This window comes from Qipengyuania sp. ABI-127-1 (assembly GCA_022953095.1).
Lineage (GTDB): Bacteria > Pseudomonadota > Alphaproteobacteria > Sphingomonadales > Sphingomonadaceae > Qipengyuania.
Window position 1 is genome coordinate 793,333 of sequence record JALJCR010000001.1, and the last position, 55,697, is coordinate 849,029.

The 55,697-nt window shown below is 60.3% G+C and carries 56 protein-coding genes, 3 tRNA genes and 1 pseudogene (1 of these 60 running past the window's edge); 24 read left to right on the plus strand and 36 right to left on the minus strand.

The features are described from left to right. Positions 1–2: 2 nt before the first annotated feature. Positions 3–491: a DUF2155 domain-containing protein gene (locus MUY37_RS03815; protein ID WP_499194078.1), complete on the plus strand. Its 489-nt coding sequence runs from the start codon at positions 3–5 to the stop codon at positions 489–491. Here the strand turns inward: MUY37_RS03815 and aat are convergent. Further along, the gene (gene aat / locus MUY37_RS03820) at positions 440–1,123 is read right to left on the minus strand and encodes a leucyl/phenylalanyl-tRNA--protein transferase (RefSeq protein ID WP_499194079.1); all 684 of its coding nucleotides are present in this window, start codon (positions 1,121–1,123) and stop codon (positions 440–442) included. The two genes, MUY37_RS03815 and aat, sit on opposite strands and share 52 nt — an antisense overlap. 85 nt (positions 1,124–1,208) lie before the next feature. Here aat and MUY37_RS03825 point away from each other — a divergent pair. Beyond that, positions 1,209–1,284: transfer RNA gene (locus MUY37_RS03825), tRNA-Trp, on the plus strand. A gap of 49 nt (positions 1,285–1,333) precedes the next feature. Beyond that, on the plus strand, positions 1,334–2,224 hold the full coding sequence (locus MUY37_RS03830) for an LOG family protein (protein WP_499194080.1): 891 nt from the start codon (positions 1,334–1,336) through the stop codon (positions 2,222–2,224). Positions 2,225–2,228: 4 nt separating this feature from the next. On the opposite strand, the gene thiD is transcribed toward MUY37_RS03830, so the two are convergent. Genes thiD through glmM form a run of 3 tightly spaced genes read right to left on the minus strand, consistent with a single transcriptional unit; the run spans position 2,229 to position 4,593 of the window. Further along, entirely contained in the window at positions 2,229–3,035 is an 807-nt protein-coding gene (thiD, locus tag MUY37_RS03835; RefSeq protein WP_499194081.1) for a bifunctional hydroxymethylpyrimidine kinase/phosphomethylpyrimidine kinase, read from the minus strand. Next, entirely contained in the window at positions 3,032–3,256 is a 225-nt protein-coding gene (locus MUY37_RS03840) for a DUF1272 domain-containing protein (protein ID WP_499194082.1), read from the minus strand. Before MUY37_RS03840 ends, thiD begins: the two co-directional genes overlap by 4 nt. Continuing rightward, the gene (glmM, locus tag MUY37_RS03845; RefSeq protein ID WP_499194083.1) at positions 3,256–4,593 is read right to left on the minus strand and encodes a phosphoglucosamine mutase; all 1,338 of its coding nucleotides are present in this window, start codon (positions 4,591–4,593) and stop codon (positions 3,256–3,258) included. Before glmM ends, MUY37_RS03840 begins: the two co-directional genes overlap by 1 nt. Before the next feature lie 174 nt (positions 4,594–4,767). On the opposite strand from glmM, the gene MUY37_RS03850 reads away from it, so the two are divergent. After that, a complete protein-coding gene (locus MUY37_RS03850; protein WP_499194084.1) occupies positions 4,768–5,379 on the plus strand; it encodes a superoxide dismutase in 612 nt (203 codons plus the stop codon). Between the two features lie 54 nt (positions 5,380–5,433). On the opposite strand, the gene MUY37_RS03855 is transcribed toward MUY37_RS03850, so the two are convergent. Genes MUY37_RS03855 through MUY37_RS03865 form a run of 3 tightly spaced genes read right to left on the minus strand, consistent with a single transcriptional unit; the run spans position 5,434 to position 7,467 of the window. After that, positions 5,434–6,612, minus strand: a complete 1,179-nt coding sequence (locus MUY37_RS03855) for an AI-2E family transporter (RefSeq protein WP_499194085.1) — start codon at positions 6,610–6,612, stop codon at positions 5,434–5,436. 58 nt (positions 6,613–6,670) lie between these two features. Further along, positions 6,671–7,276, minus strand: a complete 606-nt coding sequence (locus tag MUY37_RS03860) for a sigma-70 family RNA polymerase sigma factor (protein ID WP_499194086.1) — start codon at positions 7,274–7,276, stop codon at positions 6,671–6,673. Further along, positions 7,276–7,467: a NepR family anti-sigma factor gene (locus MUY37_RS03865; RefSeq protein ID WP_115417643.1), complete on the minus strand. Its 192-nt coding sequence runs from the start codon at positions 7,465–7,467 to the stop codon at positions 7,276–7,278. The genes MUY37_RS03860 and MUY37_RS03865 overlap by 1 nt, the downstream gene beginning before the upstream one ends. 242 nt (positions 7,468–7,709) lie before the next feature. Between MUY37_RS03865 and MUY37_RS03870 the strand changes: the two genes are divergently transcribed. Further along, positions 7,710–9,368 carry a CHASE domain-containing protein gene (locus MUY37_RS03870; protein WP_499194087.1) on the plus strand — a complete coding sequence of 553 codons (1,659 nt, stop codon included), beginning with the start codon at positions 7,710–7,712 and terminating at the stop codon, positions 9,366–9,368. Positions 9,369–9,410: 42 nt separating this feature from the next. Here MUY37_RS03870 and MUY37_RS03875 read toward each other — a convergent pair whose 3' ends face one another. Beyond that, positions 9,411–10,202 carry a response regulator gene (locus MUY37_RS03875; protein ID WP_499194088.1) on the minus strand — a complete coding sequence of 264 codons (792 nt, stop codon included), beginning with the start codon at positions 10,200–10,202 and terminating at the stop codon, positions 9,411–9,413. A gap of 73 nt (positions 10,203–10,275) precedes the next feature. On the opposite strand from MUY37_RS03875, the gene MUY37_RS03880 reads away from it, so the two are divergent. After that, on the plus strand, positions 10,276–11,094 hold the full coding sequence (locus MUY37_RS03880; RefSeq protein ID WP_499194089.1) for a Crp/Fnr family transcriptional regulator: 819 nt from the start codon (positions 10,276–10,278) through the stop codon (positions 11,092–11,094). A gap of 263 nt (positions 11,095–11,357) precedes the next feature. Here MUY37_RS03880 and MUY37_RS03885 read toward each other — a convergent pair whose 3' ends face one another. After that, positions 11,358–11,789: a response regulator gene (locus MUY37_RS03885; RefSeq protein WP_499194090.1), complete on the minus strand. Its 432-nt coding sequence runs from the start codon at positions 11,787–11,789 to the stop codon at positions 11,358–11,360. 126 nt (positions 11,790–11,915) lie between these two features. Beyond that, the gene (locus MUY37_RS03890; protein WP_499194091.1) at positions 11,916–13,079 is read right to left on the minus strand and encodes an N-acetyltransferase; all 1,164 of its coding nucleotides are present in this window, start codon (positions 13,077–13,079) and stop codon (positions 11,916–11,918) included. Positions 13,080–13,228: 149 nt separating this feature from the next. Here MUY37_RS03890 and MUY37_RS03895 point away from each other — a divergent pair, with 149 nt between their 5' ends. Further along, positions 13,229–14,317 (plus strand): fatty acid desaturase family protein, encoded by a 1,089-nt coding sequence (locus tag MUY37_RS03895; RefSeq protein ID WP_499194092.1) that lies wholly within the window; start codon positions 13,229–13,231, stop codon positions 14,315–14,317. Positions 14,318–14,603: 286 nt separating this feature from the next. Here MUY37_RS03895 and MUY37_RS03900 read toward each other — a convergent pair whose 3' ends face one another. From MUY37_RS03900 to MUY37_RS03930, 7 genes are all read right to left on the minus strand, one after another. After that, positions 14,604–14,858, minus strand: coding sequence for a hypothetical protein (locus tag MUY37_RS03900; protein ID WP_499194093.1), 255 nt, complete (start codon positions 14,856–14,858; stop codon positions 14,604–14,606). 60 nt (positions 14,859–14,918) lie between these two features. Continuing rightward, complete coding sequence (locus MUY37_RS03905) at positions 14,919–15,437, minus strand: GNAT family N-acetyltransferase (RefSeq protein ID WP_499194094.1); 519 nt, start codon at positions 15,435–15,437, stop codon at positions 14,919–14,921. Then, positions 15,434–16,531, minus strand: a complete 1,098-nt coding sequence (gene lptG, locus MUY37_RS03910) for an LPS export ABC transporter permease LptG (protein WP_499194095.1) — start codon at positions 16,529–16,531, stop codon at positions 15,434–15,436. Before lptG ends, MUY37_RS03905 begins: the two co-directional genes overlap by 4 nt. An 8-nt stretch (positions 16,532–16,539) precedes the next feature. Continuing rightward, positions 16,540–17,763, minus strand: a complete 1,224-nt coding sequence (locus MUY37_RS03915; RefSeq protein WP_499195110.1) for an LptF/LptG family permease — start codon at positions 17,761–17,763, stop codon at positions 16,540–16,542. Positions 17,764–17,880: 117 nt separating this feature from the next. Further along, positions 17,881–18,243, minus strand: coding sequence for an ATP-dependent Clp protease adapter ClpS (gene clpS, locus MUY37_RS03920; RefSeq protein WP_174223761.1), 363 nt, complete (start codon positions 18,241–18,243; stop codon positions 17,881–17,883). A 208-nt stretch (positions 18,244–18,451) separates the two neighbouring features. Then, a complete protein-coding gene (locus MUY37_RS03925) occupies positions 18,452–19,249 on the minus strand; it encodes a phasin family protein (protein ID WP_499194096.1) in 798 nt (265 codons plus the stop codon). A 107-nt stretch (positions 19,250–19,356) separates the two neighbouring features. Further along, a complete protein-coding gene (locus tag MUY37_RS03930; RefSeq protein WP_499194097.1) occupies positions 19,357–21,222 on the minus strand; it encodes a PHA/PHB synthase family protein in 1,866 nt (621 codons plus the stop codon). A gap of 135 nt (positions 21,223–21,357) precedes the next feature. On the opposite strand from MUY37_RS03930, the gene MUY37_RS03935 reads away from it, so the two are divergent. The 3 genes from MUY37_RS03935 to MUY37_RS03945 all read left to right on the plus strand — a co-directional run bounded on the left by MUY37_RS03935 (position 21,358) and on the right by MUY37_RS03945 (position 24,202). Further along, the gene (locus MUY37_RS03935) at positions 21,358–22,545 is read left to right on the plus strand and encodes an LL-diaminopimelate aminotransferase (RefSeq protein WP_499194098.1); all 1,188 of its coding nucleotides are present in this window, start codon (positions 21,358–21,360) and stop codon (positions 22,543–22,545) included. Positions 22,546–22,647: 102 nt separating this feature from the next. Then, a complete protein-coding gene (locus MUY37_RS03940) occupies positions 22,648–23,328 on the plus strand; it encodes a winged helix-turn-helix domain-containing protein (protein ID WP_499194099.1) in 681 nt (226 codons plus the stop codon). Positions 23,329–23,407: 79 nt separating this feature from the next. Further along, positions 23,408–24,202: a crotonase/enoyl-CoA hydratase family protein gene (locus MUY37_RS03945; RefSeq protein ID WP_499194100.1), complete on the plus strand. Its 795-nt coding sequence runs from the start codon at positions 23,408–23,410 to the stop codon at positions 24,200–24,202. 61 nt (positions 24,203–24,263) lie between these two features. Here the strand turns inward: MUY37_RS03945 and MUY37_RS03950 are convergent, their stop codons facing one another. Next, positions 24,264–25,019, minus strand: coding sequence for a VOC family protein (locus MUY37_RS03950; protein WP_499194101.1), 756 nt, complete (start codon positions 25,017–25,019; stop codon positions 24,264–24,266). Beyond that, positions 25,016–26,107, minus strand: coding sequence for a ribosome small subunit-dependent GTPase A (gene rsgA, locus MUY37_RS03955; protein ID WP_499194102.1), 1,092 nt, complete (start codon positions 26,105–26,107; stop codon positions 25,016–25,018). Before rsgA ends, MUY37_RS03950 begins: the two co-directional genes overlap by 4 nt. 403 nt (positions 26,108–26,510) lie before the next feature. On the opposite strand from rsgA, the gene MUY37_RS03960 reads away from it, so the two are divergent. From MUY37_RS03960 to MUY37_RS03975, 4 genes are all read left to right on the plus strand, one after another. Continuing rightward, the gene (locus MUY37_RS03960; RefSeq protein ID WP_499194103.1) at positions 26,511–27,071 is read left to right on the plus strand and encodes a hypothetical protein; all 561 of its coding nucleotides are present in this window, start codon (positions 26,511–26,513) and stop codon (positions 27,069–27,071) included. 339 nt (positions 27,072–27,410) lie between these two features. Continuing rightward, the gene (locus MUY37_RS03965; protein WP_499194104.1) at positions 27,411–27,635 is read left to right on the plus strand and encodes a hypothetical protein; all 225 of its coding nucleotides are present in this window, start codon (positions 27,411–27,413) and stop codon (positions 27,633–27,635) included. Between the two features lie 403 nt (positions 27,636–28,038). Then, entirely contained in the window at positions 28,039–28,518 is a 480-nt protein-coding gene (locus MUY37_RS03970) for a MarR family winged helix-turn-helix transcriptional regulator (protein ID WP_499194105.1), read from the plus strand. 22 nt (positions 28,519–28,540) lie between these two features. Then, on the plus strand, positions 28,541–30,604 hold the full coding sequence (locus MUY37_RS03975; RefSeq protein ID WP_499194106.1) for a S9 family peptidase: 2,064 nt from the start codon (positions 28,541–28,543) through the stop codon (positions 30,602–30,604). A gap of 171 nt (positions 30,605–30,775) precedes the next feature. Here the strand turns inward: MUY37_RS03975 and MUY37_RS03980 are convergent, their stop codons facing one another. Then, complete coding sequence (locus MUY37_RS03980) at positions 30,776–31,555, minus strand: acyl-CoA thioesterase (RefSeq protein ID WP_499194107.1); 780 nt, start codon at positions 31,553–31,555, stop codon at positions 30,776–30,778. Between the two features lie 125 nt (positions 31,556–31,680). Here MUY37_RS03980 and MUY37_RS03985 point away from each other — a divergent pair. The 3 genes from MUY37_RS03985 to MUY37_RS03995 all read left to right on the plus strand — a co-directional run bounded on the left by MUY37_RS03985 (position 31,681) and on the right by MUY37_RS03995 (position 32,722). Continuing rightward, positions 31,681–31,754, plus strand: a tRNA-Cys gene (locus MUY37_RS03985). Between the two features lie 34 nt (positions 31,755–31,788). Next, positions 31,789–31,864: transfer RNA gene (locus MUY37_RS03990), tRNA-Thr, on the plus strand. A 612-nt stretch (positions 31,865–32,476) separates the two neighbouring features. After that, positions 32,477–32,722, plus strand: coding sequence for an ArdC-like ssDNA-binding domain-containing protein (locus MUY37_RS03995; protein WP_499194108.1), 246 nt, complete (start codon positions 32,477–32,479; stop codon positions 32,720–32,722). 47 nt (positions 32,723–32,769) lie between these two features. On the opposite strand, the gene MUY37_RS04000 is transcribed toward MUY37_RS03995, so the two are convergent. Both MUY37_RS04000 and phhA read right to left on the minus strand, forming a co-directional pair. Next, positions 32,770–33,369 carry a malonic semialdehyde reductase gene (locus tag MUY37_RS04000; protein WP_499194109.1) on the minus strand — a complete coding sequence of 200 codons (600 nt, stop codon included), beginning with the start codon at positions 33,367–33,369 and terminating at the stop codon, positions 32,770–32,772. Next, a complete protein-coding gene (phhA, locus tag MUY37_RS04005; protein ID WP_499194110.1) occupies positions 33,366–34,250 on the minus strand; it encodes a phenylalanine 4-monooxygenase in 885 nt (294 codons plus the stop codon). The genes MUY37_RS04000 and phhA overlap by 4 nt, the downstream gene beginning before the upstream one ends. A gap of 119 nt (positions 34,251–34,369) precedes the next feature. Here phhA and MUY37_RS04010 point away from each other — a divergent pair, with 119 nt between their 5' ends. Then, positions 34,370–34,846 carry an Lrp/AsnC family transcriptional regulator gene (locus MUY37_RS04010; protein WP_499194111.1) on the plus strand — a complete coding sequence of 159 codons (477 nt, stop codon included), beginning with the start codon at positions 34,370–34,372 and terminating at the stop codon, positions 34,844–34,846. Here the strand turns inward: MUY37_RS04010 and MUY37_RS04015 are convergent. The 8 genes from MUY37_RS04015 to MUY37_RS04050 form a co-directional block, all read right to left on the minus strand. Then, positions 34,843–35,169 (minus strand): 4a-hydroxytetrahydrobiopterin dehydratase, encoded by a 327-nt coding sequence (locus tag MUY37_RS04015; protein ID WP_499194112.1) that lies wholly within the window; start codon positions 35,167–35,169, stop codon positions 34,843–34,845. The two genes, MUY37_RS04010 and MUY37_RS04015, sit on opposite strands and share 4 nt — an antisense overlap. Before the next feature lie 5 nt (positions 35,170–35,174). Further along, a complete protein-coding gene (locus MUY37_RS04020) occupies positions 35,175–36,098 on the minus strand; it encodes a proline dehydrogenase family protein (protein ID WP_499194113.1) in 924 nt (307 codons plus the stop codon). Between the two features lie 107 nt (positions 36,099–36,205). Then, positions 36,206–38,521 carry a TonB-dependent receptor gene (locus tag MUY37_RS04025; RefSeq protein ID WP_499194114.1) on the minus strand — a complete coding sequence of 772 codons (2,316 nt, stop codon included), beginning with the start codon at positions 38,519–38,521 and terminating at the stop codon, positions 36,206–36,208. 136 nt (positions 38,522–38,657) lie between these two features. Then, the gene (locus MUY37_RS04030) at positions 38,658–40,091 is read right to left on the minus strand and encodes an amidase family protein (protein ID WP_499194115.1); all 1,434 of its coding nucleotides are present in this window, start codon (positions 40,089–40,091) and stop codon (positions 38,658–38,660) included. Continuing rightward, on the minus strand, positions 40,081–40,509 hold the full coding sequence (locus MUY37_RS04035) for a DUF2000 domain-containing protein (protein ID WP_499194116.1): 429 nt from the start codon (positions 40,507–40,509) through the stop codon (positions 40,081–40,083). The genes MUY37_RS04030 and MUY37_RS04035 overlap by 11 nt, the downstream gene beginning before the upstream one ends. A 77-nt stretch (positions 40,510–40,586) precedes the next feature. Next, positions 40,587–41,384, minus strand: coding sequence for a helix-turn-helix transcriptional regulator (locus tag MUY37_RS04040; protein WP_499194117.1), 798 nt, complete (start codon positions 41,382–41,384; stop codon positions 40,587–40,589). Further along, the gene (locus MUY37_RS04045; protein WP_499194118.1) at positions 41,381–41,734 is read right to left on the minus strand and encodes a hypothetical protein; all 354 of its coding nucleotides are present in this window, start codon (positions 41,732–41,734) and stop codon (positions 41,381–41,383) included. The genes MUY37_RS04040 and MUY37_RS04045 overlap by 4 nt, the downstream gene beginning before the upstream one ends. A 95-nt stretch (positions 41,735–41,829) precedes the next feature. Then, positions 41,830–42,438 (minus strand): aminotransferase class I/II-fold pyridoxal phosphate-dependent enzyme, encoded by a 609-nt coding sequence (locus MUY37_RS04050; RefSeq protein WP_499194119.1) that lies wholly within the window; start codon positions 42,436–42,438, stop codon positions 41,830–41,832. Between the two features lie 179 nt (positions 42,439–42,617). Between MUY37_RS04050 and MUY37_RS04055 the strand changes: the two are divergent. Then, positions 42,618–43,525: pseudogene (locus MUY37_RS04055) on the plus strand (IS1595 family transposase). Positions 43,526–43,569: 44 nt separating this feature from the next. Beyond that, complete coding sequence (locus tag MUY37_RS04060) at positions 43,570–43,722, plus strand: hypothetical protein (protein ID WP_499194120.1); 153 nt, start codon at positions 43,570–43,572, stop codon at positions 43,720–43,722. Positions 43,723–45,341: 1,619 nt separating this feature from the next. Here the strand turns inward: MUY37_RS04060 and MUY37_RS04065 are convergent. From MUY37_RS04065 to MUY37_RS04075, 3 genes are read right to left on the minus strand one after another with little or no spacing between them, the layout of a single operon-like run. Further along, positions 45,342–45,830: a cupin domain-containing protein gene (locus tag MUY37_RS04065; RefSeq protein WP_499194121.1), complete on the minus strand. Its 489-nt coding sequence runs from the start codon at positions 45,828–45,830 to the stop codon at positions 45,342–45,344. Positions 45,831–45,871: 41 nt separating this feature from the next. Next, entirely contained in the window at positions 45,872–46,507 is a 636-nt protein-coding gene (locus MUY37_RS04070) for a c-type cytochrome (RefSeq protein WP_499194122.1), read from the minus strand. After that, a complete protein-coding gene (locus tag MUY37_RS04075; RefSeq protein ID WP_499194123.1) occupies positions 46,504–47,964 on the minus strand; it encodes a flavin monoamine oxidase family protein in 1,461 nt (486 codons plus the stop codon). The genes MUY37_RS04070 and MUY37_RS04075 overlap by 4 nt, the downstream gene beginning before the upstream one ends. A 195-nt stretch (positions 47,965–48,159) precedes the next feature. Between MUY37_RS04075 and MUY37_RS04080 the strand changes: the two genes are divergently transcribed. Next, positions 48,160–48,843, plus strand: coding sequence for a hypothetical protein (locus tag MUY37_RS04080; RefSeq protein ID WP_499194124.1), 684 nt, complete (start codon positions 48,160–48,162; stop codon positions 48,841–48,843). A gap of 67 nt (positions 48,844–48,910) precedes the next feature. On the opposite strand, the gene MUY37_RS04085 is transcribed toward MUY37_RS04080, so the two are convergent. After that, entirely contained in the window at positions 48,911–49,759 is an 849-nt protein-coding gene (locus tag MUY37_RS04085) for a DUF6544 family protein (protein ID WP_499194125.1), read from the minus strand. A 242-nt stretch (positions 49,760–50,001) separates the two neighbouring features. Between MUY37_RS04085 and MUY37_RS04090 the strand changes: the two genes are divergently transcribed. Next, the gene (locus MUY37_RS04090; RefSeq protein ID WP_499194126.1) at positions 50,002–50,973 is read left to right on the plus strand and encodes an alpha/beta hydrolase; all 972 of its coding nucleotides are present in this window, start codon (positions 50,002–50,004) and stop codon (positions 50,971–50,973) included. A gap of 22 nt (positions 50,974–50,995) precedes the next feature. Then, positions 50,996–52,399: an alpha/beta hydrolase family protein gene (locus MUY37_RS04095; RefSeq protein WP_499194127.1), complete on the plus strand. Its 1,404-nt coding sequence runs from the start codon at positions 50,996–50,998 to the stop codon at positions 52,397–52,399. A gap of 7 nt (positions 52,400–52,406) precedes the next feature. On the opposite strand, the gene MUY37_RS04100 is transcribed toward MUY37_RS04095, so the two are convergent. Next, the gene (locus MUY37_RS04100; protein ID WP_499194128.1) at positions 52,407–53,135 is read right to left on the minus strand and encodes a TetR family transcriptional regulator; all 729 of its coding nucleotides are present in this window, start codon (positions 53,133–53,135) and stop codon (positions 52,407–52,409) included. A 116-nt stretch (positions 53,136–53,251) separates the two neighbouring features. On the opposite strand from MUY37_RS04100, the gene MUY37_RS04105 reads away from it, so the two are divergent. Next, positions 53,252–55,549, plus strand: a complete 2,298-nt coding sequence (locus MUY37_RS04105) for a TonB-dependent receptor (RefSeq protein WP_499194129.1) — start codon at positions 53,252–53,254, stop codon at positions 55,547–55,549. 75 nt (positions 55,550–55,624) lie between these two features. On the opposite strand, the gene MUY37_RS04110 is transcribed toward MUY37_RS04105, so the two are convergent. Then, positions 55,625–55,697: the final stretch of an NAD(P)/FAD-dependent oxidoreductase gene (locus tag MUY37_RS04110; protein ID WP_499194130.1), read on the minus strand. 1,253 nt of this gene lie beyond the right edge of the window; the window shows 73 of its 1,326 coding nt (coding positions 1,254–1,326); the start codon falls outside the window, past its right edge; it ends in the stop codon at positions 55,625–55,627.

A 55,697-nucleotide genomic window follows, 5' to 3' on the forward strand; every position in this document is an offset into this window, starting at 1 on the left:
CGATGCGCGGGGCGCTCGCCCTTTTCCTCCCGGCGGCGCTGCTCGCGTCTTGCGGGCAGGAGGCGGACGAACCTGCGGGCGCGCCGGCCACGGCCATTCCCGAAAACCTGCAACAGGGCGAATTGCCCGCGCAGCCCGCCGCCGAAGCGGGGATCGGCACACCGATGGAGGAACGTGTCGCCACGCTCGGCCTGCTCAACAAGCGCAATAATGTCAGCCGCGATCTCGAAATGCGGCCCGGCGAACAGCAGCGTATCGGCGATGTCATCGTTCGCTTGCAGGCATGCGAACGAACCGCGCCATGGGAAATGCCCAGGGAAACGGGGGCCTTTGTCCAGCTTCTGGTCAGGCAGCGCGGGACCGAGGACGAGTTCCGCAAGGTCTTTTCCGGCTGGTTGTTCGCGAATTCGCCCAGCCTGAACGTGGTCGAGCATCCGATCTACGATGTCTGGGTCAAGGATTGCGCGATGGCCTTTCCGGGCGAGGAATAGGCGCCGAACCACTCTATCGCATCGGGCAGCCTCACTTCGGGAAACCCGCCCGCACCCGCCAGCAGAGCCATGTAACGCGACTGCGGGATAGCCTGTGCGCCCAGCCGCGCCAGATGATCGGTCATGAACTGGCAGTCGAGCAGGGCGTAGCCCGCCGTCCGCATGGCGGCGACCAGCCAGGCGAGCGCCACCTTGCTTGCATCGCTTTCCCGGCTGAACATGCTCTCGCCGCAAAAAACACGGTCGAAGGCCACGCCGTACAGCCCGCCGACCAGTTCGCGCCCCCGCCAGCATTCGATCGAATGGGCGTGCCCCGCAATATGCAGAGCATTGTAGCTGGATTCGATTCGATGGCTTATCCAGCTTTCGGCATGTTCCTCGCGCGGGGCGGCACAGGCCGCGATGACCCCTGGGAAATCGGTATTGCAAGTCACGCGAAACCGGTTCTGCCGCAATGTCTTCTTCAAGCTTTTCGACAGGCGGAAGCCATCGAGCGGGAGTATCGCCCGCTCGCGCGGTTCGACCCAATAAACCTCGGTATCCCTGCGGTGGTCGGCCATGGGGAACACACCGCCGCGATAGGCGCGCAACAGGAGATCGACGGGAATTCGAGAAGTCTTCGGGGCATGCATCGCGCGATCCCATAACACTTCGGCAGGTTGCGCGATATCCGCCTTGCCAAGTGCGAGCGGCCATACTAATGCGCGCCCTTCCTGCAGGGGTGTAGCTCAGCTGGTAGAGCATCGGTCTCCAAAACCGAGGGCCACGGGTTCGAATCCTGTCACCCCTGCCATTTTCTCTTCGACTTGTATGGCCCCGCCCGGCGCACTATCGCGCGGGTCATGACAGAAGAAGAAAAACGCGAACACTGTATCGCCGAGCGCAAGTTCTACGCTGCCGAACAGGAGGCCAAGTTCGAGCAGAAGGGTCTCGAGGTCGAGACACCGCAGACCGAGCATCCAAGCTACAAGCTGGCTTTCCAGGATACCGACTTCCTCCTGCGCGAGGAATTGCGGCCGGTCCGTTTCCAGCTCGAACTGCTCAAGCCCGAAATGGTTCTGGACGAGGCCGGTGTCGGTTCGACGCTGGTGATGTATGGCAGCGCACGCATTCCCCCGCCCGAAGCGGCTGAAACCGCGCTGGAAGGGGCCAAGGACCTGCGCGACGAAGAGCGCCAGGTCGTCGAGCGCCTCGTGGCCAAGTCGAAATATTATGACGAAGCGCGCAAGCTCGCCACGCTGGCTACGGAAAAGTCGATCATCGAGAACGGCAAACGCCAGTTCGTCGTCTGCTCGGGCGGCGGTCCGTCGATCATGGAAGCGGCCAATCGCGGCGCGAGCGAGGCTGGCGGGGAATCCATCGGGCTCAACATCATCCTGCCGCATGAGCAGGCGCCCAATCAGTATGTGACGCCCTATCTTTCGCTGAACTTCCACTATTTCGCTCTGCGCAAAATGCACTTTTTGCTGCGCGCACGGGCGGTGGCTGTGTTCCCGGGCGGCTTCGGTACATTCGACGAGCTGTTCGAACTGCTGACCCTGGTTCAGACCGGCAAAATGAAGCCGATCCCCATCCTGCTGTTCGGCAAGGAATTCTGGACGCGTGTGGTCAATTTCGAGGCCATCGCCGAGGAAGGCACGATCTCGAAGAAGGATCTCGACCTGTTCCGCTGGTGCGAGACTGCGGAAGAAGCCTGGGCCTATCTGTGCGAATTCTACGAGCTGAGCTGCTGACCATTCAGTCCCGCTTGCGTACCGCCTGGTGCCCGAGCGGGCCGCTGCCTTCGCCGAAGCCGGGGGCATTCTCGATCGCCGAATAGGTAAAGGCGCGGGCGATGCGGATCGCATTGGTCAGCGGTTGCCGATAGCCAAGCAGCGTCGCCAGCGCGGCCGAAAGTGTGCACCCCGTACCGTGCGTATGGCGCGTGTCGATCCGTGCATGGGCAAAGCTCGCCAGCTTGCCTGTGGGCGAAACGATCCGATCGACCACCTGCGACGTGTCCCCCGCATGGCCGCCCTTGGCCAGAACCTGCACGCCGTGGCGGTCGGCCAGCGTCTTGGCTGCATCGAACACATCCTCGTCGGCGATGGTCTCGCGCCCGGTCAGAATTTCAAGTTCGGGCAGGTTGGGTGTGACGATGGTGGCGATTTCCATAAGTGCGGTGAAACCGGCGATCGTATCCTCGTCCGCGAGCACGGACCCGCTGGTTGCGACCATGACCGGATCGAACACGATCGGCCCGGCGAAACTGTCCAGCCTATCGGCGAGCAGCCGCGCGGTTTCCGGCGAACCGAGCATGCCGATCTTGATCGCATCGGCCCCGATATCGGACAGGCAGCTTTCCACCTGTTCCAGCACGAAGCGCGGCGGCAGAGTTTCCACGCCGCGAACTCCGCGCGTGTTCTGCGCCGTGACTGCCGTGATCGCGGTCATCGCGTAACCGCCCAGCATGGTGATCGTCTTGATATCGGCCTGGATACCCGCGCCGCCGGAACTGTCGGACCCGGCGATGGACAGGATACGGGGCGGGCCGGGTTGGCTCATCCCTGATATTTCCGCTCGGTGCTTGGCGGGAATTTCTCGTGCAGCTTCTTAGCCCGCGTGGGCCGGTCCATCAGTTCTCCCCCGCAATTGGGGCAGACGTCATCGAGATCGTCGGCGCATTCGGTGCAGAAGGTGCACTCGAAACTGCAGATGAAGGCGCCGGAATTCTGTGCCGGAAGATCGGTTCCGCAGCGTTCGCAATCGGGACGCATTTCGAGCATCAGGCTGCGCTCTCGACGGCGGCGCAAATCCGGTCGACGACCGTCTCGACCTGCGTGGCATCGTCGCCTTCGGCCATCACCCGGATGACGGGTTCGGTGCCGGACGGGCGGATCACCAGGCGGCCTTTGCCCGCCAGTTCCTGTTCCGCCTCGGCAATCACCTGCCGAACAGTTGTGTTTTCCAGCGGCTTGCCGCCCGAATAGCGTACATTCTTGAGCAGTTGCGGAACCGGGTCGAAGACGTGCAACAATTCGCTGGCCGGCTTGCCCGAACGCACCAGGCTGGCAAGGATGCGAAGCGCTGCGATAGTGCCATCACCCGTGGTGCCGTGATCGAGCAGGATCATATGCCCCGATTGCTCGCCCCCGACATTGAAGCCCCCTTCCTTCATCCGTTCCAGCACGTAGCGATCGCCGACCTTCGTGCGTTCGAGACCGAGGCCGATCCCCTCCAGATAGCGTTCGAGCCCCAGGTTGGACATCACGGTGGCCACCACGCCATCGCCCTTCAGGTCGCCCAGCGCCTTCAACCGGCTGGCGATCAGCGCCATGATCTGGTCGCCGTCGACCGTCTTGCCCTTCTCGTCGATGACGATCAGCCGGTCGGCATCGCCATCCAGGGCAATGCCGATGTCGGCGCCTTCGTCGAGCACGCGGGCCTTGATGGCATCGAGCGCGGTGGAGCCGACGCCGTCATTGATGTTGGTTCCGTTGGGGGCGACACCCATCGGGATGATATCCGCGCCCAGTTCCCAGATCGCGCTGGGAGCGACCTGGTAGGCGGCGCCGTTGGCACAGTCGACCACGACTTTAAGCCCGTCGAAGCGGACATCGGAGGCCACCGATTGCTTGACCGCGTGGATGTAGCGCCCGCGCGCATCCTCGATCCGGCGAGCGCGGCCGATGCGGTCCGGCTCGACCAGCAAGGGATCCTGTTCGAGCAACCGCTCTATCGCCGCTTCGGCCTTGTCCGACAGCTTGTAGCCATCGGGGCCGAACAGCTTGATGCCATTATCTTCGAAAGGATTGTGACTGGCGGAAATCATCACACCCAGATCGGCGCGCATTTCGCGCGTGAGCAGGGCGATGGCGGGCGTCGGCAGCGGCCCGGTCATGATCACATCCATCCCGACCGAGGTGAAACCCGCAACCAGCGCGCTTTCCATCATATAGCCCGACAGGCGTGTATCCTTGCCGATCACCACGCGGTGTCGGTGGTCGCCGCGCAGGAAATGCGTGCCTGCCGCCTGGCCTACCCGCATCGCGGTGGCGGCGGTCATCACGCCCTCGTTCGTGCGTCCACGAATTCCGTCAGTGCCGAAGAAATTGCGAGCCATCTGTCGGGCGCCTCCTTTTGCTAGGCCCCCCATGGCGCGGTTGGGCTGCGAATAAAAGACCGTCTGCCCCCCTTTTCGCGCACAATATCGCCGCTATGTGCAACCACGCGCGCATAGACGCGTTAGGAACGCGAACACGAATTTCTTTCACTCCAACCCAAGAGGGGACATTTCATGGCTTTTGCGCTGATCGACCTGCCTTACGACGACACTGCGCTGGAACCGGCCGTGTCGGCAAAGACGCTGTCGTTTCACCACGGCAAGCACCACAAGGCTTATATCGACAAAACCAATGCCGCGATCGAGGGCGGCGAGTTGGCCGACAAGAGCCTGGAAGAGGTCATTGCGGCGGCTCGTGGCAGCAATGCGGGACTGTTCAACAATTCGGCCCAGAGCTGGAACCACGGCTTCTACTGGCACTCGATGGCGGCCGAGGAAACCAACGCTTCGGGCGAACTGAAAAGCATGATCGACGAGGCTTTCGGTTCGATCGACGGGCTCAAGGAAAAGCTGGCAGAACGCGGTGCGGGGCATTTCGCCAGCGGCTGGGTCTGGCTGGCGGTCAAGGATGGCACGCTGACCATCGAGGAAACCCATGACGGCGATACGCTGGCCGATCAGGCCGACGTCAACCCGCTGCTCGTGATCGATCTCTGGGAACACGCCTATTATCTCGACCACCAGAATGCGCGCCCCGCCTATCTCGAAGCGGTGAACGGCAAGCTGAACTGGAGCTTTGCGAGCGAGAACCTCGCCCGCGGAACGACGTGGCAGTATCCGAACTAAGGAGCTGTCTAAGCATTTGGGGAGAGCCCGTCGCCAGTGATGGCGGCGGGCTTTCTATTTCGGCGGTGCTTCGCTCGCGGCGGGCTCGTCGAACAGGCTGGTGGCGAAGAGCGGTTCGCCGAAAATGAACCCGACCAGGTTCGGTCTGCCGATATGGTCGAACAATGCGGTCAGCATCAGCAGGATCGGCACCGACAGAAGCGCGCCGAAAAAGCCCCATATCCAGGTGAAATAGGACAGGGCGATCAGGATCAGGACGGGATTCATGGTAAAGCGAGCGCCAAGAATGGACGGGGTGACCACGTTGGCCTCCACCGTGTGCAGCGCGAGATAGGCCGCCGCCGGTATCAGGCCGAGCACGATCGTGTCGGCGGTTCCGATCCCGAACAGGCCGAGCAGGGCAATCATCACGATCGGCCCGACATAGGGCAGGAAATTGAGCAGAGCCGCCAGCCCGCCCCACATGATCGGCGCATCCACACCCAGCGCCCAGGCGCCCAGTGCCACCACCACGCCGACCAGCGCATTGATCCACCCGACGGTCAGAATATAGGCGGCGACCCGGTCCTGCACCTCGCGCAGGACGCGCGCGGCCTTGATACTGGTGCCGAAACTCGCGCGGCCGAACAGCAGGCGCTGGCGCAGGCGCACACGCGCTTCGATCATGAAATAGGCCATCAGCAGCGTCAGGATCGTCTCGATGATCAGGCTGGGCGTGGCGAAGGCGACCTGTTCGAGCAGGCTGGGGGCGGCCAGCACCACTTCGCGCGTCCCTTCATCGTTCATCAGCGCCGCTAGCTGGGCATTGATCGTGGCAATCCAGGCAAACCGTTCGCGCAGCTCGCTGAAACGCGACATTACGCGCCTGACCATGTCGGGAACATCGTCGAACAGGGCGATGGCGGGCTGCAGGATCAGGGCGAGGGCCAGCAGCAGGATGGTAAAGAAAATCAGGAGCGCGGTGATCGACGCCAGCGCATTGGGCAGGCCCCAGCCATTGAGCTTATCGGCCAGCGGCGAGAGGATCACGGTCAGCACCAGGGCCGTAACGACAGGCAGGAACACCACCGAACCGATCGACAGGACGAAGGGCAGGGCGAAGAAGAGACCCAGCCCGATCAGCAGAACGAGCGAGGAAATCAGCCGCAATTCCTGTTCCGCGAATGCCAGCCGACGCGAACGGCGCGCGTCCACTCGCGGTGCGGTCGGCTCGGGAGGCTGGGTCTCGCTCATCAGCCTCTATCTGCCCTTCACGGCGAATCGTGACAAGCGCCGCACGAACAAAGATTTTCTAGCTGCGGCTGGCGCCCTGGCCCGCGGCGACATCGTCGAGTTCCTCGAGAATGGCACGGTGCGCGGCATTGTCATCGATCGAGCGTTTGGGAATGTTGCCATCGGCCAGCATTGCGTTGAGCGCGGCGCGGGCACGCCCGACCCTGCTTTTGATCGTGCCTACGGCGCATCCGCATATGGTCGCGGCTTCCTCGTAGGAGAAGCCGCCCGCGCCCACCAGCAGCAGTGCCTCGCGCCGTTCGGGCGGCAATGTCAGCAAGGCGCGGTGCATATCGGACAGGTGAATCGGTTCCTCCTGACCGGCGGGTGCGGTCAATACGCGTTCGGCCACCGTCTCGTCATATTCGCCGCGAAAGCGATTGCGACGCATGTCGGTCAGATAGGCGTTGCGCAGGATCACGAAGGTCCAGGCGCGCATGCTCGTGCCGGGTTGGAAGCGCTCTTGCGCGGCCCAGGCCTTGAGCAGCGTTTCCTGCACGAGATCGTCGGCCATGTCGGCTCTGCCGCACAGCCCCCGCGCAAAGGCGCGCAAATGAGGCACGACCTCGGTGAGCTCGCGTTTGAAATCAGCCTTTTCGGAGGCCGTCCGTTCCTCCTTCGCCATCAGTCTTTCGCATCCAGCTTGTCGAGAAGATCCTGGAACGTGTCGGGCAGTGGTTCCTCCACGACCGAATCGTAAAGCTTCCTCAGGCCGGTCGCCCAGTCCGGGTGCGTGTCTTTGCCGCTTTTGGCGGGAGTGGGAAGCGGTCCGCCAGCGGGGACTCGCTGCGGTGTCTTGGGCGTCTTGGAACTCATGGCGCGAAAGGTACTACCTTATTAGATTTCTCGCCCGGGCAGCGTGCACGGGCGGAATTGTCGATCCCGGATGTGCTTCGCACAACGTATGGACAACACACAGGTTCCCGCCAACCCCATCTTGGAACTAAACGCGCTTCCCGGCATAGTGAGTTGCAATATACGACAACACCCGATGAATTGTCAGGGGCAGAACGCTGGTCACCGAGAAACTCCAACGCAAAGGACGCCGGAGGCGTTGGTTGATCGATTATCCCCGCGGAATCCCGGTGCTGATTTTCGTTCTGGTCACCGGTATCACCGTGCTCAGCGTCTTTGCGATCGAGCGGGGCGAGCAGGAGCGCGATGCCGCCGATGTCGCGCGCAAGGCGCAGGCGATGACTTCGGCCATCGAACGGCGGGCCTATACCAGCTCGGCCTATCTGCGTGCGGGTGCCGCATTGCTGTCGACGCAGGATGAAGTCACGCCTGAACTGTTCAGGCGGTTTGTTTCCGAACTGCGCCTGGATGCCAATTATCGGGGCGCGGAAGGGATTGGCTGGGCGCCCGTCATCGAGGCGGCGGAACTTGCCGCGTTCGAAGCCCGGCTCGGCATGAGCCGGAGGGACGAACAGCATGTCACTCCCACGATCGAGGAACAGCCGCGCGACCTGCTGACGCCGATCCTGTTCCTGCAGCCCGACACCGTGCGCAACCGCCGCGCGCTGGGCTACGACATGTATTCCGAACCGACGCGTCGTGCGGCGATGGATTTGGCCGCGGCCAATGATCGCCCTACCGCCAGCGGGCCGGTCGTGCTGGTGCAGGAAGGCGGCGGGGATGCTGCCGGCTTCCTCATTATGATGCCGGTCTTCGAGGGGCTGAGCAGCTCGCGCGAGCTCAAGGGCTTTATTTACAGCCCGTTCAATGCCTCGCAGTTTCTCGCCTCCGCGTCCGATCTGGTCAGCTATGACGACATCGGCGCCCGGCTGCTCGACGGCGAGACCGTCGACCCGGTGCCGATGGCGCGGAGCGATGCCTGGCTCGATGGCCGGTCGGCCGTGGTCAGGGAAGTCAACCTCGCCAATCGCACAATGATGCTCGAAGTGCAGTCCACGCGTGAAGAGGGACTGTCCTCTATGTCGATGATCACGCTGCTGTTCGGCCTTGCCGTCGCCAGTCTGTTGATGCTGGTGGCGCGTTTGCTGACCCAGCAGACGCTGGAGGATCGCCGCGCGATAAGCTGGTTCGAGGAACAGAACTCGATCCGCAATTCGCTAACGCGTGAGCTCAATCACCGGGTCAAGAACACGCTTGCCAATGTGCTGTCGATCGTGTCGCTGACCCGCCGCAGGGCGATGGATCTCGACGAATTCGCCGAGGGGCTCGACGGGCGTATTCGCGCGCTGTCGGCCACCCACGATCTGCTGACCCAGTCGGACTGGGGGACCACGCCGATCCGTGCGGTGGTAGAGGTCGAGCTGGCGCCGTATGCGCGCGACGAGGACCACCAGCTCGATCTGGTCGGTCCGCATACCGAACTTGCACCGAACGATGCCTTGTCGCTGGGCCTCGCGGTTCACGAGCTGGCCACCAATGCGGCGAAATACGGATCGCTCAGCGTTCCGGGCGGCAAGGTGACCGTGCGGTGGAGCCAGGTCAACGACACGCTGGCGAAAATTGAATGGATCGAGAACGACGGGCCACCCGTATCGCAGCCGGAGCGTCGCGGGTTCGGCACCGATCTGATCGAGAAGATCGTAGCGCATGAGCTGCGCCATCCGGTCGAACTCGATTTCCGGCCGGAGGGAGTTCGCTGCAGCCTGCTCGTGCCGATACGCGAACCGAGCGAATTCGAATTGCGAAGCAAGGGGCCGGGCGCGCGCGAACTGGATGCAGACGAAGAAAAACCCGGACCGTAAAGCGGCCCGGGTTTCCCGTTATATGGTTGAATGCGGTGGCGGTTAGCCCAGCGGGCGGCTCGACCCGAAAAACAGCGCCTGGCTGATCGCCGCGCGGACAGTCTGTTCCTGAAACGGCTTGGTGACCAGATAGGTCGGTTCGGGCCTGTCACCGGTCAGCAGGCGTTCGGGATAGGCGGTGATGAAGATCACCGGGACGCTGCTGATCGCGAGAATATCGTCCACGGCATCGAGGCCCGAGGACCCATCGGCGAGCTGGATATCGGCAAGCACGAGGCCCGGTGTCTTTTCGGCGACGACTTCCTGCGCCTGCGTCCGCGTGGCGGCAGTGCCGCAAACATCGTGGCCGAGCGAGGTCACGAGATCTTCGAGCTGCATAGAAATCAGCGGCTCGTCCTCGATGATAAGAACGCTGGTGGCCGATTCGCGATCGATCTCGGAAACCGCTTCCTGGGCCAGCCGTTCGATATCCTCGGCCGAAATGTCCATGATCTCGGCGGCTTGCTCGGGCGAAAAATCCTCCAGCGTCGTCAGCAGCAAGGCCTGGCGGTTCAGCGGAGTCACGGATTTGAGGCGATCCTGCGCGGCGCCTTCGTGTTCATCGCTGGCAGCGGGTTGGGGAGCCTCCATATAGGCGCTCGACCAGACCTTGTTGAACGCGCGATAGAGCGGAACGCGGCCACCCTCGAGCGATTGTTTGAGTTCGCTGTCGGCCAGGGCGGCCTCCAGCGTAGCGCGTACGAATGCGTCTCCGGTAGCCTGCGAACCGGTCAGCGCGCGTGCATAGCGGCGCAGGTATGGCAGGTTACGAGCAATCTGATCACCAAGCGACATTTAGACCCCTTCCTTAAGGTGCGCGCTTCTAACGTGTTGGGCCGAGTTAGGTTCCTGCGCCTGCAGCCGCAAGGTGCCGTTTGACAAATACGGCGGTTCGGGCGAATCCATCCAGGCGACATTACCTCGCCGGGAGCCCAGAGCGTTGCACGAGATTGCCGATCCCATTGCCTGTCCGCAGTGTCCGCTTCAGGCCTGTCCCGGCCTGCGAGAGCTCGGTGAGCAACAGCTCGTCTATATGGACGAATTCAAGGATGGCGAAGTCGCGCTGGACCGGGGCGATGTGCTGATCGAGGAGGGGGAGTGCCACGAACGCCTTTATACCGTTCTCGACGGCGTTCTGATTCGCTCGCGATCGCTCGACGATGGTCGGCGGCAGATCGTCAACTTCATGTTTCCCGGCGATCTCATCGGTCTGCAGGGGGCGTTCGACGAACCGTCGAGCCATACGATCGAAGCTCTGGTCGAGGCCCGCCTGTGCCGCTTCAGGAAAGACGCTTTCTTCGAACTGGTGGCGAAGCATCCGACCCTCGGTTACGATATCACCTGGCTCGCCGCCAAGGAAGAAACGGCGCTCGAAGGGCACATTGTGTCGCTTGGGCAGCGCAATGCCCGCGAACGGGTAACCTATCTGGCGGTGTGGTTGCTCGACCGGGCGCAATCGACCTGCCTTGCCGACGAACAGAACATTGTTTCTCTGCCGATCACCCAGGCGCAAATCGCCGATATGCTGGGCCTGTCGCTGGTCCACACCAACCGAACCTTGCGCCAACTCCAGCGCGAAGGCCTGGTGGAATGGAAATCGCGCGAAATCCACGTACCCGACCTCGCCAAAGCGGCCGAATTCGCCCAGTTCGATCGCAGCAAGGACAATTGTCGGCCCTTTATCTGACCGGATTATCTGACCGGAATTTCGCGCAATTCAAAAAAAATGATGATAGGCGGGAACCCAGTTTTGGGCGGCGCGTATCCTTTATGTCACCGCCGAGACCCCCCCCTCCCGTCCAAGCGGCTGGTGATACGATCCCGAAAGGCCTCCGTTGCATGAGCAACGGAGGCCTTTTTTCCGTGCATCTTCCCGATCAGCAAATTTTGCCATGCATGGGCTACGATGGCGGTGATGGCGATGAAGGGTGGGGGCAGGCCCCGCGCGCGTCAGCGCAGGGCGCCGCGCAGGCGCGAGATGATGCCCTGTCGTCGGGGCTGGCGCAGCAGATCCACCAGGATATCCGCGTCATAGGGTTTTTCGAGGATGCAGCCGAGCGCGGCAATGTCCTCTGGAATGTCCTGCGGTGCACCGGTCGAAAAAATGATGCGCGGGCTGTCCGGGCCAAGTGTGCGGACCAGTTCGGCAATGGCCCAGCCATCGTCGCGGTCGGCAAGGTGCACGTCCAGCACGATTGCCTGGGGCTGATCGTCACGCAAATGGCGCAGCGCGTCCTCTGTGGACGCCGACAGCGCCACCCTGGCTACTCCGGCATCGAGCAGCGCCTGTTCGATCGTCAGGCCGAGTACCGCATCATCTTCCACCACGAGCACATGGGCCGGTAGCTTCTCATGAGCGCGGGTCTTGGTGTGCTGCGTCATCGGTTCTCGCAAGGGGTGGCGATATCGGTATCGCGCGTGTTTCGCCAACGGGGTGTGGGCCGGTCCAGTTCCCGCCGCTTGTCGGTTGATTGCGGACCGTGGCCAAATTGCGACAGCCAGCGCGGTTCAATCGGCAATCGGCCTTTCATAAATCGCATATTCGCGATTGACGCTGCTTTCGATGGCATCGGCAATTGCCATCATCCCCTTATTGTCGTCGAGGATCCAGCCGATCTCGGCACGCTGTGTGCCATAGAGCCGGGTGGCGGTGTCGCGGATCTGGCTGATCATCATGAAGGCAAGCTGGCTGGCAAGACGCGAATTATGCAGTTCCTTCAGTACACCCATCAGGGGCACGCGCATATCGGCGCCGATGGGTTTGCGCATCCAGCGCAGCAGGTGGAACCACCCGAAGGGAAACAGCTTGCCATTCACCTTGCGCAGCACGCGGTTGACGTCGGGGAAAGTCAGCATGAAGGCAACCGGTCGCCCGTCCAGTTCCGCCACCAGATTGATCTCTTCGTGAATGATCGGCTTCAGTTTCTTGCCGGCATAGGCGATTTCTTCACTGGTGAACGGAACGAACCCCCAATTGTTCGACCAGGCATCGTTGAGGATCGAAAGGATTACCTCGACTTCCTCGTCCCAGCGTTTTGTGTCGACCGGGCGGACGGTGATGCGTTTATTGCGCTGGCCCGATTGCACGATGCGGCGCACCAGCGGGGGGAAATCCCCCGATACGTCCAGATCGTAAGTCAGCAATGTCTTGGCGCGCGCATAGCCCGCGCTCTCGATCCATCGCTGGTATATGGCCGGGTGGTGGCCCATCATGATCAGCGGCGCGTGATCCTGGCCCCTTACGAGCAGGCCGGGCTCTTCCCAGATCGACATCGAAATAGGGCCGATCGCGCGGGTCATGCCCTGGGCGCCCAGCCAGCGCTCGGCCGCCGCGAGAAGCGCATGCGCCGCGCCTTCATCCTCGGCATCGAAATAGCCGAACATGCCCGCGCCGGGACCGAAGCCCTGTTCGCGCGGCAATTCGAGGGCAAGATGATCGATATGGGCGGAAATGCGGCCCACCGGCCTGCCATTCCGGCGGGCGATGAAGAACTGGTGTGAAGCATGGCCGAAAAAGGGGTTCTTGCCCGGATCGACCAATTCCAACTGTTCGGAACGCAGTTGCGGCACGGAATGCGGTTCGCGTGCGGCCAGCGCCCGACCGATATCGACAAACTCGGCGCGGCCCTTCTTGCCTTTCACCGCCTCTATCACCACATTCGCATCCGACATTCGCGCGTTACCTTCGTTCAGCCTGGATTAGCCCTGTGTGCGCTAGCTGATCTTTGTCAAGGACACGCGCCGCCACGATTACTATGATCGACACCGTGCGCTGTATCGCGTGCGTGTTTTCGGATAGAGACGCCCCGGGAATTTCGACCATGAATGTGCAACAGACACGGATTTCGGCTGCCGATATCACCTCGCGACGCGACGCGGGATCGGGCTGGCATGCCCAGATACCCGACGACAAGGCGATGCTGCGCGCGGCGCGCGATCTGACCAAGGACATCGCCGCACACCGCGCGGCAATATACTGGCCGGACATGATCGGTTCGGCTTTGGTCGGCTACGCGTCACTGGCAGGCGCAATCCTTGTTGACAGCGTACCGGTGGCGCTCGTGCTCGGCGTTCTATCGGTCCTCGCGCTCTACCGCGCGCTGCTGTTCATCCACGAAATCTCGCATTTCCGGAATGGCGCGCTGCCTGGCTTCAGCGCGGCGTGGAACCTGCTGGTCGGCATTCCCATGCTGACCCCGTCCTTCATGTACGAACAGGTGCACACACTGCATCACAAGCGCACGCAATACGGCACGATCGAGGATCCCGAATACCTGCCCCTCGCGCTGATGAAGCCGTGGAGTCTGCCCGCCTTCGTGCTGATCGCTCTGCTGGCTCCGGCTGCCCTGCTGTTCCGCTTTGCGGTGCTGGTGCCGCTGGGGGCGATTATCCCGCCGATCCGTCGGCTCACCTGGCAACGCCTCAGCGCGCTGGCGATCAATCCCGATTTCCGGCGCCGCCCGCCCGAAGGCGATCTGCGCCCGCGCGTGGTATTTCAGGAAGTCGGCGGCATGCTGTGGAGCTGGGCGCTGATCGGCAGCGTGTTCGCCTTTGGCTGGAAACCGCTGCTGGTGGCCTTCGCCGTGGCTTCGGTGGTCGCGCTGCTCAACCAGCTACGCACGCTGGTCGCTCACCTGTGGGAGAACGAGGGCGAGGCGATGACCGTTACCGCGCAGTTCCTCGATAGCGTCAATGTGCCGCCGCCCGGCATGATCGCCGAGCTGTGGGCGCCGGTGGGCCTGCGCTATCACGCGCTGCACCACCTGATGCCTTCCATGCCCTATCACTCGTTGCCCGAAGCGCACCGGCGGCTGGTGGCCGAGCTCGAAGAGGATTCGAGCTATCACGGCGCCAACCATGCCGGGATGGGTGTGCTGGTCGCGCGCATCGCTCGCAACACCATGCGGTAGTTCGTTGCGTGCGGTCGGGACATCCGTCCCGACCTTGCGGCGGCACCAGCCCACTCCCCCACCCGGCCACCCACGGCACGGTATTTTATGGGTGGCCGGGTGGGGGAGTGGGCTGGTGCCGCAAGCCTTCGACGGAGGTCGAAGGCGCACTCCGCAAAGACACGGGCTGGAACAGCAAGCCTTCGATTGATGTCGATAACGCACCCAACGAAAAGGCCGCTCCCCTCGGTGGGTGGGAGCGGCCTTCGCATTTCACCCGGCAATGGGCCGGGTAAACTTGGTCGCGTCAGTCGATCTTGATTTTCGCCTCGACGCCGTCTTCGTTCACGGTGGCATCGACATCGCCGCCATCGATGGTCAGGCTCGAGCCTTCTTCACCCTCTACGGGTTCGGCGACGACGGTTTCGGTCGCAACCGGCTCGACCACGGTGGTTTCGGTGATCTCGGTGGTCGCGGTTTCGTCGGTCGCAGGGGCATCGGCATCGCCGCAAGCGGCAAGCGCGAAAGCGGCGGCGAGCGCGGGAACTGCAAACTTATTCATGCCAAATCTCCTTTGTGGCAACATTGTGGCATCAATGCGCCGGAATTGAGGCGGTTCCCGTCAGCCCAAGAATTTTATCATCGCGATGCGGCGGTCCCCCGGCAGACCATGCTCCACTTCCCGCTCGATGTCCGCCGCGAGCCGGGGGTGCGCGGCGAGGTCCGAAATCGTCTCGAAACCATGCCGGGCGTAAAACGGCCCGTTCCAGGGCACATCGCCGAATGTCGTCAGCGTGATGGCGCGGAACCCGCTATTGTGGGCATCGATCGCCACGGCGCGCAGCAACACGCTTCCTATACCCCGGCCCTGGTGATCCGGATGGACCGAAAATTCGCGAATATGCAGTTCGCGCTCGAAGGGTTCGGTGGACAGAAAGCCGACGATCCCGCCTTCGCTCTCTGCAATCAGCGAATGGCCCTTGCGGATCATCCGTCGCTGCTCCTCGGCCGGAATGGCGTGCATCCCCGCCACGCCTGCCAGCCCTTCGACGGTTCGGAACAGCTCGCCTGCCGCGCGTTCGATCGCGGGCAGGGCCTCTGCGTCCGCCAGCCGCGCCAGCCGAATGGAGAAATCGCTCACTCCTCGGTCCGCACGAGGACCGTCTCACCGATCAGCAGGAAGAGCAGGAACGGCGCCCAGGCAGCGAGAAAAGGCGGATAACCGCCGAAACTGCCCATGGCGAGAGCGGCATTGTCGACCACGAAATAGGCAAAGCCCAGCGCCATGCCGATGATCGCGCGCACGAAAAGCTGCCCTGAACGCGCCAGGCCGAAAGCCGCGACCGCGCCGAGCAGGGGCATCAGGAAAGCGGATAGCGGCCCGGAAATCTTGTGCCACCATTTCGCACGCAATTCGTCGGTCCGCCGACCCGCGCTTTCGAATTCGGCAATCGACCCGGTCAGCTTCCAGAAGGGTTCGGCATCGGGATCGATCTTGGCGAGGTCGATCTGGTCGGGAGTGAGCCCTTCGCCCACCACCATCGCTTGCGGCGTGTCGGTAAGCGCGCTTTGTACACGGAACCGGGTGACGCCCTCGAGCCGCCAGCCGGGATTGGCATAAACCGCACGATCGGCGTCGATCTGCTCGACGATCATCCCTTCGGCATTGCGTTCGTACCAGGTCACCTTGCGCATGGCGATCGCCTCGCCCGCCCCGGCGAGATAGGCGGCCGTCAGGATATTGCCGTTATCGCTGAGATAGACATTCGCCCGCACGCCGCTTTCGGTTGGGATCGGGCCGTAATCGACTGCCTCCCACGCTTTGAGCGTTTCGGTCGCGCGGGTGACCACGCGTTCGTTGAAGGCGAAGGTGAATAGCGAGACGAGCCCCGCCGTCAGCAATAGCGGTGCAAGCACCTGATGCGCGGAAAGGCCGGCCGCTTTCATCGCGATCACCTCGCTGTTCTGGTTCAGCGTGACCAGCGTTATCAGCGTTGCCAGCAGGACCGAATAGGGCAGGAAGCGCGATATGAGCTGCGGTATCCTGAGACCCGCATAGGTCAGCAATTCGCCCTGGCCATTGCCGGCTACCGCGAGGATCTTGCCGCTGTTCGACAGCAGGTCGAGCATCATCAGCACCAGCACGAGGACGAACAGCATCGCCACGATGCGCGCGGCGAACATCTTGGCCAGGTAAAGCGTCAGCGTGCGCGAGGGGAAGAAGTCGAACTGCATGAGATTGGCTACTCGGCTGCCGAAAGGTCGATCTGCAAGTGTCGGCGGCGCCTGAACAGCTTGCCGAGGCGCTTGGTCAGCTTGCCGAACCAGGTTTCGAGCGCGCCGATGGCCTGGCCGCCCGGCACATGGGCGACGCGCCAGTACATCCATACGATCAGGGCGGCGAACAGGAAGAACGGCCCCCATAGCGCCAGGATCGGATCGATCCGGCCGAGCGCGGCGATATCCTCCCCGTATTGGTTCACCTTGTGATAGGCGACCACCATAATGATCGACAGGAACACGCCGAGCGCGCTGGTCGATCGTTTCGGCGGTATGCCCAGGGCGACGGCCAGCAAAGGCATCAGGGCCATCATCACCACCTCGACCAAGCGGAAGTTGAAGCTCGCCTGGCTGGCATCGCGTTTGTCTTCCGGTTCTCCCTCGCTCCAGCCGATACGCAGCAGCTCAGGCAGAATATATTCGCGTTCGGCATCGCCGCGCGCGCGGAATTTTTCGACCGCAGGAAGGTCGATCGGCAGATCGTGGCGCGTGAAAGTGAGGACGCGCGGGGTCTTGCTGCCGGTATCCTGGACGATGGTACCATCGGTCAGCCGCAGGATGATGGTGTCGGGATTGTCGGTGGTGGCAAGGAAGGCTCCTTCCTTGGCCGAGATCGACAGCACTTGGCCCTTATCGTTGGCCACGCGCGCGAATATGCCCATCAGGCGTCGCCCGTCATCCTCGCTCGCCTCGATCCGCAACGCCATGCGATCGGCCAGGGTCGTGAATTCGCCGACCTTGATCGAGGCGCCAAGCGCGCCCGATCGCAATTCATATTCCATCTGTTCGTAATAATAGCGGCTGACCGGCTGGATGAAGAACACCAGCGCCACGTTCAGCGCCATCAGGATGGCGGTTATCAGATAGGGCACACGCAGCAGCCGCCCATAGCCCAGACCTACCGCCCGAAAGACATCGAGTTCGCTCGACGTCGCCAACTTGCGAAAGGCCAGCAGAATGCCCAGCAGCAGGCCGAGCGGAATGGCGAGGCTGGCATATTCCGGGATCAGCGCCATCAGCATCTTGAAGACGACGCCCACCGGCCCGCCTTCGACCGCGACGAAATCGAACAGGCGCAGCATCTTGTCGAGGATCAGCAGCGAGGCCGCGACCACGAACACGCCCATCATCGGCACGATGACGAGCCGGAAGATATAGCGATCGATGGCAGGGAGGAAGTTGAACAAGGTTTCGCCGGTCAGTTGCCTTTGCACCTCGCCCTAGCGCGGTTTTGCAGCGAGGTCATGCCCCTTGTGCCGCGCTTTGGGTCGGGCTCTGCGTGCTGCCGCCCGGTCGGAAGCGGATCACGCCTTTTCCAGCGTGCATTGCAGCGGGTGCTGGTTCTGCCGGGCGAAATCCATCACCTGGTTCACCTTGGTCTCGGCCACCTCGTAGGGGAAGATGCCGCACACGCCGACGCCCTTCTGGTGGACGTGCAGCATCACTCGGGTCGCTTCCTCCATATCCATACGGAAGAAGCGCTTGAGCACGATCACGACGAATTCCATCGGCGTGTAGTCGTCGTTCAGCAGCAGCACTTTGTACTGGCTCGGCTTTTTGGGTTTGGCGCGGGTCTTGGTGGCAATGCCCACCTGGCCATCGCCTTCATGGGAGTCGTCATCGCCATCGGCGGCGCGGATCGGGAAGGGGGGCAGGGCGTGGATCATTGCTGGAGCCATTATCGTAACGCGCCTGCAAATCGCAAGGCGTGAGCGACGGTCAATTGCGCGCACCAGGTGCGAAAGCGCCGTTTCCGTCGCGGGACCGGACAAAAAAGGGCCGGATGGTTCGAAACCATCCGGCCCGCGGTGTCCAATTCGCCAGACGAGGGAGAGAGGAGAGAGTGCCCGGCGGATTGAAGCTTGTGCGGTTCGCTTACGCGGCCTTGCGGACCTTTTCGGCAGCCAGGCTCATGCGGTTCGAAACCGGAGCGAAAGCTTCGTTGGCGAGCTTCAGCATGGCTTCGGTGTTCTTCGAGGTGGTCGAAACCAGCGCGTCGAAGTTGCGACGGGCGATTTCGCCCTGAAGCTGGAAGAGCTCGGTCGGCGACTTGACGGCGGCGAACTTCTTGACGTCTTCCTGAACGGTTTCGGCAGCCGACTTGGCTTCCTCGACATAGGTGCGGCCCATGTCCTGCATACCGCTGGCGAGGATCTTGCCGCTTTCGACGAGGGCTTCGAGATTGCCCTTCTGGAATTCGACGGCGTCCTTGGTCAGTTCGGTGCCCTTGTCATAGGCGGCCTTGGCGCGGGTCTGCACATCGGCAGCCAGTTCCTTCGCCTTGGCGGCGTATTCGGTTTCGGCGGTCTTCTTAGCAGTGGCCATGATGGTGTCCTTCAACTGGGAAATCGGGGTGGTCTTCGCGGCTTTCGCCTTGGCGGTGGCTGCCTTCTTGGGGGCGGCCTTGATCTTTTTGGCTGCGACAGGCTTCTTGGCCGGGGCAGCTTTTTTCTTGGTGGTGGTCTTTTTCGGCGCGGCCTTCTTTGCCGGGGCCTTCTTCGGCGCGGCGGCAACGGCCTTGGCGACGGCATCGGTCTTCACCGGCGCCGTAGTGTCCGCTGCCACGGCCTTTTCGACCGCTTTCGCGCTCACCGCCTCGGCGGTTTTCTTTTCCGCAGCCTCGGCAAAAGCCTTGTCGGCGGCGGCATCGATTTTGCTCTGGCTGTCAGCCATGGGAAACCTCGCTTTGTTGCACTGCACAAAATAGGCATTGCACCTGCGAAGTCAAGCGATTTTTGTGCAGTGCACAATAATTCGCGACAAGCCGTGTTTTCAAAGCGTTAGCGCGTGGCGACGTAGCGTCCCGGCGCATCTTCGATTACTTTGTCGCCTCTGCCGCCTGGCTTGCGTTTACCCTTGGCGGGCACGGTTTCGCCGTCCTGCGCGCGCAGCCATTCGACCCAGTCGGGCCACCAGCTTCCCGGATGCTCTTCCGCCCCATCGCGGAATTCGGCGAGGCTGCGGGGCGCGCCGTCATTGGTCCAGTACTGGTATTTGCCTGCCTCGGGCGGATTGACCACGCCCGCAATATGTCCCGAGCCGGCAAGGACAAATTTGAGCGGCCCCTTGAAGTGCTCGGTGATCTTCCAGACGCTTTCGGCGGGGGCGATGTGGTCTTCCTTGCCCGCCTGGACATAGGTCGGGGTCTCGACGATCCCGAGATCGATCGGCGTGTTGTCGACGCTCAGCGCATCGGCCTCGACCAGCTTGTTGTCGCGATAAAGGTCGCGCAGATATTGCTGGTGCCACTTGGCGGGCAGATTGGTGACATCGCCGTTCCAGTGCAGCAGGTCGAAGGCCGGATAATCCTCGCCCAGCAGGTAATTGTTGACGACATAGTTCCAGATCAGGTCGGTGCCGCGCAGCAGATTGAAGGTGGCGGCCATGTAACGGCCGTCGAGATAGCCGTCGGCGCTCATCGCCTTGACCATGCCGAGCTGGTTGTCGTCGACGAAATTGAGCAGCTCGCCCGCCTTCTCGAAATCGACCTGCGCGGTGAAGAAGGTGGCGCTTTTCACCTTGTCCTGCTCGCCGCGGCGGTGGAGCAGGGCGAGCGTGGCGGCCAAGGTGGTCCCGGCAACGCAATAGCCGATCGTGTGGACGCTCTTCACGCCGAGCCGCTCGCGGATATGGTCGATCGCGTCGATCTGGCCGCGCACGTAATCGTCCCAGATCACGTCCTTCATGCTGGCATCGGCCGATTTCCAGCTCACCATGAAGACGGTCACGCCCTGGTCGACCGCCCAGCGCACGAAGCTCTTCTTCGCGTTCAGATCCAGGATGTAGAAGCGGTTGATCCATGGCGGGAAGATCACCAGCGGCGTTGCCATCGCCTCCTCGGTGGTCGGCGAATACTGGATGAGCTGGTAGAGCGGCGTTTCGTGGACGACCTTGCCCGGCGTCACCGCGATATTCTCACCCAGCTTGAAGGCGCTGGCATCGGTGTGGGAAAGCTGCCCGCGGCGCAGGTCCGCCAGCAGGTGCTCCATGCCCTTGACCAGATTGTCGCCGCGCGTCTCCAGCGTACGCTCCATCACGACCGGGTTGAGCAGCGGGAAGTTGGACGGGCTCGCCGCTTCGGTGATGGCGCGGGTGGTGAAGCGCAATTGCTCGCGCTTGTCGTCGGACAGGCCTTCCATCCGGTCGACCATTTCGGCGACGCGTTCGGCGAGGAAAAGATAGGTCTGGTGGATCAGCGCATAGGCGGGATGGGCGCGCCAGCGCGGGTCGGCGAAACGGCGGTCCTTGCGCGGCAGGTCGGGCTCCCCTTCGGCCACCGGCTGCCCGTCCGCGCCCAGGCCGTATTGCCCCAGCACCTGCTGCCACAGGGCCATGCCTTCCTGCATCAGCGCCTGCTGCTGCGCCGGATCGGCGATCGGCATCTGGCGGTACCAGTCTTCCGCCATGCGCATCCAGCGCGACGGATCGAAATAGGGGGCCAGCGCCTGCGGATTGGCCATCTGTTCGGCCTGATATTCCATCCACATGGATTGCAGCTTGGTTCCGACCTCGGCCCAGTGCTGCATATCCTCGGGCTTGAGCGGTGCATTCGCGCTCGCCTCGCTCATCGGCGCGAACAATGCGCGCGCGAATTTCGCCGGGGCTTCGAACATATTGGTGAAGGGATCGGGGCCGTCTTCGGTCATTCTCGCTCCTGCCTGGTGCCAAGCGTCTGTTGTACGGGCCATAGGATATTGCACGCCTTCATGCACCTAGGCCGATTGCACCTGCACCGTGAATAGGTAATCAGTGTGACTCACCCAACGCGCCAAGAGGCCTGAATGTCCGACGAATTCTATCGCATCAAACGCATGCCCCCCTACGTCATCGCCGAAGTCAACGCGATGCGGCATGCCGCGCGGCAGGCCGGGCGCGACATTATCGACCTCGGCATGGGCAATCCGGACCAGCCGCCGCCCCAGCATGTCATTGACAAATTGTGCGAAGTTGCCGCCAAGCCGAGCGCGCATGGCTATTCCCAATCCAAGGGAATCCCCGGCCTCAGGCGCGCGCAGGCGAATTACTACCAGCGCCGTTTCGGGGTCGAGCTGGATCCCGAAACCGAGGTGGTCGTCACCATGGGCTCGAAAGAGGGGCTGTCGTCCATGGCGACAGCGATCAGCGCGCCGGGCGACGTTATCCTTGCGCCCAGTCCGGCCTATCCGATCCACACCTATGGCTTCATCATAGCGGGCGCCACCATTCGCAGCGTGCCGACAACGCCCGACGAATATTACTGGAAGGCGCTCGACAATGCGATGGCCTATACCGTGCCGCGCCCCACCGTGCTGGTGGTCAACTATCCCAGCAATCCCACGGCAGAGACGGTCGACCTCGCCTTTTACGAGCGGCTGGTCGCATGGGCGCGAGAGAACCGGGTCTGGGTGCTTTCCGACCTCGCCTATTCCGAGCTTTATTATGACGGCAAGCCCACACGCTCGATTCTCGAAGTGCCCGGCGCAAAGGATGTGGCGGTCGAATTCACCTCCATGTCGAAAACCTATTCCATGGCCGGTTGGCGGATGGGTTTCTGCGTCGGCAACACGAAGCTGGTCGCCGCGCTGACCCGGGTTAAGAGCTATCTCGATTACGGCGCTTTCACGCCGATCCAGGCCGCTGCCTGCGCCGCGCTGAACGGGCCGCAGGACGTGGTCGAACAGAACCGCCTGCGTTACCAGCAGCGGCGCGACGTGATGGTCGAAAGCTTCGCGCGCGCGGGCTGGGAAATTCCTTCGCCGCCTGCCAGCATGTTCACCTGGGCGAAGCTTCCGCCCGGTTTCGAAGACATGGGCAGCCTCGAATTTTCCAAACAACTGCTCCAGCATGCGGAGGTTGCCGTTGCGGCCGGGGTCGGCTTCGGCGAGGAAGGCGAGGGGTACGTCCGCATTGCCATGGTGGAGAACGAGCAGCGCATCCGCCAGGCCGCGCGCAATATAAAGCGTTTCCTCGCCGAACACCCACGGGGATAGCACCGAAGAAACATCCGGAACGGTAGTAGTTCTGCGCTACCCCCGTTCCCAAATACATGCGTTGTCTTCACTCTCGGATTTATCCGAGGGAAGGGACGATACATGACTTTTCCAAAACTCCAGTGGCTTTCTCGCGGTCCTTCGGTCCCGGCACGCTGGGACTTGCGGCTTGTGAACTGGTCGATGGACCATGCAACCCAACGCGCGCGGGATTGTATGCGTCGGCTCGGCGTTCTCGACTGGCGGCCGGACAGCAGGCTGCCACATTGGCGCGATCTGGCAGGGCCGGCATTTATCGTGGCGATCGGCGTCGACGATCCGGCGGAACGCGCCGGGCTGCTCGCCCAGGGTTTCGGCGACGCGCTGGGCAGCCGCATCGCCTTTGTCGAACTGGGCACGCGGCTTCTGCGGCTCAAAGGTGCGGACGGCGCCATGCCGCGGCGGCTGGCGGCGGGTCCGGTCACGCTCGACCTGTTCCACCGCGACGGCAAGGTCGAAGGACGTTGGCTGGGGCTGCACCCGCGCGAGTTCAAGCTGTTCTGGCGGCTGGCCGAAACGCCCGGCACTCCGGTGTCGAACGCGCGTCTGATGCGCGAAGTCTGGCGGCTGGAGCATCTGCCCGAAACCAATTCGCTCGCCGTCCATGTATCGCGCCTGCGCGCCAAGCTGGCGATTGCGCGCTGCGACTGGCTGGTACGCACGCATCCGGAAGGCGGCTATTGCCTTGCCACGTCCCCGGCGGCGCAGCCCGCGGCGGAGAAAATCCGCGTGCATTGCGCCTGACCTGTCCCGTCGCTGCTGGACTTTACGCTTACGTAAGGTACCAAGGGGGCAAGCGACATTTCCGACGAGAGGCAGAGCCATGAATTTCAACGACCGCGTTTCCATCGATCTGGCCGACAATGGCGTGGCGCAGGTGCGCTTCACCCGCGGCGACAAGATGAATGCGCTCGACCCTGCCCAGTTCGGCGCGATTATCGATGCGGGCAATGCGTTGCGCACGATGGAGGGGTTGCGCGTCGTCGTGGTATCGGGCGAGGGGCGGGCCTTCTGCGCCGGGCTCGACCTGTCGAATTTCAACGCCGCGCCGGATCCCGATCGCAAGCCGATCACCGAGCGCACCTATGGCAATGCCAATATGTGGCAGGAAGTCGCCATGACCTGGCGCAAGTGCCCCGTGCCGGTGATCGCCGCCGTGCACGGCGTATGTTTCGGTGGCGGGCTGCAGATCGCCAGCGGGGCGGACATCCGCGTGGTTCATCCCGAAACCCGCATGGCGGTGATGGAAATGAAATGGGGCCTCGTGCCCGACATGGGCGGCTATGCCCTGTGGCGCGGCCTGGTGCGCGACGATGTGCTGCGCGAGCTGACCTATACCAACCGCGAATTTTCCGGTGCCGATGCGCTCGGCCTCGGCTTCGCCACCATGGTTGAGGACGATCCGCTCGCCCGCGCCACCGCTATCGCCGAAACCATCGCCAACAAGAACCCCGACGCCATTCGCGGCGCCAAGCGCCTGTTCAAGGTGATGCAGGAAGAAGGCGAAGACGCGATCCTGATGGCCGAGAGCGAGGAGCAACACGGGATCATCCGCAGACCCAATCAGGTCGAGGCGGTGATGGCGGAAATGCAGAAACGGGCGCCGAAGTTCGGGTGAGTGGGGAGCCCGCTGACGATCCATTGCGGACATTCGAGACCGCAATGGATCGTGCCCCACACTAGATTTCCATCAAGGATATCGACGCACCGTCCGGATCGCGCATGAGCAAAAGACTGCTCTCCCGATCTTTGGATGGCTCGCCTTCAAGCAGTTGGGCTCCTAGCAGCTTGGCTTCCCGCGCGGCGGATTGAGCGTCGGCGACACGCACGCCAGGGAGCCAGGCTGACTCTGCATCCTTGCTCCCACCAATCACATAGCGTGCGATCTCGGTTGAGGAGGATCCGATGATGCGGCGATCTCCATCAGCCCCGTTCGGATCGGTGGAAAGTGTCCAGTCGAACAGTTTCGAGTAGAACGCAGCGGGGAATTCGGGCTGCCCCGCCAGATAGACTTCTGGCCCAAACTGCTGCGCCGGAGCGGGATAGTCATGGCGTGAGAGCGCCAGGCCAATGAGCGCGCCAGCAGGGTCCCGCAGCAACGCGTTGCGACCCACTCCTGGAACCTCGAAGGGTTCGCGCAGGATAGTTCCGCCGTGTTTCTCGGCCTGAGCGCACGCCGTATCGACGTCCGCGACTTCCACATAGGCGATCCAGCTATTCGGAAGCGCTTCCGGTGTTTGTGCAATGCCGGCACCTGCTTCGTCATCCAGTAGCGCGAGAATGAAGTCCTTCTCGCCGCCGCCCCAGGCGAAGTCCGTGGCATGCTCGGTTTTATACTGCCAACCAGCCACGCGCCGATAAAACTCCATCGAGCGCTGGCGGTCACCCGAGAACAGGTCATGCCAGATGATCCGACCGATCTTGTCCGAGTTCATGATGCACCTCCTTCGCCAAATTTGGCTTTCTTGATCCGCCGAACCATCTTCCCGAATTCCTTGTCTTTTGACCTGCGTTCCGCGAGGCTGGCATTGTTGAAGGCCTCTTCCGCCTTGAGCTTGCGCCAGCGGGTCAGCCGGGCCTCTTCGATGTTGCCGAGCTCGATGGCCTCCAGCACTGCGCATCCCGGCTCGGAAACATGCTGGCAATCCTTGAATCGACAGTGGGATGCAAGCTCGTGGAGATCGGCAAAGACAGTGTCGATACCGAAGGCTGCGTCGGTCAACTGAAGCTCTCGCATTCCCGGCGTGTCGAGAACGACACAGCCGCCGGGGATCAGGTGCAACTGGCGCCGCGTAGTCGTATGGCGACCTTTGGCATCGTCTTCTCGTATCGGTTGAGTGGCGATTGCATCGCGTCCGGCCAGAGCATTCGTGAGGGTCGATTTGCCGACACCCGACGAGCCGAGAAACGCGACAGTCTGGCCCGGTTTGCACCAAGGGCCGAGCTTCGCTTTCGGCTCGTCGCCGCGTGCATCGAGGGCAACGACCGGTACCAGATCGGAGATCGCCTGGGCCTTGGCCAGATAATTGTCGGTCTCGTCAACCAGATCGGATTTCGTCAAGACGATGACCGGCGCGATGTCTGCTTCGAAAGCAATGGCGATGTACCGCTCCAAACGTGCGATGTTGAAATCCTGGTTGCAGGAAGAGACGACGAAAATCGTGTCGATATTGGCAGCGATGAGCTGCAATCGCCGGTCGGTTCCCGGTGCACGCCGCTTGATCAGGCTCTTTCTGGCGAGGATGCGGCTCGCGCCTGGTCGCTGGGGATTCAGCATTATCCAGTCGCCAACAGCAGCGCCTTCTATCGGCACGATTGTCCGGTCGACATTATCACCAACGACATGCAGCGCGTTGCGGTGAATTTCGACGATGCGGACGGGCGGGGTTCGAGACAGCTCGTCTGCGCTGACCTGTTGTGAGAAGAAGGGTTGCCAGCCCAGTGTCTCCAGTACTGTCGGTTGTCGCTGGATGGGGGCGCCCACATTCCTGGGCGGAAGAAAGACAGAGTAATCCTTGGTCATTGTGAATAGCTTTCATGTCGCCGCAAGCGCTGCTTGGGCGTAAAGTGTCAGAAGGTTCTGAGGTCGCAAATCAGCGGTCGCCAAGACGAACTTGGCAACAATCACGCTTCGTTAGATTTGCTCCGGGAGGAATGGTTTTCCTCCCCACTTCACCGGGACATCAAAGCTCCACTTTTCCTGTGTCGAACTTAGTCCTCTCTCCGCCGGAATTCAAGGCTCAGGGGTCGGGCGATATGTAGTGAGCGGCAACACCAGCACGCACCGATCTGCTGTGTTGCCGGACCAACGAGACGGTCCGCTTCCCACCCATAGCAACCCTCCAGAGCTTCGGAGGGTTGCGCCGCTTCCCTCGTCCCCCAAAACCCCCTTTCCTACTCGCGCAGAATTTGTCTTAACCTTGCGGATGACAGACCAACCGCACCTCGCCTCGTTTGCGCAGGGCAGTGACGATGCTGCCGATGCGCTTCTCCCCGCAACCTCCAGCACCGCCCGTCACGACGGCTGGACGCCCGCTAAACAGGCCGCCTTCCTGCGCGAACTGGGGGCGACCCATAATGTCTCGGCTGCGGCGCGCGCTGTCGACATGAGTCGGCAGTCGGCCTATCGCCTGCGCGCGCGGTTGCGTGGCACGCCGTTCGACAAGGGGTGGGAGGCGGCCTTCGTCTCGCGCTTCGACGTGCTCGCCGAGGCCGCGCTCGACCGCGCATTGAACGGGGTAGAAGTCCCGCATTACTACAATGGCGAGCTGGTCGGCACCTCGCGCCGCTATGACGAGCGGCTGACGCTGGCGCTGATCGCCATGCGCGGGCATTTCGTCAGGACCCCGATCGACGACAGTAATCCTGCCTCTGCCTTCGAACCCGGCGATCTCGCTGCGCTCGCCGACCGGGTCGAGCGGGGACCGGCAGACTGGCTCGACGACAGTAACGAGGAACTCGACGCGCGCTATGAAGGGCATGGGTAGGGGGCGGGGTGCTATGCCAACTGTCACTCTCGTAATAATGCGTATTAATCGCGAAATTTCAGAAGTTTACGGGTCGAAAATGACGGGTGACGCACTGTCGCCTTTGTCACCCTGATGTCGCGTCAGCCGCGAAACGCCAGGAATAGAACCCCATGTCGCCCTTCCGGCCGTCGGCAATCTAAAGCTCGCGCGGAATGACGAGGTTGTAAAAGTGCCTCTCTGTAAAGATTACGGGATGATTAACCATAATAGAAAATATATGAAAACGATTTGTGGCGAATCTATGTAGATGATAAAGTAGAAACTGCCAGAAATAGTCTGGTTTCTAGGAGAGTGATAATGAAAAAGAGTATTCTGTGCGTAGCAGTCGCAGCTCTGGCCGCAGCTTCCGCACCTGCCGCAGCATATCCGAACCACGACTTTCACATCCGCTACACCTATCTGGACAATAGCGGTGCAATAATCGGGACCTTCACGGTCTACTGCAACGGTTGGGAGATTTCGGAAGGCGTGACGTCGTCGCCCAATTATCGCGTAACCTACGGTAATTGTGACGCCCCGTAAAACTTCGGGGCAGGCCCCGCCTGCCCCTGCTACCCTTCGATGGGTGCTCGTCGCGCGTGGGTGCGGTTTTCCGTCGTTCTGTTGCCCGACATAGCGAGCGACGGTGCTTCTTACCCCCGGGGCGGCGTCAGCATAACCAGCCCCCATCGGCACACTCTACCAGGTCGAGGCGGTGATGGCCGAAATGCAGAAACGCGCGCCCAATTTCCCGAGACGTGAGGGGCGCGCCACTTAACCTTACGATCGCGGACATTCTCGGTTGCTGCACGTGCCTTGATTCGAGGCGTGTCGTCGTGACTGGTTTGTCGCCATTGCCCATTCGCTCGGTTCCCATAGGATTTTTGGTAGGTTGACATACGCAACATGTTGCGCAATATGTTGCGTATGCTGGGGTGCCCGTTAGATGTCGAAATACTCTTCGAGTGATGAAATGCTTGCCAACGCCTTCTTGGGGCGGCGGGCGGCGGATTTTGCCAATCTGCTGACGGCCCAAGCCGAGGTGGTCTACCGAGAACGCGGAATGATTTTTCCGGTTGTAACGTCCTCGACATTGCATTTCATATCCCAGAATCCGAACCTGTCACTTGCTGACATCTCGAATGCGCTGGAACAGCCTCACCAAGTGATAGCGCAGCGCATTGCAAGTTTAGACAAGCTGAATCTGGTGGAGCGCACCCCGGACCCAAGCGATAGGCGTCGTCAGCTACTGAAGCTGTCGGACGAGGGTCTCAGGCAAGTCGGCTTGCTGGAAGAATATCTGATCGCATCCCAGGTGGCCATTCGCGACCTCTACGATGAATTGGGCGCCGATCTTTCAAGCATGCTCACGAACGCGTCCGCAGCACTGAAGCGGCGGTCGTTTGCCGACAGGTTCGAAGCCTGACCATTCCCACTGGAGTAATAAAATGGCCCTGCTTTCCAGGACTCTTCCGCTCACCCTGTCCGTGCTCGGATTGTTGAGTGCATGCACGACCTCGCAGCATTTCGATCTGCGCAGCCCGTCCGTGTTACGCCCGGCCCTTGAAACCGAGCTGATCCCCCGCACGACCCTTTTTGGGAATCCCGATCGCGGCCAGGTTCGCATGAGTCCCGACGGCAACAAACTCAGCTGGCTTGCGCCGGTCGACGGCGTGCTCAATATCTGGATCGCGCCTGTCGATGACATATCGAAAGCGCAGCCGCTGACCAGAAGTACCGAGCGGAGTATCACCAACCATCAGTGGGGGTTCAATTCGCAATATGTCCTGTATCGACAGGACAAGGATGGCGACGAAAACTATCATATTTTTGCCACCGATGTCGCGACCGGTGCGACCCGTGATCTGACCCCTGTTCGCGACGGTGTGCGTGCTTCGATCGAGGCGCGATCCGCATCCCGGCCCAACAAAATCGTCGTCGGCATGAATGATCGCGACACTGAAGTGTTTGACCTGCATCTGGTCGATGTCGCAACTGGCGAGAGCGAGCTTCTGAAGATCAATCCGGGCTTCGGCGCATGGCTGATCGATAATGAGCTGAAGCCTCGCTACGGCTATGAAACGCCTCCTGGGGGCGGCGCCCAAGTAATCGATTTCGACGGCAACATTCTGGTCGACATTCCAATGGACGATTACCTCACGAGCGACTTCGCGGGCTTCGATGCATCGGGGCGCTTCCTCTACGCTCTGGACAGCCGCGACAGGGACAAGGCGGCCTTGGTCAGAATCGATACCCACGACGGTTCAGTCGAACCGTTAGGCGTCAATGCGCAGGCAGATGTCGGAACGGTACTGTATCACCCGACGACGAGGCGCCCCCTCGCATATTCGGCGGAATTTCTAACTCAGAAATGGTACGTTCTCGACCCCGCCTTTACCGAGGACTTCCGGTTCCTTCAGCAGCAACTCGACGGCAATATCGGCATCGTATCGATTAGCGACGACCTAGCGAAACTGATTGTATACGTTTCTGGGCCTCAAAGCCCGACCCACTATTACATCTATGATCGCCAGGCGCGTTCGCTTGTATCGCTTTTCACCACCCGCCCGGAACTCGAGCGGGCGGGACTCCAGCCAATGCACCCGGTCGAAATCAGGGCGCGCGACGGGCTCTCACTCGTTTCCTATCTGACTTTGCCGCCGGGTTCGGATGATGATGGCGACGCGCGGCCAGACAGTCCGTTACCCATGGTCCTTTCGGTCCACGGTGGGCCATGGGAGAGGGATTCCTATCGTTATGATCCCTATGTCCAATGGCTAGCAAACCGCGGTTACGCAGTTCTTTCGGTCAACTTTCGCGGATCGACCGGCTTCGGGAAAGCGTTTCTCAACGCCGCGACGCGGGAGTTTGCGGGCAAGATGCACGACGATCTGATCGATGGCGTCGACTGGGCGGTTGCCGAGGGTATAACCGAACCCGGCAGGATCGGTATCACGGGTGGTTCTTATGGCGGATACGCGACGCTGGTCGGCCTGGCCTTTACGCCTGACGTGTTTGCTTGCGGCGCGGCGCGGGTTGCCCCATCCAATCTGGTCACGCTGATCGAGAGCTTTCCCGATTACGTAAAGCCCTATCTCGAAAGCGACTGGTACCGTTTTGTCGGCAATCCCGAAATTGCATCGGACCGCAGGGACATGCTCGCTCGCTCACCGATTATGCGCGCCGAGCGAATAGAAAAGCCGCTGCTGATTTCGCATGGGGCGAATGATCCGCGTGTGGCGAAAGCGGAATCGGATACGATAGTCGCGGCAATGGCAGCCAATGGACTGCCCGTCACATATGCCAACTTTCCCGACGAAGGCCATGGCTTTGCACGACCGGCCAACCAGTTTGCCAATTATGCGCTGACAGAACATTTTTTCGCAGAATGCCTTGGTGGCCGTGCCGAGCCCTTCGGCGACGCGCTTGACCGGTCGAGCATCGAAATCCTGCATGGCGCGCACTATGTCGGAGGTCTGGAGAATGCGCTGGCCGCGAGACGTGGTACCTAGGGCGCTCTGGCTGGTGATGGCATGCTGCACATCCAGCGCAGCCACCACACCGAGGCGACCGCCCGCTATGGACGGTCGCAGCCGCCGCAACATGCGTTGTCGCAGGCCATTATGGTTACGGCAGATTTGCTGAAGGTCGCGGTTCCTGCAACGCGGATAGGTGGTCCGCCGTCAGCCGAACACCGCCACGCATTGCATGCCTTCTAGCATCTGCTTGCCATCGGCATTCCACAGCCGCAGCCGCTCGCTGGAATAGCCATGCGCGGCGTGCTGGCTGGCATTCTCGCTCATCCACCAGCCGTCGCGCGTATGGGGTTCGGGCTCGAGGAGGTTGAAGCTCCAGTTGATCGAGCTGATGGGGCCTTGCCGCTGCATCGCGCGCATCGCTCCCGGCGGAAGGACATCGCCGAGCAGGATCAGTTCGCTGACCGGGTCGAGCCCCTCGCGGTCCGTCAACCGCGCCCAGCGGCGCACCACCGGTTCGCCCGGCCCCTGCATTTCCTGCGCGCGGCGAATCTCGAAATTGTTCTGGATGAAGGCCGGACCCTTGCCCTTCATTGCCAGCTCCGCCTCTTCCGGCGGCCCGGGCCGGTCCGCGACCGGCGCGGCATCATGCACCGCATTGGCCTCGCGCTCGGTGCCGAACAGCCAGAAGGCGGTCAGCGTGCATTGGTCATCGCACCAGATCTCGCTTTTCACCTGCGCAACGTTGCGCCCCTGTCGCACGACCTCGCGCCGCAGCTCGACCTCGGGGCCGGTCGGCGCGACGAAGGCCACCTGCGCGGCGCGCAAGGGAGGCAGGTCGGGAAAGGCGCGGGTCGCCGCAGTATAGGCGATCAGTGCGGAGGCACCGCCGTATAGCGTCCTCCCCTGCATCCAGTGGTCGAGGCCGGAAAAGCGGGTTTCCCCGCCCTTGGCCGTGATCGGATCGAGGAGGTTGGCAATGCTCATGGGCAGTGACATTGCCGCTATCGCGCCACCCGTCCAGACTGACGTTACGTAAGGCATGAAGTGACGATTGCCTTTAGGGCAGAGAATCGCTAGTGCGCCGCTTCCCGTGTCGAGAGGCCGGGCGAGGCCCGATGGCGGAGTGGTTACGCAGAGGACTGCAAATCCTTGCACGCCGGTTCGATTCCGGCTCGGGCCTCCACTTTTCCCGGCGCCGCGGAGCGCGGGGAGGAAGTGCCGCTTTAGCTCAGTTGGTAGAGCACATCATTCGTAATGATGGGGTCACAGGTTCGAGTCCTGTAAGCGGCACCATTTTTCTCTTTTATTTCAGGGTTTTACAGACTCCCTGTAGATCGAGTGTCTGCTTACAACAAGCTGGGGCTTATGCCTTGTAAGCAAGGTGTAAGCACGACAAGTCGCTTCAAATTTGCGACGAATCGTTGCTCCTCTTTCATGCTCGTCTTTATAGGGGGAAAGCCTTCCCCTGAGCCGGAGCCGGAGCCGCTGTGCTGTCTCCGGCTACCCCTTCTGCGGGGACACCCCGCAACGCCCCGTGAAGCGGAGCGGGACTGATGACGCGCTCTGTCCCGCAGGCCTTGCGGCCTGCTCCTGAGGGCGCGGCATTTTTGCTCTGGGCTTCGCGCGCACTCTGAATGCGGCTCCAAAAGGTTTTGAGGATCGTTTTGCCGCACGACAGGCCCCGCCGGGGCGGCCGATCCTGACACCTGCAGCACACGCCTCCATTCAGGGTGCGCATTGTTGGTTTTTGGCACCTCGCTGGTCGCTCGGCACCATCGGTGGGATGAGCAGGTTGCTGCGGACGGCGCGCTACACGCGCACCGGCGTTGTTTGTTTGGCCCGCGGAAGCGCTGCCCCCCCCTTCCGGGGGCCGGTGTGCGGATTTGGGCAGATCGGGAGGCGACTATGGCGCGTGGAAATTCAAAGGGCAGTGCAGGTGGCAGGCGTAGCAGGGCGGCGCGGAGCGCCGCGCGCGGGAATGGCTCCCGCGCTTCGCTGTATGATGAAGTCACCGCGACCATCATTTGCCAGCTTGAGCAAGGCGTGTTTCCTTGGGTCAGGCCGTGGAGCAAGGCGAAGGCCTCCCTCGACCCGCCGCGCAATGCGGTGACCGCGGACCGAAGCTGGCGTAAGTCAAGCGTCATATTGTGAAGTTTTAGCGCTTCTTTTGACTGCCGTTTTTCGCGCGCGCCGCAACATTAGCTGATCTGGACGACTGATCTGTAATCCAGTCTTGGGCCGCGTGGGTGAAGTTTCGACCAATCGGCATAGCCAAGACAGCAAAGCATATTTGAGCGCCAACCCCAGTCGCTGAGAAATTCAGCGTCGATGCGCTCCTGGTCGAACCCGGACATTGGTCCGCAATCAAGGCCAAGAGAGCGTGCTGCAAGTATGAAGTAAGCTGACTGCAACGAACTGTTGCGAAGGGCAGTCACTTCAGCAAGAACGTGGTTCTCGTCCCCAGCAAACCAACTGCGAGCATCGTCGTGCGGGAAGAGCGTCGGCAAGTGCTCGAAGAACTTGGAGTCATATGCAAGAATTGCGGTCACTGGTGCCGATAAAACCTTTTCGACATTGCCCGGCAGGACACAGTCCGCAAGTTGACGCCTTTTTGATGACGACTTGATGTAGACAATTCTCAATGGACATGAGTTGACACTAGTAGGCCCCCATTTGGCCAACTCGTATATTTGCCGTAAAAGGTTGTCGCCGATCTCTCGCTCTTGCCAAATTGTGGCAGTCCGACCGGACGCAAGAGCTTCCGCAACAGTTGATTGTTCGGGCCGAGCCACATTCATGCGATTCGAGCCTTTTGGATCGCGTCACCGCCAACGTGCAGAGCTTCGTCCTCACCCAAAATAATACATCGAGGATCGAGGCCGGGCTCGTCTTTACGTCGATCATATATGTCTACAAAATTTGTGGCAGCCGTCTTTTTGAATAGATCGTCGAAACTTTCCAATACGAAGTATGTCTTCTGAAAGTCATCGATCAAATAGTCTGTTCTCATTACGCGCTCAAGATCGAAGCGGATCCGGTTAGGACGGGTGTTCTCCACTGAATACACCGTTTCACTCGATGACGACAGCATTCCAGCACCGTAGGCACGCAGTCCGTTGGGAGTTTCGATCAAGCCAAATTCAACCATGTACCAATAGAGTCTGGCAAGCATGTGGGCTCCGCCATGTCGTTGTGCCTCCTTGCCTCGCTTTCCGTATGCTTCGAGGTAATCCGCAAAGACGGGGTTGGATAGCAGTGGAACATGCCCAAAAAAATCATGGAACAAATCAGGCTCGACTAGGTAATCGAGTTCGTTACGCTCACGAATCCATCGTGTTGCCGGGAAGCGGCGGTTGGCAAGGTGTTCGAAAAAGACGGCCTCGGGCACAAATCCAGGTACTGCCACGATTTCCCATCCGGTTGCGGCTCTCAAGATCTCGCTCGCCTCTTCAAAGCGCGGAATTCCGCCTTGGCAATTTAGTGCATTCATCCCGGCAATAAATTCTTCGCAGGCGTATCCAGGCAGCAAATTAATTTGGCGCTCATAGAGAATCTGCCAAGTTTCGTGTTGCTCCGAAGAGTAGTCCAGCCACTCCTGATCGACGACGTAGTCCGCTCCAGCCCGGGTGTAGTCGCCTCGCAGGTCGCTGGTGGTGTTCGCAGATGGTTTCGATAACACAAAGTGGATCCTTTCGCTTTCCTAGAGCCACTAACATCGTCCATTTTTGCAAGCGAATGGATGCAATCTCATTCAATATTTTGAGTGGCGACGCGCGGATTCTCTAGAAAACTAACAATATGAGAGAAATCGTGCCCGACCTCGACTCGTACGATCGAAAAATCATCAGCGTTCTGCAGCAGCACGGTCGCATGCCGGTCACCGAGATCGCAGCAAGAATAGCTCTATCGCCAACACCTTGCAGCCGCCGCATCGCTCGATTGGAAGGTGCAGGTATTATCGCCGGTTACCGCGCAATCGTGACACCTGGCTTGGTGGGCCAGTCAATCGAAGCATTTGTCGAAGTTACCCTCACCGCGCATACCGATCAGATCGTTCGCTCTTTTGTCGATGACCTTCGAGAGATGGACGCGGTGGTAGAATGCCATGCGATGACAGGAGAAATGGATTTTCTCCTACGCGTATTTGCTCACGATATGGGTCATTTCAGTACAGTGGTCTTGCGTCGAATAGCGCGCAACGAGGGAGTCCGCGATGTCAGATCGAGCTTGGTGATGGAGACCTTTAAGCAGAACGGCGGGACGCCAATCGCTTAAGAGTTTTCCAGCATAGTATCTGAGAAGATCTGGTCGATAATCCCGGAGAACTTGGCGTCTCGTGTTGATAGGCCGTTCGCATCATGGGTTGTAAGCTTGATCGACACTCGATCATATACGTTCGACCACTCTGGGTGATGATCGAGTTTCTTCGCTTCTGCAGCGATCCGGGCCATGAAATCCCAAGCAGCATCGAAGCCAGAAAATTGAAACGATCGATCCATCGACGCACCATCATCCGCAAAGGACCAATTGCTGGCTGAATATCTGAGCTGCGCCAGTTCGTCGTCCGACAATGGAGAGATATCCGGAGGAGAAGCCATTAGCGTCACCCGATCATTGCGCGGGCGAGCAACATCGCGTTCTTCGGATTCTCCGCGATCCGCCTTACTGCATAAGGCCACCAATCAGCGCCAAACGGCAGATAGAGTCTTGCCGTATGTCCGGACTCTACGAGCTGACGAGCGACGTCATCGCGTGCTCCATACAGCATCTCAATCTCGAATTCGCCGGGCTGCCAACCATTTCGATCCGCATAGTCGATGAGTTCGGCATGGATCGTATGGTCGTGCGTGCCGAATATTGGGTAGAAGCCGTGATCTCTCGCTTGTCTCGAAAGCATCCGCTTACCAACACGGCGATAGGCGTCCTTGATATCTTTGTGTTTCGTAAAGGCCACACCGGAACCGGCAGCAAAGGCCCCCTTGACCAAACGAACCTTGGCACCCTGCTTTATCTTCGCTTCGAGGTCATCGGGAGTGCGCTTCAAATAGGCCTGTAGCGTCTGCCCGACAGGGAGACCCGCCCTATGTAGGTCATCGTGAAGGGCGATTGTATCATCCGTGACAGACGTATCTTCCATATCGAACATCAGGCAATGAATGCCTGAGTTGCGGCCATCGATCGCTTTCGCGATAGATTCCGCAATTTCAACTGCATTGCGTCGCCCAAGATCACGATCAATCGAGAAACCAATCTGCGTTGGGTCCACTGACACATGCACGTCCACTGGCGTTGATCCTAACGCCCGAGAAACCTCCAATTTCTCTTGCTGATTCTGTTCAACCAGTTCCAACGTATCGACATACTCTCCAAGGTAGAAGAGTGAGGATTTGATGCCGCTTTCAGTCCAGAGCCTCTCGGCTGCTGAAACTCCCTCCTCTACATTCGCGCCGCCCACGTAACGCGTGGAAAGCTGCGAGGTGGAAGACCAAGATTGCATGGCTCGCTTGAGGGTCGGGCTGGTCGCCATACCGATCAGTCCCGCCTGCCATATTCGTCTGAACACTAGTCATTTCTCCAGCCCACTCACGAAAGCGGGATACACCGTTCGAACTCAACTCAGTTCGGGCTAAGAAGTTAAAACGATTTGCGGATTTCGATGCCGAAGGTGCGCGGCCGGTTCACGACCAATCGTTGACGCCCTGGAATTTCCGCGGCTAGGGATCGGTTGTCAGAAAGGTTAGCGATCTCGTTGGTAACGTTATCGACAAAGGCCGTGATCTCGAGATCATCGCGGCGTATTCCTCCCCGCAGATTTAGGATTAGGTAATCGGGTCGCAGTCGGGGATTGGCGGCATCGTTGGTCGCGCTAAAACTGTCGCCGACATAAGAGAGGTCGGCGAGGGCAAAGCCATCCCACGTTGAACTGACCGAAAATTCCTGCTCAGCGTTTGCCGAAAACGTCCAGTCAGGCACTTGTTGAACCGGATCGCCTGCAGAAAAGGCCAGCCCCTGTCCGCCCTCGGTGATCGTCGCGTCATTGTAGCCGACATTAAATCCCAACCTTAAGCCACCATCGAACCTTGCTGAAAACTCAAGCTCTCCGCCTATGCTCTCCGCAGCTCCCGCGTTCGTAACGAACGAAAAACCGCATGCGAGAAGCTGAGTCTGCTGAATGTCCTGCCAGTCGATATAGAAAAGTGCCGCGTTCGCCGTCAGCCGCCCGCCAAACCACGACGTCTTTGCGCCAAGCTCGTAGTTCCAAAGGCTATCCGAGTTGAAGGTGGCTGTTGAGTCAGGCGAGATCCCGGCGGCGTCTAACTCATCTCCGCAGGTTGCGACCGGGACCGTGCCGTTGACACCGCCGATTCGAAAACCCTGTGCAGCTGTGGCATAAAGCAGGACGTCGTCCGACGCATCGAGTTCGACACCGAACTTGAGCGTGCTGCCGGATTCCGATTGGCGCCCACTAACCGTCACCTCTTGCGGCCCCACAACAATCCCGAATTGCGTATCGACGAAGTCAATTTCGTTTTCGAAGACCCTGACGCCCGCAATCAGGCGAAGGTTTTCGCTCAATTCGAGCGTGCCCTCCCCAAACAGGGCGCGCTCTTCGATCGTCTGCCTGGTTTCACTCGTGAAGATCGTATCGGTCCCGAAGGGAGCACCAGGCGTTGCTGCGTCGAGACCAGGCGCATCGGCAGCTGGTACAAAATCCTCGATCGTATCGCGGCTGGAATAGAAGCCTCCCACCGTGAATTGGAAGGCGCCTGCCAGATCGGAAACGAAGCGCAATTCCTGCGTCCAGCTTTCCAATCCCAAGCGCTGGAAGATCTGGCTTTCGATCGGATCTTGGAGTCCAAAACCGCCAGGAATGCCGGTGAATGCATCTGTCCCCGCGAATGCAAGAATGAACGGCGAGAAGTCTTCAAATTCGAAGGTGCTTCGATCGAAATACCCTGTGGCCGAGATAAATTCACCGAACCCTGCGTCATAGGCTGCAGTCAGCGTGGCCAGAAGGAACTCGTCCTCACCGCCTTCAGCAGTGTTGAAAATCGCGCGCTGCGTGAAGTTGTCCGGGTCGTTGTCCGCGAACGGGAAGCCGTCCAACTCGGTCTTCTGGTAAATGATCCTCGGGGTGATGCTGAAGTTTTCCGCCGGCTCCCATCTAAGAGCGAGCGAACCACCGAAGGCGGTAACGTCATCGACATTCTCTTCCAGGCCTGTCGCCGGTGGAACCGCAGTCGGAAATCCGGCACCGCTGGTGATCCCGCCAAAAGCCCGGTCGAAAACGCCTTCTTCATATTGATAGAATCCGAGGATTCTGACCGCGAGCACGTCCCTTACGAGCGGAACATTGAGCGCCCCGTCAGCGAAATAATTGACGCCGCCCTCCTCAGTGGCAGACAGGCGACCACGAATTCTGCCAGAAAGTTCGAATGGGTCGGGTTGTTTAGTAATGAGCCTGACTGTTCCCCCCATGGAACGTGCACCGTAGAGCGTGCCTTGAGGTCCTCTAAGTACTTCGATGCGTTCAATATCGACGATCCGAGGGTCGATGCTTTCTTCGATCGGAACCTCGTCAATGTAGAAACCTGTCGTCCCATCTCCTTGGATACCGCGAATGCTCACTGATCGATTGTTCAATGCGCCGTCGCCGACTGCACCGAAGGAAAGGTTGGGAATCGAAGAACCGTAATCAAAGAAATCGTTAATACCGCGAGCTGCGATTGCTTCCTCTCCAATTGCTGAGATGCTCAGACCGACATCTTGCAGACTCTCCGCACGCCTTGTTGCCGTCACAACAATTGTGTTGTTTGCTGCTACAGGCTCAGTTTGCTCTTCCTCACTGGAAGCTGGTTGCTCGGATGCCTGATCCTGCGCTGCGGCGATTGCCGGAGTGGCGAGCGCGCATACGAGAGCGACTATGGATACCGATGTTTTGGTCTTCATTTTTTCCTCCCCATCGCGATCCAGCAGGATCGCTTTGACTTCACGAAACCGTCATATTGAAAGGTTTCGCGAGGGAGGTTGTGAAATGATTGAACGGTATTGCTGTCGGACTCCGGTCGTCCTAAACATGCTGTCGTCATTGGCTGAAAGAAAGTTTCGCACAAGCCGCGAGGAACTGAGTGTCCATGTCGGGGATCCCGTCGAGCGATGCCCCGATGGGCAGGCCGTCCTGGCTACGCCCAATCGGAATTGTCAGGCCGGGCGCTCCAGCAAGCGCCCCAGGCCCCGAATTTCGATCATTAATGAAGATCGACAGCGAATTGCCGTCGACGACGATGGTCTCTTCTTGAGCTCTGTCGATAGGCGGAGCCGTGCTTACTGTTGATGGGAATACAAGCGCATCCACTTCGTGCCGCCGGAAATAATCTGAATAGGCAGTTTTTAGTTGCTCGCGAACCTCGTTCTTGGCGTACGCGTAGGTCCAGTCGGCAAAGCGTTGCTCGGCATCGGGTGCCACGTGAAGGTCCCATAATGCGGCAACATCATGGCCTAGGCCGCGCTGCAGTTCCTCGATACTCACTGTCGGAACCCACTCGCTCAAGAAGTTGCTCATGTCCTCCCATGTTTCGGTGAACAAGATCGGGTAAAGGCCCGTTTCCGCAGCCTCCAATGACTCGTCAAACGGCTCGTGCACTAGCTGCGCACCGCGCGTTTCAAGCTCATGAAGGTAACTCTCGAAGCAACGCAAAACTTCGTAGGCAACGCTCTCATGATAGGCGCTAGCGGGCACCCCAAGCCTTAGCCCCTCGATCTCACGAGGCTGTGCGCTACGCTCGCTAGCCTTTGCAAATACACTGTCGAAAGCCATGATGTCAGCGAAAGTCGCGCCAAGCGGTCCGACCACATCCAAAGTATGGGCGATGGGTGAGATCCCCCTGTTGTTGTAGCGTCCAGGGGAGGGTCGATAACCATAAATGCCGTTGAATGCTGCAGGCACGCGAATAGACGCTGCGGTATCGGTGCCGATGGCAAGGGGCACTAAACCACACGCAACCGAGACCGCGGCACCGCTGCTCGAGCCTCCAGCTATTCTGGTGCGATCAGACGCGTTTCCCGTTTGACCGTAATGGGCGTTGAAGCCATCGCTGCCGTAAGCCAACTCATTGGCATTCGTTTTGCCGAAAACTATCGCGCCCGCAGCCTCGAGATGCTCAATGATCGGCGCGCTGCAAGAAGGGACGTGGTCTGACAACGCGGCCGTACCCAACGTCGTCCGCAGGCCCTCCGTTAGCACGAGATCTTTCACTGATATCGGCACGCCCCAGAGAGGATTGGCCAAGCAGGCCGAAGCACCCCATCCTTCGACCTCGCGCGCTCGATCAAGTACTCGAGCTTCATCTAGCGTTATGAAGATCGAGTATTTCTCGTCTAGTTCTCGCGCCGACGGCAGGAGCCTTTTCATAGCTTCGACGGGTGTCAGCCGGCCTTCGGAATATGCTCGCTGATAGTCAGTCACTGACCTAAGCGGGAAGGTCGATCTGTTGCCCCACTCCAGTGCATCAAGAGCCATATAACTTCAGATCCTTCGTAAATTTCTCAACCCGTTTGTGTTTTCCGTTGATCAAAAGCGCGCGGTACATAAGCGCATCAGAGGGCATCTCTGCCAAACGCTCAGCGTACAGTTCGTAGGTGTGACTCGTCTGAGCTGCGTCTGTCAGATCAATCATAAACAGGTCGCAGGCCTGATTGCGTGCCAGCTCCCGGCACATCACCGCTATATCGCGAAGCTGGGCGCGTTCAGCGCTGAGCACCGGCACCGGCAAGTCATGAAGACCGTAATGGATTTCGCCGTCCGCATCAGTCAGGGTTCTGCAAACGGGCCTCGATAGATGCGAAGAAAAAGCCATACCTAAGATGGCTCCGGCGTTGACAACCAAACCGATAGGCAATTCAGCATCGACAATTAGGACAGTCTTTTTCGAACTCATGCTTCGCTCCGGCTTCTACCGTGCCGCGGAGGAAGGCGAACGCATTGAATGGATTTGCTGGTGCTGGGATCGTGTTTCTAGGGCGCGATGCTTTTTGGTGTGAACCCATAAACCGATTTGAAGGTGCGATTCATGTGGGCCTGGTCCGCGAACCCCGCCTCGATCGCTGCCCCGGCAAAACTATCTCCTGCGAGGATAGCGCGCGTCGCTTGGGCAAGACGATAATGTCGCAAATACATGCTTGGGGTTGTGCCCGTCACTTGGCGAAACAATCGGGAGAAGTGGAATCTGCTCACTCCCACCTCGGACGCCAAATTTTCCAGGTTAATCTCCTCACCCGCGCTGCGATGAATGATCTCACAAGCCTCTTCGATCGATCGACAAACTCCCAACGGAAGCCCGGTACTGCGAACTCCATCCTGCAAAGTGTCGAACATATTGGCAATCGCATCGGCGATCTGCCCTTCAGATTCCGGATCGATAGCTCCATGGGCGGTGGAATCTACCGCGTCGAATATTGGCTTGGTCAATGATGGTTCACGGATGACAGGCTGCGCAAGCTGGGCGAATCCGTCACGGTACCTTGAATGCCGCGTCCAATCGTTCATCAACTCCGGCCCGACGTAAAACACATCGTATTCGATCGGATCGACGGGGTTGCCGCCCCAGTGAACTTCGAATGGATGGATGACGAACACGTCTCCTGGCTTTGCCCGTAGCACCTTGTCGCGAACATTAAACTCGATCAGTCCCTTTCGCATAAGGCAAACGGTGAACGTGTCATGCAGATGCATGTCCGACAGATTGCGGCAGACCCGAGCCGCAACAAAATTTCGTCGAGCATTTCGCACCTCGATCGACAAAACATTGCTCATGGTTTGTTGCTTTGGCAGTTAATACCGCCCCTTTTTTCTTGGGCTCGATCTCGTTGCTCCACGACTTGATCGACCTTGATTACCTGCCCATCCAGCACTTCGTAAAAATTCACGCCTATGACTGAACGCTTAGACCAGTCCTCGAATTCCTCGACCCAGTACTCAGCAACACGCGTACCACAGCAGATTAGATCTCGGATCTCGACGATACCCGTTTTCCCAGTGGTTTGCATGTCACGCAATAACTGCCTGCCCCATTCAAGTTTTGGGTCAAGCAGGGCCTGGGCTTTTTCGGCTTCGCGATTATTATAGTGCCTCACGAGGCTTAAAATTGTGTCCTTGGCGCTCACTGCCATATACCTTTCAAACGGGTGATCGTGCCGCTATTCCCTATTGAGTGTCTTGAACGAATTTGCTCGCAGTGCATACGAACGAGCGTGCTATGCTAAGTCACCAATTCCTTGGATATTGCATTCGCCACACGGGCGGTCGTTTCCGGACAAAGGCCACAGAGATTAATTCGACCAGACTCTGGTAGGTAAATTGCCTTCTCAATTTTCAAACGCCGTGCTGCCCCTGGCTTGAGCGGCACCGTGCAGAACATCCCGCTGCTCGATTCAACTAAGGATGCAGCGACTTGCGCTTCGACTGTTTGTAGCGAACGCGCAAACTCCGCACGCAGGTCGGCAAGCCGCGCACGCATAGCTCTCAATTCGCCAATCCAATCGTCGGAAAGCGACGGTGTGTTAGCGATCAACGCCACAATCGCGGCTCCATGAGCTGGCGGCATGGAATAGGCCGCACGAGTAAGATCATCAATCTGGCTTGAGACCCGCTCAGAACATTCGAGCGAAGCCGTAAGCGAGAGGAGGCATCCAGTTAGCTCGCGATAAAGCCCAAATGATTTCGAGGCTGAAACACAGATGAGGGCTTCGTCAACGCTTGATAAGAATCGACGAACATTCTTGAGGTCATCATCTGGCTCGCCACCCAGGCCGCAATAGGCGATATCAATGATAGGCACTAGATTTTTAGTCCTGAAGATGTGGGCCAATAATTCCCACTACGCTCTATTTAAATCGATACCCGTTGGATTGCGGCAGGTGCCCTGAATTACGACTCCGTCGCCGGGCAGTCTATCTGATAATGCGAAGTCAATCTTGTCCAGATCTATCGCATCGTCGGGTAATTATATACTTTACTTAGCAGGTCATTTCTGGCGTACAATGTCCTATGGACATCGACATCACCAACCCGATCTTTCACGACGCTGCCAAGGCGGAGGCTCACATTGAGGCCTCGCGATGGAACGGAGAGCCTAGCTGCCCGCACTGTGGTTCGCTCCACGTCACCCGGATGGCCGGAAAGACGCAGGCCGGGATGTTCCTCTGCAACGACTGCCGCGACAAGTTCACCGTCCGCACTGGCACCGTCATGGAGCGCAGTCACGTCCCCTTGAACAAGTGGCTTCTCGCCATTCACATCGTGGCGGCCTCCAAGAAGGGCATGAGCGCCGCGCAGATGGGCGGTATGATCGGTGTCACCTACAAGACCGCTTGGTTCCTCTGCCATCGCATCCGCGAAGCCATGGAAAGCCCCAGCGGCCCGCTCGGCGGCGCCAGCGGTGTAGTCGAGACCGATGAAACCTATGTCGGCGGCAAGGCCACGGACCGCGCCACACGCAAGCCTGCCGCCAAGAAGGCCGTTGTCGCACTGGTGGAGCGCGAGGGCCACGCCCGCAGCTTCCACGTCGCCAACGTGAACGCTAAGGCCGTGCGCAGCCTGATCGTCCCAACGTCGATCGCTCGGCTCACCTTATGACCGACGAGAGCCCCGTTTACACCGCCGTGGGCCGCGAGATGGCCCGCCACTACAGTGTGAACCACAGCGCCAAGGAATACGTCACCTACGGCGGGTTCAAGCACTCCAACACCGCCGAAAATTTCTTCTCGATCTTCAAGCGCGGCGTGATCGGCACCTATCACCACATGAGCGAGGCTCACCTTGGCCGCTACTGCCGCGAGTTCGATTGCCGCTACAACACCCGCGATATGAACGACGGAGAACGCGCCGCTCTGATCCTCACCGGCACCATCGGCAAGCGCCTTACCTATCGGCGGACTGACGCAATCGCCGCCTAAGACCGCGCAGATACCGCGTCAGATTGGGAAAGGGAGGAAGCGATATGGAAGTTGAACTTGAAGTGGTTGGCGGCGCGAAGTGTGAGAATGAAGATGTCGAGCTCGATGGGAAGGATTCGACACCTGTAACATCGTCAATTGTAGGCTCATCTATCGCGGCGGCGCGCCCTTCATTTTCACCAGAACGTCGCCCGTGAACAGCGAGATTGTTTTCTGAAGATGCGGCCATGGCGACAATGAATGCGCTGGCAGTCATGCATCGGTGCGGTATGCATGAGTTTGTCGAAATGATATTTGAGCAGGTGCGCAACCCGTTTCAAAACACGGTGCAGTAGCCTCATTATGTGCGCCTTATAGAAATAGAAGGCGGCTGCTGGCCCTTTCCCGCCGCTAGCCCTTTTCCTGACTCGACTCTCGCCGCTTCTTGCCCTTAGCCTCATGCGGCTTGGGAGGGGTGGCGAGAAGTCGTTTCAGTGCCGCCTCGCGTCGGGCCTCTGTCTCCTTCTCGGAGTAGGTCTCATTTCGGGAATTTTCTTTGGTCACTAAGCCCTACCTTACACCAGCGAAACGAGTTTTACCCCGCAGACCGCCTGAGAACGTCCGAAAATTAAATGACCGTCATGCGCGTCAGATCGGGGAAATTGCCATAGCATGGAATGCCCTGCATGGGGCGTTTTATGAAATTTTCATGGCTTTAATGCCGTCTCACGACGCTGCTTTTGGTATCTGGCACAGCATACAGAGTGACAAAGGCCAGCGCGAAATGATGGTAGAAGCCGCGCGCGGAACGATCGCTGACCGCAAAAAGCTACTGAAAAATCTCGAATGGGTCGCGACGAAGGCAGGAATGTTAAGCGCGTTCAGAAATGATGCGATGCACGTTTCGATGAATTTCAGAGCCGGGAAATATGGAGCAGACCCGCTAACGACACGAAAACAGTCTCTGAAAAGGCTTCAAGTAAAGCCGGTTTCGACCAGTTGGCAGACGGTCAGAGGGGACCTTTACGCTCTGACGACATACGCTAACTTCATATGGGCGGAAGTGTTCGATCCAAGATGCTTGACTGCATGGCCCTATAGACCTCGCTTGCTAACGAAGCCAACACAGGTTCCGGCACCGCCGCAACCAAATCGTCAGCGTAAGCGCCGAAAGCCCAAACACCCGCCTCGACCATAGCGGGCGTGATTTCAATCTCAACATCGGCTTGTCTCGAATGGCCTGCCATCTCAAATCCGCTAACTTAAGTATATAATTGCCGAAATTTCCCAACGAAACGAGTGCCCATCTTTGTCCTCCATGGGGCACCACCGCCTCTTCTCGAAGTCGTCGCGAGGCCCATGCGGGATCGGGGATGGACTTCCGGTGTTGTGTCGTCTTCTCGGCCTCGCTTGTGGACCGTGCACTGTCGCGGTGCAGCCAGGCACAGGACGTCCGAAGAACCTTCTGGTGACAGCCGAGGTTATAGGCGCACCTGCCTTGAACTGTGCGCTCGGACCGATTGGCGATCAGGGTCGCAGCGAGGCGCCGGTCCTGACCGATCGCATCGCGAGCGCTGTCAGGTCCACTACAAGCAATCGCTTGTCGTCGCGGCCCTGTTCGATGGCTTGATCGGTTTCTTCAACGTATTGCGTTGGCGCAATCTGCGCTTGGTGCGACACGCTAGATGCGTTGTGAACCGAGCTTTATGCTGTTCGGCAAAGGACCGACATCGACCAACGCTGTCCCTTGCGGTTTGCACCCTGGACCGACGCGGTGTTGAGGCCTTCGGGATCCGACGATCCGATGGCTGCGGCGTCGGCCCAGAGTGAAGAGGGCTCAGGCCGCGCGCATTTCCGGGATCATCTCGACCAGGCCGAGGACTTCGGCCGTCTCCCACTCGCTGGCCGACATCTCTGCGACGGCGCTGAAAAACGGCATTCCCAGATGGAAGCACGTGCCATCTTCCAACTGGTTGTCCAGATATTGTCCATTGGGCGATTCGAAGACCAGCAGCATCTCGGTGCCGATATCGCTCCAGGGCAGATGGTTGTTGCCCACCGATTCGAGAACGAGATCGCCCTCGCTATAGCTGCCATCGTCATAGGCCCAGCGACCGGACAGGGTGTAGGCGAGGGCGGTGCAGTGATGCGAATGGCGCGGCATTTTGGCGTCGGGCTCGAAGCGAACCGACATGACCACCCGTCCGGTTTCCTGGTCGACATCGTGCATCCGGATACTGACTCCCTCTGCCCCGGGGACCTTGCCTGTCAGGTCGAGCCAGTCGCCGTCGGCTTTTCTGATGACCTTGATTGCGTTGCTGCTCATTGCATTCTCCTCTTCTTGAACTGGGACTGGTTCGGCGGTCTTCATCGCCGATCGCGTTTCGCCAGGGCATCGGCCGCCTCGCCTATGTCGCTGTCGGCCATGCCTGCGGCGATGGTATTCATTGCTCCTGTGGGGTCCGCGCGCTCACCGCTTCTGAAAAGCAGAAGCTGCGCCCGGACATATTCCGCACCCTGGCCGGCGAGCCTCGGTGCGGGATTGCCGGGATCGGCCGAGCCTTCGAGTCCCTCGCCATGGCATGCCGTGCAGGTGGCCAGCGCTTGGGGGACCGACTGCAGTTTCGTCGTGGGTCCATCTTGAGCGGCGAACCAGTGTGATAGGCTATCGATCTCCGCATCGCTCAAGGAGAGCGAAAGGGGCTGCATGATCGGCGAACTTCGCGATCCGTCAGCGTAGGCGCGGAGCTGTTCGGCGACATAGTTTTGGGGATGTCCTGCAATCGAGGGGTAGATGTCGGACTTGCTTTTTCCGCCATCGCCGTGGCAGCCGAAGCAGCCTTCGGCGACTTGCAGGATCGGCTGCCGCTCGATCGCCTGAGCCTCGCTTGCCATGCGCTGCTCGATGGCGTTGGCCGCGAGATAGGTATCGACCAGAGGGTAGGTGAAATAGCCGACACCAAGGGCAAGGGCTGCTCCGATCAGGATCGTGCGGCGCTTCATGCCTCGGCCCTCAACGCTTGGAGCGTCTCGAGCGCGGCTCTTCTGCCGGAGCGCACGGCGCCATCCATATAGCCGTTCCAGATGCCTCCGGTCTCGGTGCCCGACCAGCATAGCCGGCCGCAAGGCTCGTTGAGTGCTGGCATCAGGGGGCTGGTCAGGAGACCCGGGGGCATGGGCGACACGCAGCTCACGCTCCATTCTTCCTGCCCCCAGTCGTGCAGGTGGAACTCGGTCGGCTCGAGGAACCTGTTATCGTCCATCGACTCCGCAAAGAGCTCTGTAAGTTGCCGTTTGGCGGTTTCGTGATCCGGACTGACCTCCCCGACGCGAAGGAAGGCGTTGATGACTCCGATCTCCTGCTGCGGAGGCGAATTGTCGTAGGCCCAGATCAGCGGCCCATCGGCGGAGAGGATCTGGCCGTTATAACCGTTATCGAACCAGAATGGGCGTTTGTACGCCATCGCGGACTTGCACATGGGCGCATGCGTCGGCCAGCGATCCTGCAAGGCCCGGCGCGCATCGGGTAGCGCAGGGGCGAATGCAATCTTGCGGCAGAGCGGCGGCGACAGCGCCATGATGACGCGGCGGGCGCGCAGCAGCCCCTTCGTCGTCTCCACTTCGACGATGTCAGAATTCCAGTTTCTGATTGCTTTGACTGCGGTGCCGAGATGCACCTTGGCCCCGAGTTCTTTCGCCATCTTGTCGGCCAGAACCTGCGAGCCGCCGACGAACCGCGTCTGCTGCGCGCCGCCCTTCTGCGCTTCGAGGCGCTGGAAGCCCCCGGCAAAGTTCAGCATCGAGAGATAATAGAGCATCGAGCAATTCCCGATGCCGCTGCCGACCGTCAGCACGGAGGCAATCTTCATCGTGAGCAGATCGAAGCCGCCGACGTCCTGGCGCGCGAGCCACTGCGCAATACTCATGCGGTCCAGTTCGCGCGCGTTGGGCGCCGTCCACGGCCGGTTATGCGGCACCTGCGCCGCAAGAGCGTCCAGCCGCTTCATCAAGCCCGCTTCGATTTCGATCGAGCCGTCGGATTCGAAGGCGACCTGATCGGAGCCCCAGCGGAAGACCATGCGCCCGTCGTAGATGGAATCGAAGGTTTCGATGTCCAGTTCGCGGGCGAGGTCGGCAATGGCCGTCTGGCCGGGTCCGATCCATTGCCCGCCGGCCTCGCTGAAATGGCCTCCAGCCAGGTCGTGATTGAGTACGCGGCCGCCGACCCTGTCCCTCGCTTCGAGGACCGCGAAGGAACCGTTCCCTGCCCGGTCGAGGTCGCGGGCAGCGGTTAGGCCTGCGAGCCCTGCGCCCACGATGATCACGTCGAGAATTTCCGGGCCACCTTGGGCGGCCGCATCGGCCGCGCCGACGGCGGAGACAGCAACCGCAGCTAGTGCGCCGCTCGTCAGGAGGCTGCGGCGATCGATTGTGGGACCACATGCCGATTGATTGCTCATACCTTCCCCAAAACACGATAATTATCGAATCGAGAGATAGCTGGGAAGAGATATCTCGTCAATCATCTCCCATTTTGACAAAAATGACGCAAACAACCAACTTGATAAACAGATATAAATCGATAAATAATCTCCGAGCAGACCGTGGCTTATGGTCCGGCGGAGCATCGCAAAAAAGAGAAAGGATGTGGTGGTATGACTGATCGATCGGGGCTTGTGCTTGCGAAAATGGCGGCGCTCCTGGCCGCCGTCCTGTGCCTGTCCGTTTATCCGCTGCTGTTGACAGCCGTCGATTTCGATGCGGCTTTGCTGGAGCAGCCTGCGGCGATGATCGAGCTCGACCGGGCTGCGATACTCTGGCTCGAGAGGGCCATGCTGGCCGATATGCTGGGCTTCTATCTTTTGCAGATTCCGATTGCGATCTTCCTTCACCTGCGGCTGCGCGCCAATCCGGTGATGAATTACGCGACTGTGTTCGGGGTCGGATATTGCCTCATCGGCGCGATCGGTGCAGCCGCTCTCTCGGTCGCCTGGCCCACGCTCTCGGTACTCTATCAATCGGCGCCGGACGAAGCCGCCCGCATTGCTCTGCGCGACAGCTTTACAATGATCTCCGCTGTCGTGAATCTGGGTCTCTGGGGGCGCGCCGAATTCCTGCTGGGCGCGCTCTGGTGGATTTGTATCGGGTTCGCGGCTGACGGAACGATGCGCGCATTTCGCATGGTTTCATGGGTACTGGGCGTCGCGACGGCTTTAGCCTGGCTGGGCAACCTCCTCTCGACGCCCTTGCTCGCGGAGCCCGCACTGATGGCCTATATGGGTCTCGTGCCGGTCTGGCTCATCACCATGGTTGTCAGTGTTCGCTCGCCCAATGCGTGATTCCCGCTCCAGTTGGCCGGGCTCGGTGCGACTACGAACAGCCCGCGTTCCAATCTCGAAGCATGATCTATTTGGCTTCGAGGTTCACGAAGCGAGCCGAACGGATCCTGGCCTTGAAGAAGGGAAAATACGCGTCCGTTCCGAAGTGGTTGCCGCCCTCGACGCGTGTCGGGATCCGATAACCGCCGAAATCGCGGAAGCCGGACAGGGACCCTCCGAACGGTTGGAAACGGTAAGTTTCCTCGGGGTTGGCCGAACTCCAGCGCTGAATCGTTACGGCGGTGGGTCGGCCATCGGCCGCGATGGCGATCTCGACGGCTTGCTCGAAACCTCCGTTCGACACGATGGCCCGAGCGGTTTTAGGTCCTGCCTCCTCCCAGCGCACGCGGTCACCGGGCAACAGGCTTGCCGGTGCCCAGAACGCGGCTTCGGCCACCATTCGGCCGAACGCCGAACGCAGATGGTCGCTATCGTCCGAAACCCGCACTACCGGGAAGAGGCCCATGAACCAGAAACGAGTCCAGGAACGGCTGGATACCAGACCGTCGGAGCCTCCGATCGCGCCGGCATCGAGCCTCCAGACGAAGCCGCGCGGCGGGGCGAGAATCTGGCGCGCCCGGAAATCGCGATAACCCGGATTGCGCTTGTCGCCGAGCCCGAGCTTCCCCTCCATCTCGAGCATGACAATGGACGAAAGCGGCGTGCCGGGCGTAATCGTGTAGTCGAAATAGCGCCTCGCCGCTTCCGGCAGGTCTTGCACCATCGCCCTGTCGAACCGTTCGGGGTTGGGTTTATCCGCTGCGGCAAGCTTGCCCCACACCGCCCTTTCGATGCGTGCGTCGTTCCGGCGCCAGAAAGCCAGCGATGCCAAACTCACGGCGACCATCACTGCAAGCACAATCAGGATTTTCGACATGGTCTGACTCATCGGGGTTCGAGTGGGACGCCGGGCCGATGTTGGAATGTACCGGTCTCCGATACAATGCGATACGGCTCGAAATCGCGTTACGAACAGCCGGTTTGCTCGTCCAGTAACAGTTCCGCGCGGCGCCGCGCACAGTGTTCGGCTTCAACCTTGCGCACCGGAGGTAACCCACCGACAGCGTACCCGCGCGCGGCGTCCGACGCGGGTCGGACACAGGCGGTCTGGAGTCTGCGATGAGAGCTATTCATCACGCGGCGGATCGTCTCAATGGCTGGCTGGTAGCTCGTCGCCAGCAAGCTCCGATCGCATCCGATCTGGCGGATCTGGACGAGCTTTCCACGCTGGCGGAGCGAGACCCGCGCGCCTTGCTCCGCCCGGTCGAGCCGGCGGCGATCGCGTTCGATCCTGAGGAGGGCGTACGGAGCAAGGTCGAAACCTTCGCCTTCCCCTCACCAGCTCCCTCCGGCGACAGTGCCAATGACCGCGTGCATGGCGAGCGCTGGCTTGCTGCGGATCGGCCATCGAAGTCGGCCATCGTCATGCTGCATGGTGGCTTTGCGCCGAGCTGGTTGGCCGAGCGTCTCATGGCCCATCCCTTCTTGGCCAAAGGAATCGACGTCTTCGTCATCGCGTTACCCTGGCATATGGACCGGGCACCAAGCTCGTCCGGCTATAGCGGGCAGTATCTTCTCAGTGGCGATGTCCCGCGCCTCGTTCGCGGCTTCTCCCAGGGGGCACACGATGCAGCAGCACTGGTGCTTGCCTTGCGGCAGCAGGGCTATCGACGAGTATTCGTCAGCGGAATCAGTCTGGGTGGCAACATTGCAGCGCAGACCGCCTCGCTTGCTGTGCTCGACGGGGTGTTTTTGCTGATCCCCGCCATCGATCCATTCCAAACCATTTTCCGGTCGCCCATCGGCGCGGGAATGGCGCGCGCTGCCAGCAATGCGGGTTTCGACGACAGAGAGATCGAACGAGCCATGCGGCTGGTTACTCCGCATTTTGCCGGTCTACCGAAAAGCGATCCCGATGCGTTTCGAGTCGTTCACGGCACCTATGATCTGTTTTGTTCCGCAGAAGCGATCGAAGAATTCGTCCAGGCCTGGAGCATCACCCAGGTGCAGAGTTTGAAGGTGGGGCACCGCACCTTCGCTATCAACTTTCGCCAGACCGCAAGATTGCTTGCACACGATGCAGGGGCCTAGCGTCCGACAGAAAGCCCTATTCATGACCAGAACCACCCTTAAGCCTTCAACGATGCATCGTATCCTCGCCAGTCCCTTGGGCCGGCCACTCGCCAGTGGGGTCTTCAACGATCTCAAACTGGCGATGCTGCCGCGCGAATTCCGCATGGCGCGGGCACGGGCCGTGGCCTTTCAGCATGACGAGCCAGAGGCTTTTCTTGCTGCATTGGGCGCCGACCAGGACGCGAAACGCAAATTGGTCGCGCCTGCGGCAAGGGCGCTCACCGAGCTTGCTCTTCGGCGCAAGGCGCTGCGTCCCGTCGACGAGACATGGGAGCGAGCGTTGTGGGGAAACCTGTCCGTCGACGCATCGGACCTCGTCGCGCTCGAGGAGGAGCGGCGCTCGCTGTCGGAACGGGCGATCAAGCCCGGCATGCTGTTTCGCTTCCTTTGGAACGAATCCAGCATCGCGCCGACCGGCTTCTCCGTGCCGACACCAGTGCTCGCTCTGCAGCGTTCCGCGGATTGGCTTGCCAATCCGGCGAAACTCTATGCCGCTCCTGCCGATCCGGGCGAAATCACGCGGTCGAACGCCCTCCCGGGACCGGTCGGCGAGGAATACCTTCTTCGGTTTCGCTCGCCATCGGCATTCACGAACGGCGATGTCGTAACCGCGCGTGTCTATGACCCGGCGCCCGGCAAGGCAGATGTTCCCAGCTTCATATTCGGTAGCGGCTTGGGAATGTCATACGACCTCATCCGCTACTGGCCGGAAGAAGACTACATGGCCCGGCGGCTGGCCGCGCGGGGCATCCGGACGTTCCTGCCGGAATCGCCCTGGCACGGGCGGCGCGAACGGCCCGGATGCTATAGCGGGGAGCCTTATCTGGCCCGCGCGCCGGTTTCGATCTTCGAATTGTTTTCTGCGCAGTGCCAGGAGGCGGCAATCCTCGTGGCGTGGGCGCGCGAAAACGGATCGCGCAAAGTGGGTGTGGGCGGCGTCAGCCTGGGAGGCCTGGTGACGCAGCAGATCGTCGGCCATTGCGGGGCCTGGCCGGAAGCCATGCGTCCGGACATGGCTTTTGTCGGCGCCGGTTCCGGCCATGTCGATCAGGTCGTTGCCTTGGGGCATCTTTCGAAACTTCTCGGGCTGACCGACGCAGTCCGGCAGGCTGGCTGGACCGACCAATTGCTTGCGGAGCTGCGCCCGCTGCTCGACCCTCCCGATACACCATCCATCGATCCGGAGGCTATTCTGGCCTGCCTGGGCACGCGCGATAGCTCCACGCCTTTTCACCTTGCCAGCGATTTGCTCGATCGATGGCGGGTGCCGGAGGACAACCGCATCATTCGGGACGAGGATCACATGGCGCTCTACACCTTCCTCATCCGCAAACCCGACGTTGCGGATCGGATCGCCGCGCGCCTTTTGTCAGATGCTGTGTGACCAGATTTTAGGTATCGCTGGCCGCTTGCGGTTGAGCCTGATCTCTTAATGGCGCGTATTCCGGCAGGAAAGTGCGGGTATAGGCTTCACGGGCGCGGCGCGCCTGCTCGTCCAGCTCGGTCGTTATGTAGCCATGCCGATGGACGGAGAGCGTCCAGATCGCATCGTTGACGACCAACATCTCCGTAAGCCGGTCGACGAGGTTGGGAATTTCCGGGATGGCGAAGAGCTTGGTGAGTTCGAGAGCCGACAATTCGGCGAGCTGTCTGTCGACCTCGAGATCGCGCGCGCGGATGGTCGCGGACAGGCCCGAGCCCAAGAGCAGGCGCCTGGCAGCTTTTCGTTTGTTGAATTTGTCTCGCGCTTCGGAGAAGCGGAAAGCGTGCAATTCCTGCCAGCTCGCAATTCCGGCTGGAGGATCGCTGTCCATGTCGCGCACGAACTCGCGATAATAGCGCTCGGCCAGGGCGACGAAGACGAGGCTCGCATCGGGAAAGAAGTGGTAGATCGACGCTGGTGGCACCCCCGAGGATTCGGCGAGAGTGTATACGCTGATATCGTCCGGCTCCTTGTCTTCGAGAAGCGCGGCCGCCGCATCGAGAATGGCGTCGAAACGCTTGCGGCTGCGCTCCTGTCGCGGTTCGCGATAGCCCGATGACGATGCTGCTCCCAAGGCCTTCACTCCGATCGATAATTCGATGGCGATCATAACGCGCGCATCGGCGCGCTCAATCAAAAAACCCGATAAAAATACCGATAAATATCCATTTTAAGCTTGACATAGGCACTGCTCTTGCGGAATTGCCCGCTCAAACACGATATGAATCGTTTTGATCGTTCGCGAGGGGATTTATGAAAGTTTCGATCGGCTCGGCCGCCAAATCAGTTCTACTGGCTGGATGCGCCCTGGGGGGCGTCCCGCAGGTCCATGCCCAGACAAATGCCGATTCCTCGCTCGGGCAGTCGGCTGAAGAAAAGCACGAGAATGAGGCGATCGGAGAGCCGATCATCGTCACAGCCCAACGCCGAAGCCAGAATGTCCAGGACGTACCCATCGCCATCTCGGCATTCGGTGGAGACACGTTGACCGAAGCGAGCATTCGCGACCCGCGCGACCTCACATTACTCGTGCCCAGTCTTTCGATGCAGGCCGGAACCGCAGCTTCGACCACATCCCTGTTCATTCGCGGCGTCGGTATCGGCGATTTCAATTCCAACACGACCGGGGCGGTCGGCGTCTATGTCGACGACGTCTTCCTTGGCGCCAACTCCGGAAAGCTCTTCAATGTTTTCGACAGCGAAGGGATCGAAATTCTCAAAGGGCCGCAGGGGACGCTCTACGGTCGCAACACGACGGCGGGCGCGATCCGCTTCTCGTCGCGTAAGCCCACGGACTATTTTACGGCCGATGCCAACATCCTTTACGGCCGGTTCGACGAATTCGTGGCCGAGGCCGGGGTCGGCGGCCCGATCGCAGGTGAGGCGCTGACCTTTCGAGCGGCAGGGACCTATCATCGTCGGGACGGAACAACGCTCAATCGTGTCACGGGCAACAAGGTCAACGATATCGATCGCTGGGCGCTACGCGGAATTCTCGATTTCAGGCCGACCGACGATCTGTTGCTCAGGCTGAGCGTACATGGCGGCAAGAGCACTGGCGGTGCGCGGCAGTTCCAGCATCGCGGGCAGGGTATCGACTTCTTCGGCAATCCGGCAGCGCTTCCCGACGGCACGCCCACCGATGGACTTGGCTATGCCGATACCGACGGCGACATCTTCGCAGGCGACTACAATGTCGAGGGTGTGGAGCGCATCTCGACCTTCGGCGCGTCGCTGACCGGCGAACTCCAGCTTGGCTCGGTCCTTCTTACCTCGATTACCGCCTATGAGCAGGTCAACCGGGAAACGCTGGAGGATACCGACGCGAGCCCGGCGGACCTCGTCGTGGCCTATTACGAGGACCGTCCGAGGCAGTTCAGCCAGGAAGTCAGGCTCCAGTCGGATGACGGGGGAGACTTCAACTGGATCGTCGGAGGCTATTACTTTCACGACGAGCTGAAAACCGACAACGCCTTCGATCTCCTGCGCAGCCTGCGCGATCCGAACGATCTCCTCGGGACATTCGACCCGGTCAATTCGCTTGGATTGCTGCGCTACCCATACACGCAGGATACCGACAGCTATGCGCTGTTCGGCCAGGCTGACATTCCGCTCACCGACCGGCTGACCGCGACGGCTGGCCTGCGCTATTCCCATGACACGATTGCGATGGAATATCGGAGCCTCTTCGATGCAATCGGGGGCATTGCCCCGGCCAAGGCCTATTCAGACGTCACTGTCCCGATCCTCGACTTTTCGGGCGAGGAGAGTTTCGAGGATCTGAGCTGGCGCCTCGCCCTCAATTATGATCTCGACGACACGCTCGTCTATGCCTCCTTCTCGAAGGGATACAATAGCGGGGGTTTCGCCGGCGGTGCTTCGACGGACCTCGTCCAGCTGCAGCCTTTCGGGTCAGAGAAACTCTATGCCTACGAGGTCGGCCTCAAGACCGAAATCCTGAACCGAATGGTCCAGTTCAACGCCGCCGCATTCTATTACGATTATCGCGACTTGCAGGTGTTCGTGTTCGACCTAACCGGCCCCATCCCGGTGCAGCGCAAGGTCAATGCCGGCAATGCACGGGTCTATGGGTTCGAGGCGGATACGACTATCCGACCGTCGCGCAATTTCGACATCTTCGCCTCGATCACCTTGCTGGACGGAAAGTATGAGGAATTCGACGCATTCGGGGGTGCCGCGTTCTCGGGCAACCGGATGGTCAACGCGCCCGAATTTTCCGCGGCCGGAGGCGTCAATTTTCGATACCCGCTTGGGGCCAGCGGCGATCTGAAGGCCCGGATCGACGGCTCCTACACATCGTCGATATTCCTGTTTCCCGACAATGACCCATTGTCCCGCGTCGATGACCATGGACAGGTCAATGCGCGCCTCGCGTGGCAGAACGCCAGCGAGAGTCTCGAACTGGCCGTGTGGGGCAAGAACATCTTCGGCGAGAAGTACATTACGTCATACGCTCCCGTGATCACCTCCGACCAGCTCAACTACAATGATCCGAGCACCTATGGTGTTCAACTGATCCTGAAATACTAGGCTGCTTGAGATCGGCGCGGCGTTCGGATCGCGCCGATCGGCAGACTCCTGCTGCCGGGTCGCAAATCCGCAGGTTTAGGGACGAGAGAGATCGCGATCGACCTTCGCATCGACCCCGCCCAGATAGCCCAGCAGCGCTTTCACTCCG

Coding starts and splice junctions, on each gene's coding strand:
- MUY37_RS03815 (WP_499194078.1), top strand. CDS start 3: ATGCGCGGGGCGCTCGCCCTTTTCCTCCCGGCGGCGCTGCTCGCGTCT.
- aat (WP_499194079.1), bottom strand. CDS start 1,123: ATGCATGCCCCGAAGACTTCTCGAATTCCCGTCGATCTCCTGTTGCGC.
- MUY37_RS03830 (WP_499194080.1), top strand. CDS start 1,334: ATGACAGAAGAAGAAAAACGCGAACACTGTATCGCCGAGCGCAAGTTC.
- thiD (WP_499194081.1), bottom strand. CDS start 3,035: ATGAGCCAACCCGGCCCGCCCCGTATCCTGTCCATCGCCGGGTCCGAC.
- MUY37_RS03840 (WP_499194082.1), bottom strand. CDS start 3,256: ATGCTCGAAATGCGTCCCGATTGCGAACGCTGCGGAACCGATCTTCCG.
- glmM (WP_499194083.1), bottom strand. CDS start 4,593: ATGGCTCGCAATTTCTTCGGCACTGACGGAATTCGTGGACGCACGAAC.
- MUY37_RS03850 (WP_499194084.1), top strand. CDS start 4,768: ATGGCTTTTGCGCTGATCGACCTGCCTTACGACGACACTGCGCTGGAA.
- MUY37_RS03855 (WP_499194085.1), bottom strand. CDS start 6,612: ATGAGCGAGACCCAGCCTCCCGAGCCGACCGCACCGCGAGTGGACGCG.
- MUY37_RS03860 (WP_499194086.1), bottom strand. CDS start 7,276: ATGGCGAAGGAGGAACGGACGGCCTCCGAAAAGGCTGATTTCAAACGC.
- MUY37_RS03865 (WP_115417643.1), bottom strand. CDS start 7,467: ATGAGTTCCAAGACGCCCAAGACACCGCAGCGAGTCCCCGCTGGCGGA.
- MUY37_RS03875 (WP_499194088.1), bottom strand. CDS start 10,202: ATGTCGCTTGGTGATCAGATTGCTCGTAACCTGCCATACCTGCGCCGC.
- MUY37_RS03885 (WP_499194090.1), bottom strand. CDS start 11,789: ATGACGCAGCACACCAAGACCCGCGCTCATGAGAAGCTACCGGCCCAT.
- MUY37_RS03890 (WP_499194091.1), bottom strand. CDS start 13,079: ATGTCGGATGCGAATGTGGTGATAGAGGCGGTGAAAGGCAAGAAGGGC.
- MUY37_RS03895 (WP_499194092.1), top strand. CDS start 13,229: ATGAATGTGCAACAGACACGGATTTCGGCTGCCGATATCACCTCGCGA.
- MUY37_RS03900 (WP_499194093.1), bottom strand. CDS start 14,858: ATGAATAAGTTTGCAGTTCCCGCGCTCGCCGCCGCTTTCGCGCTTGCC.
- lptG (WP_499194095.1), bottom strand. CDS start 16,531: ATGCAGTTCGACTTCTTCCCCTCGCGCACGCTGACGCTTTACCTGGCC.
- clpS (WP_174223761.1), bottom strand. CDS start 18,243: ATGATCCACGCCCTGCCCCCCTTCCCGATCCGCGCCGCCGATGGCGAT.
- MUY37_RS03925 (WP_499194096.1), bottom strand. CDS start 19,249: ATGGCTGACAGCCAGAGCAAAATCGATGCCGCCGCCGACAAGGCTTTT.
- MUY37_RS03930 (WP_499194097.1), bottom strand. CDS start 21,222: ATGACCGAAGACGGCCCCGATCCCTTCACCAATATGTTCGAAGCCCCG.
- MUY37_RS03935 (WP_499194098.1), top strand. CDS start 21,358: ATGTCCGACGAATTCTATCGCATCAAACGCATGCCCCCCTACGTCATC.
- MUY37_RS03940 (WP_499194099.1), top strand. CDS start 22,648: ATGACTTTTCCAAAACTCCAGTGGCTTTCTCGCGGTCCTTCGGTCCCG.
- MUY37_RS03945 (WP_499194100.1), top strand. CDS start 23,408: ATGAATTTCAACGACCGCGTTTCCATCGATCTGGCCGACAATGGCGTG.
- MUY37_RS03950 (WP_499194101.1), bottom strand. CDS start 25,019: ATGAACTCGGACAAGATCGGTCGGATCATCTGGCATGACCTGTTCTCG.
- rsgA (WP_499194102.1), bottom strand. CDS start 26,107: ATGACCAAGGATTACTCTGTCTTTCTTCCGCCCAGGAATGTGGGCGCC.
- MUY37_RS03960 (WP_499194103.1), top strand. CDS start 26,511: ATGACAGACCAACCGCACCTCGCCTCGTTTGCGCAGGGCAGTGACGAT.
- MUY37_RS03965 (WP_499194104.1), top strand. CDS start 27,411: ATGAAAAAGAGTATTCTGTGCGTAGCAGTCGCAGCTCTGGCCGCAGCT.
- MUY37_RS03970 (WP_499194105.1), top strand. CDS start 28,039: ATGTCGAAATACTCTTCGAGTGATGAAATGCTTGCCAACGCCTTCTTG.
- MUY37_RS03975 (WP_499194106.1), top strand. CDS start 28,541: ATGGCCCTGCTTTCCAGGACTCTTCCGCTCACCCTGTCCGTGCTCGGA.
- MUY37_RS03980 (WP_499194107.1), bottom strand. CDS start 31,555: ATGAGCATTGCCAACCTCCTCGATCCGATCACGGCCAAGGGCGGGGAA.
- MUY37_RS03995 (WP_499194108.1), top strand. CDS start 32,477: ATGGCGCGTGGAAATTCAAAGGGCAGTGCAGGTGGCAGGCGTAGCAGG.
- MUY37_RS04000 (WP_499194109.1), bottom strand. CDS start 33,369: ATGAATGTGGCTCGGCCCGAACAATCAACTGTTGCGGAAGCTCTTGCG.
- MUY37_RS04010 (WP_499194111.1), top strand. CDS start 34,370: ATGAGAGAAATCGTGCCCGACCTCGACTCGTACGATCGAAAAATCATC.
- MUY37_RS04015 (WP_499194112.1), bottom strand. CDS start 35,169: ATGGCTTCTCCTCCGGATATCTCTCCATTGTCGGACGACGAACTGGCG.
- MUY37_RS04020 (WP_499194113.1), bottom strand. CDS start 36,098: ATGGCGACCAGCCCGACCCTCAAGCGAGCCATGCAATCTTGGTCTTCC.
- MUY37_RS04025 (WP_499194114.1), bottom strand. CDS start 38,521: ATGAAGACCAAAACATCGGTATCCATAGTCGCTCTCGTATGCGCGCTC.
- MUY37_RS04030 (WP_499194115.1), bottom strand. CDS start 40,091: ATGGCTCTTGATGCACTGGAGTGGGGCAACAGATCGACCTTCCCGCTT.
- MUY37_RS04035 (WP_499194116.1), bottom strand. CDS start 40,509: ATGAGTTCGAAAAAGACTGTCCTAATTGTCGATGCTGAATTGCCTATC.
- MUY37_RS04040 (WP_499194117.1), bottom strand. CDS start 41,384: ATGAGCAATGTTTTGTCGATCGAGGTGCGAAATGCTCGACGAAATTTT.
- MUY37_RS04060 (WP_499194120.1), top strand. CDS start 43,570: ATGGAAGTTGAACTTGAAGTGGTTGGCGGCGCGAAGTGTGAGAATGAA.
- MUY37_RS04065 (WP_499194121.1), bottom strand. CDS start 45,830: ATGAGCAGCAACGCAATCAAGGTCATCAGAAAAGCCGACGGCGACTGG.
- MUY37_RS04070 (WP_499194122.1), bottom strand. CDS start 46,507: ATGAAGCGCCGCACGATCCTGATCGGAGCAGCCCTTGCCCTTGGTGTC.
- MUY37_RS04075 (WP_499194123.1), bottom strand. CDS start 47,964: ATGAGCAATCAATCGGCATGTGGTCCCACAATCGATCGCCGCAGCCTC.
- MUY37_RS04080 (WP_499194124.1), top strand. CDS start 48,160: ATGACTGATCGATCGGGGCTTGTGCTTGCGAAAATGGCGGCGCTCCTG.
- MUY37_RS04085 (WP_499194125.1), bottom strand. CDS start 49,759: ATGTCGAAAATCCTGATTGTGCTTGCAGTGATGGTCGCCGTGAGTTTG.
- MUY37_RS04090 (WP_499194126.1), top strand. CDS start 50,002: ATGAGAGCTATTCATCACGCGGCGGATCGTCTCAATGGCTGGCTGGTA.
- MUY37_RS04095 (WP_499194127.1), top strand. CDS start 50,996: ATGACCAGAACCACCCTTAAGCCTTCAACGATGCATCGTATCCTCGCC.
- MUY37_RS04105 (WP_499194129.1), top strand. CDS start 53,252: ATGAAAGTTTCGATCGGCTCGGCCGCCAAATCAGTTCTACTGGCTGGA.